The 57671-nt window shown below is 34.1% G+C and carries 51 protein-coding genes (2 of these 51 cut by a window edge); 34 read left to right on the top strand and 17 right to left on the bottom strand.

The window, feature by feature from the left end; translation table 11 throughout:
- Together porZ and gdhA are read right to left on the bottom strand one after the other, a co-directional pair.
- Positions 1-1982, bottom strand: the 5' portion of a protein-coding gene (gene porZ / locus J2X17_RS17195) for a type IX secretion system anionic LPS delivery protein PorZ (protein ID WP_310300779.1). 301 nt of this gene lie to the left of the window's left edge; the window shows 1982 of its 2283 coding nt (coding positions 1-1982); the start codon lies at positions 1980-1982; the stop codon falls past the left edge of the window.
- 308 nt (positions 1983-2290) lie between these two features.
- A complete protein-coding gene (gdhA, locus tag J2X17_RS17190) occupies positions 2291-3634 on the bottom strand; it encodes an NADP-specific glutamate dehydrogenase (RefSeq protein ID WP_310300776.1) in 1344 nt (447 codons plus the stop codon).
- 323 nt (positions 3635-3957) lie between these two features.
- Between gdhA and J2X17_RS17185 the strand changes: the two genes are divergently transcribed.
- A complete protein-coding gene (locus J2X17_RS17185; RefSeq protein ID WP_310300775.1) occupies positions 3958-4749 on the top strand; it encodes a THC0290_0291 family protein in 792 nt (263 codons plus the stop codon).
- A gap of 84 nt (positions 4750-4833) precedes the next feature.
- Here the strand turns inward: J2X17_RS17185 and J2X17_RS17180 are convergent, their stop codons facing one another.
- On the bottom strand, positions 4834-5976 hold the full coding sequence (locus tag J2X17_RS17180) for a cystathionine gamma-synthase (protein WP_310300773.1): 1143 nt from the start codon (positions 5974-5976) through the stop codon (positions 4834-4836).
- A 194-nt stretch (positions 5977-6170) separates the two neighbouring features.
- On the opposite strand from J2X17_RS17180, the gene J2X17_RS17175 reads away from it, so the two are divergent.
- Positions 6171-6914: a DUF3298 and DUF4163 domain-containing protein gene (locus J2X17_RS17175; protein ID WP_310300770.1), complete on the top strand. Its 744-nt coding sequence runs from the start codon at positions 6171-6173 to the stop codon at positions 6912-6914.
- Between the two features lie 110 nt (positions 6915-7024).
- Here J2X17_RS17175 and J2X17_RS17170 read toward each other — a convergent pair whose 3' ends face one another.
- Entirely contained in the window at positions 7025-8176 is a 1152-nt protein-coding gene (locus tag J2X17_RS17170; RefSeq protein WP_310300766.1) for an ATP-binding protein, read from the bottom strand.
- 130 nt (positions 8177-8306) lie between these two features.
- A complete protein-coding gene (locus tag J2X17_RS17165) occupies positions 8307-9059 on the bottom strand; it encodes an SDR family NAD(P)-dependent oxidoreductase (protein WP_310300763.1) in 753 nt (250 codons plus the stop codon).
- Positions 9060-9203: 144 nt separating this feature from the next.
- On the opposite strand from J2X17_RS17165, the gene J2X17_RS17160 reads away from it, so the two are divergent.
- Positions 9204-10013 (top strand): DUF4382 domain-containing protein, encoded by an 810-nt coding sequence (locus J2X17_RS17160; RefSeq protein WP_310300760.1) that lies wholly within the window; start codon positions 9204-9206, stop codon positions 10011-10013.
- Between the two features lie 114 nt (positions 10014-10127).
- On the opposite strand, the gene J2X17_RS17155 is transcribed toward J2X17_RS17160, so the two are convergent.
- Both J2X17_RS17155 and J2X17_RS17150 read right to left on the bottom strand, forming a co-directional pair.
- Complete coding sequence (locus J2X17_RS17155; RefSeq protein WP_310300756.1) at positions 10128-10637, bottom strand: GNAT family N-acetyltransferase; 510 nt, start codon at positions 10635-10637, stop codon at positions 10128-10130.
- Between the two features lie 16 nt (positions 10638-10653).
- Complete coding sequence (locus J2X17_RS17150; protein ID WP_310300754.1) at positions 10654-11529, bottom strand: aldo/keto reductase; 876 nt, start codon at positions 11527-11529, stop codon at positions 10654-10656.
- Between the two features lie 223 nt (positions 11530-11752).
- Between J2X17_RS17150 and J2X17_RS17145 the strand changes: the two genes are divergently transcribed.
- From J2X17_RS17145 to J2X17_RS17105, 9 genes are all read left to right on the top strand, one after another.
- Positions 11753-12757: an AAA family ATPase gene (locus tag J2X17_RS17145; RefSeq protein ID WP_310300750.1), complete on the top strand. Its 1005-nt coding sequence runs from the start codon at positions 11753-11755 to the stop codon at positions 12755-12757.
- A 79-nt stretch (positions 12758-12836) separates the two neighbouring features.
- Positions 12837-13700 (top strand): DUF58 domain-containing protein, encoded by an 864-nt coding sequence (locus tag J2X17_RS17140; protein ID WP_310300748.1) that lies wholly within the window; start codon positions 12837-12839, stop codon positions 13698-13700.
- Between the two features lie 63 nt (positions 13701-13763).
- A complete protein-coding gene (locus J2X17_RS17135; RefSeq protein ID WP_310300745.1) occupies positions 13764-14120 on the top strand; it encodes a four helix bundle protein in 357 nt (118 codons plus the stop codon).
- A gap of 77 nt (positions 14121-14197) precedes the next feature.
- Positions 14198-15829, top strand: a complete 1632-nt coding sequence (locus J2X17_RS17130) for a phenylalanine--tRNA ligase subunit alpha (protein WP_310300742.1) — start codon at positions 14198-14200, stop codon at positions 15827-15829.
- Positions 15829-16830, top strand: a complete 1002-nt coding sequence (locus J2X17_RS17125; RefSeq protein WP_310300739.1) for a vWA domain-containing protein — start codon at positions 15829-15831, stop codon at positions 16828-16830. The genes J2X17_RS17130 and J2X17_RS17125 overlap by 1 nt, the downstream gene beginning before the upstream one ends.
- 162 nt (positions 16831-16992) lie before the next feature.
- Positions 16993-18027 (top strand): VWA domain-containing protein, encoded by a 1035-nt coding sequence (locus J2X17_RS17120; protein ID WP_310300737.1) that lies wholly within the window; start codon positions 16993-16995, stop codon positions 18025-18027.
- A 148-nt stretch (positions 18028-18175) separates the two neighbouring features.
- Positions 18176-18934 carry a tetratricopeptide repeat protein gene (locus tag J2X17_RS17115; RefSeq protein ID WP_310300734.1) on the top strand — a complete coding sequence of 253 codons (759 nt, stop codon included), beginning with the start codon at positions 18176-18178 and terminating at the stop codon, positions 18932-18934.
- A gap of 110 nt (positions 18935-19044) precedes the next feature.
- Complete coding sequence (locus tag J2X17_RS17110) at positions 19045-20793, top strand: BatD family protein (protein ID WP_310300731.1); 1749 nt, start codon at positions 19045-19047, stop codon at positions 20791-20793.
- Positions 20794-20920: 127 nt separating this feature from the next.
- On the top strand, positions 20921-21667 hold the full coding sequence (locus J2X17_RS17105; protein ID WP_310300728.1) for a tetratricopeptide repeat protein: 747 nt from the start codon (positions 20921-20923) through the stop codon (positions 21665-21667).
- A 228-nt stretch (positions 21668-21895) separates the two neighbouring features.
- Here J2X17_RS17105 and J2X17_RS17100 read toward each other — a convergent pair whose 3' ends face one another.
- On the bottom strand, positions 21896-22465 hold the full coding sequence (locus J2X17_RS17100) for a 5-formyltetrahydrofolate cyclo-ligase (RefSeq protein ID WP_310300725.1): 570 nt from the start codon (positions 22463-22465) through the stop codon (positions 21896-21898).
- Positions 22452-23429 (bottom strand): succinylglutamate desuccinylase/aspartoacylase family protein, encoded by a 978-nt coding sequence (locus tag J2X17_RS17095; protein ID WP_310300723.1) that lies wholly within the window; start codon positions 23427-23429, stop codon positions 22452-22454. The genes J2X17_RS17100 and J2X17_RS17095 overlap by 14 nt, the downstream gene beginning before the upstream one ends.
- A 136-nt stretch (positions 23430-23565) precedes the next feature.
- On the opposite strand from J2X17_RS17095, the gene uvrC reads away from it, so the two are divergent.
- The 14 genes from uvrC (at position 23566) to J2X17_RS17025 (ending at position 41736) form a co-directional block, all read left to right on the top strand.
- Positions 23566-25359: an excinuclease ABC subunit UvrC gene (uvrC, locus tag J2X17_RS17090; protein WP_310300720.1), complete on the top strand. Its 1794-nt coding sequence runs from the start codon at positions 23566-23568 to the stop codon at positions 25357-25359.
- Between the two features lie 9 nt (positions 25360-25368).
- Positions 25369-27654, top strand: coding sequence for a patatin-like phospholipase family protein (locus J2X17_RS17085; protein ID WP_310300717.1), 2286 nt, complete (start codon positions 25369-25371; stop codon positions 27652-27654).
- A 321-nt stretch (positions 27655-27975) separates the two neighbouring features.
- On the top strand, positions 27976-29133 hold the full coding sequence (locus J2X17_RS17080) for a homogentisate 1,2-dioxygenase (protein WP_029270889.1): 1158 nt from the start codon (positions 27976-27978) through the stop codon (positions 29131-29133).
- Positions 29134-29307: 174 nt separating this feature from the next.
- Positions 29308-30468: a 4-hydroxyphenylpyruvate dioxygenase gene (gene hppD, locus J2X17_RS17075; protein ID WP_310300715.1), complete on the top strand. Its 1161-nt coding sequence runs from the start codon at positions 29308-29310 to the stop codon at positions 30466-30468.
- A 299-nt stretch (positions 30469-30767) separates the two neighbouring features.
- Positions 30768-31538: a DUF3108 domain-containing protein gene (locus J2X17_RS17070; protein WP_310300710.1), complete on the top strand. Its 771-nt coding sequence runs from the start codon at positions 30768-30770 to the stop codon at positions 31536-31538.
- Positions 31538-32479: a tryptophan 2,3-dioxygenase family protein gene (locus tag J2X17_RS17065; protein ID WP_310300706.1), complete on the top strand. Its 942-nt coding sequence runs from the start codon at positions 31538-31540 to the stop codon at positions 32477-32479. The genes J2X17_RS17070 and J2X17_RS17065 overlap by 1 nt, the downstream gene beginning before the upstream one ends.
- A 23-nt stretch (positions 32480-32502) precedes the next feature.
- Positions 32503-33723, top strand: a complete 1221-nt coding sequence (locus J2X17_RS17060; protein WP_310300703.1) for a M23 family metallopeptidase — start codon at positions 32503-32505, stop codon at positions 33721-33723.
- A gap of 33 nt (positions 33724-33756) precedes the next feature.
- A complete protein-coding gene (locus J2X17_RS17055; protein ID WP_310300699.1) occupies positions 33757-34377 on the top strand; it encodes a hypothetical protein in 621 nt (206 codons plus the stop codon).
- Between the two features lie 100 nt (positions 34378-34477).
- Complete coding sequence (locus J2X17_RS17050; RefSeq protein WP_310300698.1) at positions 34478-34633, top strand: hypothetical protein; 156 nt, start codon at positions 34478-34480, stop codon at positions 34631-34633.
- 3 nt (positions 34634-34636) lie between these two features.
- Positions 34637-35173 carry a GNAT family N-acetyltransferase gene (locus tag J2X17_RS17045; protein WP_310300696.1) on the top strand — a complete coding sequence of 179 codons (537 nt, stop codon included), beginning with the start codon at positions 34637-34639 and terminating at the stop codon, positions 35171-35173.
- Positions 35174-35327: 154 nt separating this feature from the next.
- A complete protein-coding gene (pgi, locus tag J2X17_RS17040; RefSeq protein WP_310300693.1) occupies positions 35328-36971 on the top strand; it encodes a glucose-6-phosphate isomerase in 1644 nt (547 codons plus the stop codon).
- 326 nt (positions 36972-37297) lie between these two features.
- A complete protein-coding gene (locus J2X17_RS17035; RefSeq protein WP_310300689.1) occupies positions 37298-40615 on the top strand; it encodes a TonB-dependent receptor in 3318 nt (1105 codons plus the stop codon).
- Between the two features lie 115 nt (positions 40616-40730).
- On the top strand, positions 40731-41153 hold the full coding sequence (locus J2X17_RS17030; protein WP_310300685.1) for a hypothetical protein: 423 nt from the start codon (positions 40731-40733) through the stop codon (positions 41151-41153).
- Positions 41154-41241: 88 nt separating this feature from the next.
- Positions 41242-41736 carry a septal ring lytic transglycosylase RlpA family protein gene (locus J2X17_RS17025; RefSeq protein WP_310300681.1) on the top strand — a complete coding sequence of 165 codons (495 nt, stop codon included), beginning with the start codon at positions 41242-41244 and terminating at the stop codon, positions 41734-41736.
- A gap of 39 nt (positions 41737-41775) precedes the next feature.
- On the opposite strand, the gene J2X17_RS17020 is transcribed toward J2X17_RS17025, so the two are convergent.
- Positions 41776-42231, bottom strand: coding sequence for a DinB family protein (locus tag J2X17_RS17020; protein WP_310300677.1), 456 nt, complete (start codon positions 42229-42231; stop codon positions 41776-41778).
- A 77-nt stretch (positions 42232-42308) separates the two neighbouring features.
- On the opposite strand from J2X17_RS17020, the gene J2X17_RS17015 reads away from it, so the two are divergent.
- The 4 genes from J2X17_RS17015 (at position 42309) to nadD (ending at position 45124) form a co-directional block, all read left to right on the top strand.
- Positions 42309-42659, top strand: coding sequence for an arsenate reductase family protein (locus tag J2X17_RS17015; protein WP_310300674.1), 351 nt, complete (start codon positions 42309-42311; stop codon positions 42657-42659).
- A 231-nt stretch (positions 42660-42890) separates the two neighbouring features.
- The gene (locus J2X17_RS17010) at positions 42891-43751 is read left to right on the top strand and encodes a YicC/YloC family endoribonuclease (RefSeq protein ID WP_310300672.1); all 861 of its coding nucleotides are present in this window, start codon (positions 42891-42893) and stop codon (positions 43749-43751) included.
- Positions 43752-43881: 130 nt separating this feature from the next.
- Positions 43882-44454 (top strand): guanylate kinase, encoded by a 573-nt coding sequence (gene gmk, locus J2X17_RS17005; protein WP_310300669.1) that lies wholly within the window; start codon positions 43882-43884, stop codon positions 44452-44454.
- Positions 44455-44542: 88 nt separating this feature from the next.
- Entirely contained in the window at positions 44543-45124 is a 582-nt protein-coding gene (gene nadD / locus J2X17_RS17000; RefSeq protein WP_310300666.1) for a nicotinate (nicotinamide) nucleotide adenylyltransferase, read from the top strand.
- Between the two features lie 47 nt (positions 45125-45171).
- On the opposite strand, the gene J2X17_RS16995 is transcribed toward nadD, so the two are convergent.
- Positions 45172-46077, bottom strand: coding sequence for a LysR family transcriptional regulator (locus tag J2X17_RS16995; RefSeq protein WP_194657549.1), 906 nt, complete (start codon positions 46075-46077; stop codon positions 45172-45174).
- 85 nt (positions 46078-46162) lie between these two features.
- Here J2X17_RS16995 and J2X17_RS16990 point away from each other — a divergent pair, with 85 nt between their 5' ends.
- The 3 genes from J2X17_RS16990 (at position 46163) to J2X17_RS16980 (ending at position 49690) form a co-directional block, all read left to right on the top strand.
- On the top strand, positions 46163-46927 hold the full coding sequence (locus J2X17_RS16990) for a type 1 glutamine amidotransferase domain-containing protein (RefSeq protein ID WP_310300660.1): 765 nt from the start codon (positions 46163-46165) through the stop codon (positions 46925-46927).
- A gap of 191 nt (positions 46928-47118) precedes the next feature.
- Positions 47119-48276: an iron-containing alcohol dehydrogenase gene (locus tag J2X17_RS16985; RefSeq protein WP_310300658.1), complete on the top strand. Its 1158-nt coding sequence runs from the start codon at positions 47119-47121 to the stop codon at positions 48274-48276.
- Between the two features lie 418 nt (positions 48277-48694).
- On the top strand, positions 48695-49690 hold the full coding sequence (locus J2X17_RS16980; protein WP_310300655.1) for an NAD(P)H-dependent glycerol-3-phosphate dehydrogenase: 996 nt from the start codon (positions 48695-48697) through the stop codon (positions 49688-49690).
- A 200-nt stretch (positions 49691-49890) separates the two neighbouring features.
- On the opposite strand, the gene J2X17_RS16975 is transcribed toward J2X17_RS16980, so the two are convergent.
- The 4 genes from J2X17_RS16975 to J2X17_RS16960 form a co-directional block, all read right to left on the bottom strand.
- Complete coding sequence (locus J2X17_RS16975; protein ID WP_072969826.1) at positions 49891-50298, bottom strand: hypothetical protein; 408 nt, start codon at positions 50296-50298, stop codon at positions 49891-49893.
- 108 nt (positions 50299-50406) lie between these two features.
- Complete coding sequence (locus tag J2X17_RS16970) at positions 50407-50529, bottom strand: hypothetical protein (protein WP_310300843.1); 123 nt, start codon at positions 50527-50529, stop codon at positions 50407-50409.
- A gap of 108 nt (positions 50530-50637) precedes the next feature.
- The gene (gene pheS, locus J2X17_RS16965) at positions 50638-51657 is read right to left on the bottom strand and encodes a phenylalanine--tRNA ligase subunit alpha (RefSeq protein ID WP_310300652.1); all 1020 of its coding nucleotides are present in this window, start codon (positions 51655-51657) and stop codon (positions 50638-50640) included.
- A gap of 110 nt (positions 51658-51767) precedes the next feature.
- The gene (locus tag J2X17_RS16960; RefSeq protein ID WP_310300651.1) at positions 51768-52124 is read right to left on the bottom strand and encodes a hypothetical protein; all 357 of its coding nucleotides are present in this window, start codon (positions 52122-52124) and stop codon (positions 51768-51770) included.
- Between the two features lie 242 nt (positions 52125-52366).
- Between J2X17_RS16960 and J2X17_RS16955 the strand changes: the two genes are divergently transcribed.
- On the top strand, positions 52367-52918 hold the full coding sequence (locus J2X17_RS16955; protein ID WP_310300646.1) for a CvpA family protein: 552 nt from the start codon (positions 52367-52369) through the stop codon (positions 52916-52918).
- A 244-nt stretch (positions 52919-53162) separates the two neighbouring features.
- On the opposite strand, the gene J2X17_RS16950 is transcribed toward J2X17_RS16955, so the two are convergent.
- Together J2X17_RS16950 and J2X17_RS16945 are read right to left on the bottom strand one after the other, a co-directional pair.
- Positions 53163-55571: a glycoside hydrolase family 95 protein gene (locus tag J2X17_RS16950; protein ID WP_310300643.1), complete on the bottom strand. Its 2409-nt coding sequence runs from the start codon at positions 55569-55571 to the stop codon at positions 53163-53165.
- 600 nt (positions 55572-56171) lie between these two features.
- Positions 56172-57671 carry the 3' portion of a sialate O-acetylesterase gene (locus J2X17_RS16945; RefSeq protein WP_310300640.1) on the bottom strand. It continues 450 nt past the right edge of the window, so the window shows 1500 of its 1950 coding nt (coding positions 451-1950); the start codon falls outside the window, past its right edge; the stop codon is at positions 56172-56174.

Genomic DNA, 57671 nt, shown 5'->3' with positions numbered 1-57671 from the left:
GAAATCATTCCTTTATTTGTTGCAATGAAAACTTCTCCAGTAGCACTATTTATTTTAATATCATTTATAGCGTTACTTGGCAATGGTGAATTATTGATCGTAAAATGATATTTAGTTTCCTGACCGTTTGAAGATACCATAAAAACTCCTGAATCTGAGGTTCCAATCCATTTATTATTAGCTCCGTCCACCACAATTGAAGTGATAAATTGCTCGTAAAGCAATTCCTGAGCTAAATTATTTTCTGTAATAATAATCGGATTTGCCTTTAACTGATTATCACTTTGAAAACTACTAACATTAGACAAAACTCTCAATCCTTTTGTAGTTCCTATCCAAAGTTGGTTTTTAGTGTCGATTGCTATCGATCTTACATCTGCAATTGGCAAATTTCCTGTATCGGCTCCGAATGTCATCTTCTTAAACTTGTTCGTTGTGTCATCAAAACCAACAACACCGTCCCGATTGGTCGCAATCCATTTTACGCTATTTCTATCAATAACTAGATTCGCATAACTCGAAGCTTCCGCATTATCTAAAATAGAAGTCATTGCGTAACTTCCCCACTGTCCGTTGGTTTTCAAAACTTTCAATCCGTTTTTTATACGACTATTGGTAATCCATAAATTTCCTGTTTTATCAAAAGCAGTTCCATTAATACGGACATCAAAATAATTTGGTCCTTCCGTTGTAATCGATTCTAAGCCACTATTTTTTTCATTGTATAAAAAATTCGGAACATCTTCTTCAATTTTCAACAAACCTGAGAAAAATGAACTCGCATAAATTTGTTTTTCGTTTTTTGGATTTACAATAATACGCGTCATCGATTTTGCATCAAAAACATCTTCATAGGAAATGTTTAACCAGCCCGAGGTATCATATTTACTAACACCATAACCATCTAAAGGATAAGGATTATAGAATAAATCATAATCACCATAAACTGTCCAGAGCACATTTGACGTTACATCTAATGAAAAAATATTATTTCGGGCTGGGCCAGTTGGCGTATTGTTTTCGAAAACACCATTACTTGATAGTGAAGACGAAAACAATCCTTTTTCTTTTGTTCCAATGTAAACTACATTACCAACAGCAGTTGCAGAAGTAAAATTAATTGTATTATCCAGAACCTGAGTATTTGAAATCTGACGACTTAAAATCATTTGATTATTATAAACATAAACCGAATTAGGAATTGTAATAAACAAATTATGATTTCTTGCCCGCATGTCTACTGAAGGCTGAGGCAATTGAAAAAAAACAACGAAAATAGCCGAATTGAATCTATGAATATATCCTACAGAATTAATTGCAATAAGCTCTGTATCTAATGTTTCAACACTTGTCCAATCGCCAGAATTTACAACGGACCATTGACTAAAATCATTTAAATTTGGACTCGTACTATCTGCTTTTCTAATTCCGCTTGAAGTTGCCGCGTAAATAAATCCATTGAAAAATGCAGTTTGTTTTACGCTGATTTCTGCACCGTTGTCACCAATAAAATAAGTATCACCAAATTGCAAGGTAGTTAAATTGAATTGCACAATTCCGAAATCACATGAAACATAAACCAATCCGTTATGCTCCATAAAATGATTTATTCTTTTTAGATTTGGCGCCAATTGTTTGTTGATGATATCGACTACTTTCAGCATACTCCCATCAGTTTCATTGATTACGATCATCAAACCGTTTTCATATCCAACGATCGTTTTCTTAAAGGCTTCACTATAATATACAGCAGAAATAGTCTGTCCCGAAAGTCCGTCAACTGTAGTAGTTGTTTTAACAGCGTTTGTTCCGGCATTTTTAGAAAACAAAGCATTTTCTGAAGCTGCGTAAACTGTTGTTGAAGACTCTGAAATATCTTTGATTTCGTTAAACGAAAAATAACCTTGCCAGGACAATTTATTCTGGGCAAAACTAAATTGCGTTACAAGTAAAAACAAAATATAGAGAAACCTTTTCTTCATTATGGATGATTGAGAAAGACAAATATACTACAAACGAAAATATTTGAATTTTGTTCTTTTACAAATTAAAGATTTTAGATTGAGGAGTAACGATTTTTGATTTTAGATTTATTTCATAATTGGGCATAAAATCTGTGGTAATCTGTGGCAAAAAAACATTTTCTTTCTATTATAGATTCGCCACGAATTCACAAATATTTTTATTCATCTTTAAGAAAATAATAATCCGTGAATTCGTGGCGAAAAACAAAAAGTCTTCATCTTACTTTTTAGGACAGATGAAGACTTCTTAAATTTTTGATTTATTATTACACTACACCCTGCGCAAGCATTGCATCGGCAACTTTAACAAATCCGGCAATGTTCGCTCCTTTTACGTAGTTTACATATCCATCTTCACCAACCCCGTATTTTTTACATTGATTGTGAATTCCAACCATAATGTCTTTCAATCTTAAATCAACTTCTTCACTTGTCCAGTTCAGACGAATTGAATTTTGTGTCATTTCAAGTCCAGATGCAGCAACACCACCAGCGTTCGCCGCTTTTCCTGGAGCAAATAATACTTTGTTATCTAAGAACAATTTGATTGCATCTAATGTAGATGGCATATTTGCAGCTTCAGTAACGCATAAAACACCATTATCAATTAGTTTTTGAGCATCTTCACCATTTAATTCATTTTGAGTAGCACATGGAATTGCAATATCAACTTTTACCTCCCATGGACTTTTTCCTTTATGAAAAACAGCATTTGGATATTTCTCCAAATATTTTTCTGCTCTATTATCTCCACTAGCTCTCATTTCAAGCATGTGATCTATTTTTTCTCCAAAAATTCCTTCTTCATCATAAATATAACCATCAGGACCGGAAATAGTCAATACTTTTCCGCCTAATTCATTTATTTTTAGCGCCACTCCCCAAGCCACATTTCCGAATCCTGAAATTGCAACATTTTTACCTTTAATCTCATGTCCGATTGTACGTAACATTTGATCTGTAAAATAAACAACTCCGTATCCTGTAGCTTCAGGTCTGATTAAAGAACCTCCATAAGCAATTCCTTTACCGGTTAAAACACCCGTAAATTCATTTCTGATTCTTTTATATTGACCAAATAAATATCCAATTTCTCTTGCACCAACACCAATATCTCCAGCCGGCACATCTAAATCAGGACCAATATGACGGCATAATTCCGTCATAAACGATTGACAGAAACGCATTACCTCTCCATCGGATTTTCCTTCGGGATCAAAATCAGAACCTCCTTTTCCACCACCCATTGGAAGTGTTGTCAAACTGTTTTTAAACACCTGCTCAAAAGCCAGGAATTTTAAAACGGATAAGTTTACTGAATGGTGAAACCTAATTCCACCCTTATAAGGTCCGATTGCTGAATTCATTTGAATTCTAAAACCTCTGTTTACAATTATTTCTCCTTTATCATCAACCCAAGGAACTCTAAATATTATAGAACGTTCCGGTTCAGCAATTCTAAGAAGTAAATTTTTTCCATGATATTTTTTTCGTTCTGCAATAAATGGAATTACCGTTTCTGCAAATTCTCTAACGGCTTGAAGAAACTCTGGCTCGTTTGGATTTTTAGACTCTACAAGAGCCATAAATTCATTTATTTTATGTTCCATTTTTAAATAAATTATTCAGGTAAATTATTATATTTTTCGTTCGATTAAATAAGAAAATACATTTAAGAAAACGTTTTCGTTTCGACATACAAAGATATAACAAAATGCGAATCGATTGTTATTTTTTTTAGCCATAACTGATGAATTGTGTATTTTTCAAACATTCCTGAAAATAGCATTTTACACTTCTTAATTTACATCAAAAGAACCTACTTAAAGTTAACAAATTAAGTGTTTCGCTACTTATTTTTTAACAGAGTAAACATATTATTTTGAATCGTTACTGAATTTTATATATTTGTCATGATTAGAAAGCCAAAAACATGATTAAACCTATAATACTCAGCATCTTTGCCCTCATAGGAATCTCAACAAAAGCTACAGCACAATTTAGATTTGCGCAAGAAGTAGGAATAATATTAGGACCCATAGCTTTTCAGTCTGATTATGGGGAAAGGAATGATTCTGAAACGAATGTAAAGAATACAGGCTTTGGAGTAGGATTAGTTCACTTCATGAATTTTTCTAATCTTAATAATCACGAAACTTTTTTTACCGAGCATTTTAAAGTAAGGTCAGAGGTATCTCTTAGTCAAACCAATTTAGAACATTTCGGAGAATGGGTTCAGGGAAATCCAAATAAATTAGGAACTAAGCAACTAAAAGCAATGACCGGAAAAACAACTGTGGCTGGACTTGGAGCCCAGTTAGAATTTTCTCCTATTCCAATACATAGATTTGAAAATAACACAGGAAGCTTTAGTCCTTATATGAGTTTAGGATTTCTGGTTAGTTATTACTCAGCAAAAGTAGGCTCAAGTCTTGGACCTTTAGGAAATCCGTTAACAACTTATCCTAAATATTTGGTTCCTTCAGATGGTCGTCAATATGGATTTTCAAATGAAACTGGTGTCGTTTTATCAGCAACAGCAGGTTTAGGTGTTCATTACAAATTAACAACAATGAGTGATCTGATGCTCGAAGGACGTTTTCAGTCTTTTAGTTCTGATTGGGTTGATGGTTTGAATCCGAATAAAAAGATTTTTAAAGAAAACAAAGCTAAAGACTGGCAGGTATGGTTTAATGTTGGCTATATTATGTACTTAGAATATTAAGGAAAATCTCAAAATATAAAATCCCAAATTCCAAAATGATTAAAATTGGAATTTGGGATTTTTTTTATTTTGGAATTTATCTTTTTATGCTAAAGCCTGTTCGATATCAGCAATCAAGTCTTCGGCATCTTCAATACCAACGCTCAATCGGACCAAATCATCAGTAATACCAACCTCTGCTCTTTTATCCGCCGGAATAGAAGCGTGTGTCATTAACGCTGGATGATTCGCCAGAGATTCAACTCCCCCTAAAGATTCTGCTAAAGTGAATACTTTTAATTTCTCTAAAAATGCAATTGAATCTTCTTTTTTGCCTGACGCAAAAGTAAAAGAAACCATTCCTCCAAAAGCTTTCATTTGTTTTTTAGCAATTTCATGAAACGGGTGACTTGCTAATCCTGGATAATAAACCGTTTTTATTTTTGGATGTTTCGTTAAATATTCTACTACTTTTTCTCCGTTTTCACAATGTCTCTGAACTCGCAATGAAAGTGTTTTAATTCCCCTTAAAACCAAGAAACTATCCATTGGACCTAATGTTGCTCCCGTTGCAAATTGTTGAAAATGCAATTGATCTCCCAAAGCTTCATCTTTTACAATTAAAGCTCCGGCAATAACATCAGAATGTCCGCCTAAATATTTTGTTGCTGAATGCATTACAATATCTGCTCCCAGATCAAGTGGTTTTTGCAAGTATGGTGTTGCAAAAGTATTATCTACCGCAAGCCAAATTTTATGTTCCTTCGTTATTTTTGAAATTTCAGCAATATCAGCCAATTTCATTAATGGATTCGTTGGTGTTTCTACCCAAATCAATTTTGTATTTTCATTGATTAATGATTTCAATTTTGCAATATCCGTCATATCTACAAAGTGAAATTTAATTCCTGAATCTTTATAAATTCTGGAAAACATTCTATAAGTTCCACCGTATAAATCATCCATTGCGATGACTTCATCACCGGCTTTAAAACCTCTCAAAATACAATCTGTAGCTGCTAATCCTGATGAAAAAGCCAGTCCTCGAGTACCATTTTCAATACTGGCCAAAGCATTTTCCAAGGCCGTACGTGTTGGATTTGCAGCTCTGCTATATTCATAATCTCCCAAAGGCTGCCCCGGACTTGTCTGAATATATGTTGAAGTTTGATAAACCGGAGGCATAACTGCTCCCGTACTTGGATCATGATGTTGACCACCATGTATTACTTTAGTATTGAATTTCATATAATTACAATTTTTAAACGCTATTACAATGTACAAATTTACCGTTTAATTTATTCAAATACGGACACAACTTCTTACCTTTATATATAATTAACACTTTTTGATATGAAATCGCACTAACTAAAGCTTTGTAAAGCAAAAACCTATAATTAAAATGCGATACCATATATGACCTAACAAATAACCTTACATATATGAAACATTATACTTTTTTAGTCTTTTTGTTTTTAATATTTATTAGTTGTAGCAAAGAGCTTTCATTTGAAAATGAAACATTCGAAAAAAAATCTAAGATTCCCTGCAAAACGGATTGTCCTCAAATTAGAATTGACATTCCGGTTGCTAAAAATATTCCAATTGTCGCAGACAGTATCAACAAGAAAATCTTTTCTGTAATAAAAGAAATTGTTTACTTCGGAGAAAAGCCTCTAAAATCTAACGATTACAATATGCTGGCAACTTCGTTTATCGCTTCATATGAAGAAATGCACAAAAAATTTCCACAAGAAACATATGGATGGGAAGGTAAAATTAAGGGGAATGTCGAATTTAGATCAGATCAAATTATAAATATCAAAATTGATCATTACACTTTTACTGGCGGTGCGCATGGTTACCAGGGTTTTCGTTCTCTATTGTTTAATGCTAAAACAGGAAAAACCATTTTTTCAGGCCAGATTTTTAAAAACGAAAAAGAGTTTAAGGCTTTCGCCGAAAAAGCATTTCGGGAAAAATATAAAATCCCTGCAAAATCAAATATAAATGCTACAGGCCTCATGTTTGAAAATGATAAATTTCAATTGCCTCAAAATATATTTTATACAGAAGAAGGCTTGCTTTTATATTACAACTCCTATGAAGCCGCATCTTATGCTGATGGTCCAAAAGAAATCATTTTCCCGTATGATGAAATCAATAAATATTTAGTTTATCAATGATAAAAAAAGAGATTATTTGCACAAAGCATTTTCTAAATTTCCAGAAAAACCATAAGTTAGACGCACTGCTGTGCGCCTCTACGGAAAACCTTTGTCGCTTTGAACCTTAGTTACTTTGCACCTTCCTGAAAATCATATTTCATTTTCCTCAAAATCCTCAAAGCCTCTTTAAAAGACAAATACACCTGTGGAAAAGGTTTCAACAGCAATTTTGAATCTATTAGTTTTTGTTTGGCTTCATCAAAACCATTTAAATAACAAATCATAAAGGTCGAAGGAAGATTTTCGAGATCAATCATCTCACGTTGGGTGAGGCTAAATCCCTTTTGTATTTTTTGAAGTAATGCCATATTCGAATTATAAATATGATACAGCATTTTTCGATTGAATTCCGGCGGCTGAAAAAGCATTTGGCGGTCAATTTTGTAATAACCGTTATCAAAAAAACGAATAGTTTGCTCTTCTAAAGGATAATAACTCGTTTTGTCATTTAACCCTAGCGGAACATATTCGGTAATCGTGAAACTGTCATCATCAAAAACAATCGTGACAACATCCTGAGCCGAATAAAAAAGTTTAATTTGCTCGTTGATCAATTCTATATCAACTCGTGAAAGAAAGGTTTTATCCCGGGATTTTTTAGGAACTCCCGCCCAGCAAATCACAAATAATTCTTTAAAAACATGATATTTCGGCGACATATCTTTATGCCTGAAATTCATAAAATCAATAACACCATCCAAAGTGTACTGAATACTATTTCTGGAACTATTTTCGATGCCAATAACCGTTTCAGTGTTCTGATAATTCTTCTCGACTTCACCTTCAATCGGAACCGAATTACTGCCGCGCCTAATGAAAACACTATTCGCTACAATCGTATGAATGCCTTTTTTGAAATACGAAATTTTGCTTTTGGGTTTAATAGTAACCAACCCGATTACTTTATCTTTTGGAAGATTTGGAAAAGGCACATTTTCATACTGAATTTTAGGTGGATTTTCTAAAAACGCATTTACCAGGTTCTGAATTCTACTATCATCGAAGAAATCATCCCCGACAATTTCATTATCCTGATCTTCAACACCAACCACGATATAAGAATTATTGGTTGGGTTAGAATTTGATAACGCGCAAATGTGTTTCAGGAACTTTCCTTTTCCTTCGCGTGTATGCAAATTCAACTGCCTTTTTTTGTCATAAAAACTGCTCTCATCATTATGAGCGAGCAGATTTTTTATTAAAAGACGTTTGTTGATCATTGTTTTTAGACTTCTTAGATGTTAGATTTTTAGATTTCTTAGACTGTGACTTTTAGATTTTAGACTCCTTAGATTTTTGGATTACAAAAATTTAAAATCTAAGAAGTCTAAGTTAGTCTAAAAATCTAAGCTAGTCTCTTTTTACGATCGTTGCCGAAGCTTGTGCTGTCGGATAAACAATTAAATCTGCGATATTTACATGGTATTTTCTTGAAACCACAAAATGAATGATATCAGCAATATCCTCAGCTTGCAATGCGTCTAGACCTTTATACACATTTGAAGCTCTGTCGGCATCGCCTTTAAATCGAACTTCGCTGAATTCCGTTTCTACCATTCCCGGGTGAATTGCTCCAACCCTAATTCCGTACGGATTCAAATCCATTCGCATTCCGTTGTTGATAGCATCAACAGCGTGTTTTGACGCGCAATACACATTCCCGTTCGGGTAAACTTCTTTACCGGCAATTGAACCAATATTAATAATGTGTCCCGATTTTCTCTCAATCATCTGTGGAATAATAGCTTTCGAAACGTACAAAAGTCCTTTCACATTAATATCGATCATAGCATCCCAATCGTCAATATCTCCATTTTGAATAGGATCCAGACCGTGTGCATTTCCTGCATTATTTATTAAAACGTCAATTTGCGAAAATTCTGTTGGCAAAGAATTGATAGTTGAAAAAACATCCTCTTTATTACGAACATCGAATGAAAGTGAATGCACTTCTGTAAAAGCCGAAAGCTCTTTTTCGAGTTCTGCCAAGCGTTCTTTACGTCTTCCGCAAAGGATAACTTTATAATCGTTTTTTGCCATTATTTGCGCCGTTGCTTTTCCAATTCCGCTAGTGGCTCCAGTTATTAAGACTACTTTTTTCATGATTTAATTTTCCTGATTTTAAAACGCAAACCAACCGTCTAATCCTTAAGATTTGATTAATTAATTATGCAAAATTACTGTATTACTACACTAAACAGGCTTTATTTTGCGTTATTAATTTACTAATTTAAAAAAAAGTAAGTTATGAAAAAAGTAAGCCTCAATTTTAGAATATTTCTTCTAGCCTCAATGTTATGCTTGTTCTTAACAAGCTGTAGTAATAGTGACAGCGATGATAGTTCACAAACTTCAAAAGTCAGTGTCAGAATGACTGATGCACCAGGCGATTATGACGAAGTAAATGTCGAAGTAGTAGATGTCAAAATTAAAAGTACTTCAGAAACTGGTGAGGACGGATGGGTTAGCATCGGAAACATTACACCAGGAATATACAATTTACTTGATTTAACTGGTGGTGTAAATGTTCTTTTAGCAGATAATGAAGTTCCATCGGGATATTTGGGTCAAATTAGATTAATTCTTGGCGAGCACAATACTGTTGTAAAAGACGGCAAAACATATCCTTTAAAAACGCCAAGTGCACAACAATCAGGTTTGAAGTTAAAAGTTAACCAAACATTAACAGCTGGTGCTACTTATGATTTTTTACTAGATTTTGATGTAGAACATTCTGTAGTTGTAGAAGCAGGTAATTCCGGCGGCTTCAATTTGCACCCGGTTATCAGAGTATCTACTACTGCAACATCCGGAATAATAAAAGGAATTGTAACTCCTTTCACTTTTCAATCTTTAGTAACAGTTCAGGTTGGAGACGCAACAGTATCTGCTTATACTAATGAGTTGGGAGTTTTTCAACTAAACGGAATTCCTGCCGGAACTTATACGGTAACAATTACACCGGATGTAAGTTCAACATTACCTCCTTTAGTGGTTCCTAATGTAGTGGTCGTTAATGGGCAAATCTCAAATATGAATACTCTTATTTTAAAGTAATTAAGGATTTTCAATCATAAAAAAACAGCTATCCCTACATTTTAGGATAGCTGTTTTTTCATTTTTATTTTATTTATTTTTTTGCCACAGAAAATAATAACCTTTAATCTGTAACTAATAATTTTTATTTTCCCATTCTTCCAAATTCAATACCATATTAAGTGCTGTCCAGGTTTCGCCATCTACTTCTCTTATCAATTTTTTATCTGGGTTAATAACGAAGCCAACTTTTTCGTAACACTTTATGGCACCAATATTAAAATCGAAAACATTCAATTCAATATTTCGTTCTCTTCTATTTTCTAGAATATATTGCAGTAATAAAATTACCATTTGCTCACCAATTCCTTTTCCTCTTTGATTTTTATCGATAATCAGGATTCGGCCTAATTTTGCAGAATCATCTTTGAAATAAATCTCACAATGTCCAATAGTATTCCCATCAGAAGAATTGGCAACTCTAAAAGCAATTCTGTTTTGATCAGAAAGCGTTTTATCAATTTGCTCTTCTGTTAATGGAAAAGTAAATTCCGGTCCACCAAATTGCATTAGATCTTTTGCATTTTTGATGGAATCAATCAATTCAGAATAGAACTTTTTATCAAATTTTTCAAGGCGTATCATTTATCAGAATGTATTATTACGGCACATCGTCGCCCATACTTTCTGTCCAGATGGCGAACCAGTCTTCTTTGTCCATTTCTAATTCTGCCGCTTTCATCAACGACTGAATTCTGGCAATATTTACTGTGCCCGCAATTGGAATTACACCTGCAGGATGTTTTAAAATCCAGGCCAGTAAAAGGGTATCTGAACCAAAACTGTATTTCTGAACCAAATCCGCAAGCAGCTTTTTCAAACGGCGTGTCTTCTTCGTATCTTCTCTAAAAACAGTCCCAAGCGGATTCCATGACAATGGTCGAATTCCATGTATTTGCATATAATCCAGGCTCCCATCAGTCATCGCTTCATAATGTGTCGCTGAAAATTGTACCTGATTAAAGCTTACTTCTGTTTTTGAGCGAATTAATTCAGTTTGCGAACTGGTAAAATTCGAAAGTCCGAAATCTATAATTTTTCCTTCTGACTTTAATTTTTCAACGGCTTCAGCAATTTCATCAGCCTGCATTAACGGACTTGGTCTGTGCAGTAAAAAAACATCAATAAAGTCAGTTTTTAATTTCTTCAAAGATTCTTCAGCAGACCAGATAATATATTCCTTCGAATATTCGTAATGTTTAATTTTGTTATCCGGGCGTTTTTCAGCAATCATCTGAATGCCGCATTTTGTAATTAACTGTAATTTTTCTCTTGAAATTTTACTTGCCTGGAAAGCTTTTCCAAAATCTTCTTCTGTGGTATATGATCCGTAAATATCGGCGTGATCAAAAGTGGTAATTTTGTTTTCGATACAGATTTGTATCATGTTTTCCATTTCTTTAGTTGTAAGGTTTTTATCCCAAACTCCCCAATTCATAGTGCCCGAAATTATGGGCGATAACGTTGTTTTGCTCATGGTTTTATTGCGTTATTTTTGGTAATAAATATGCTTTTGTAAAGCATAATCATCAAAGTTCTTAAAAATATAAAAATAGATTCACAATTCGTCCTTAAAATTAGTGCATTGGTCGAAGTTTTAACCATTCTTTAACATCTTACTTCTCAAAAAATATTCAATTTGCACTCTCAAAAGTTAGGCATAAAAATCAACGTTTTAAAAAGGTTTTAAAAATATTTATATGGAAGAAAATACAACGACTTTAGACATTAGAGCGATAAATGAAAAAATTGAGAGAGAAAGTGCTTTTATAGACCTTCTTACAATGGAAATGAACAAAGTTATTGTGGGCCAGAAACATATGGTCGAGCGTTTATTAATCGGGCTTTTAGGACAAGGGCATATTTTACTTGAAGGAGTTCCGGGATTAGCCAAAACTTTAGCGATAAATACTTTGTCGCAAGCGGTGCAGGGTTCTTTCAGCCGTATCCAGTTTACTCCGGATTTATTGCCTGCCGATGTTGTCGGAACGATGATTTATAACATAAAGGCAAATGAATTCTCTATTAAAAAAGGGCCAATTTTTGCCAATTTCGTACTTGCCGATGAGATTAACCGTGCTCCTGCCAAAGTTCAGTCAGCACTTTTAGAGGCGATGCAGGAAAAACAAGTCACTATTGGCGACACGACTTTCAAATTGGATCGTCCGTTTTTAGTACTGGCAACTCAAAACCCGGTAGAGCAAGAAGGAACATACCAGCTTCCTGAAGCTCAGGTCGATCGTTTTATGTTGAAAACGGTAATTGATTACCCAAAAATTGATGAAGAACGTTTTGTAATTCGTCAAAACTTAAAAGGAAGTTACGAAAAAGTAAATCCTGTAGTTTCTGTAGAACAAATTTTGCGTGCGCAGGAAGCGGTTCGTGAAGTTTACATGGACGAAAAAATCGAAAAATATATCCTAGATATCATCTTTGCTACTCGTTATCCAGAGAAGTACAAACTTGCCGATTTAAAACCTCTTATCAGTTTTGGAGCATCGCCACGTGGAAGTATCAATTTAGCCAATGCGGCAAAATGTTACGCTTTCATCAAACGTCGTGGTTATGTAATTCCAGAAGACGTTCGTGCAGTTGTACATGATGTTTTACGTCACAGAGTTGGATTAACGTATGAGGCTGAAGCCGAAAACATTACTTCTGTAGACATTATCAACAAAATCGTAAACGAGATTGAAGTACCTTAAAAAGTTGATGGTTGATAGTTTTTTGTTGATGGTACATACGCCATCAACCAACAACCATAAACCATAAACCAAATCACAAATGGATACAAAAGAGCTTTTAAAAAAAGTACGGAAAATAGAAATCAAAACCAAAAGACTGAGCAATCATATCTTTTCGGGAGAGTACCATTCTTCATTTAAAGGACGCGGGATGACTTTTAGCGAAGTGCGTCAATACCAATATGGCGATGATATTCGTAACATCGATTGGAATGTAACCGCACGCTATAACGAAGCCCACGTAAAAGTTTTTGAAGAAGAACGCGAATTGACCATGGTTTTAATGGTTGATATTTCGGGTTCAGAAGGTTTTGGTTCAAAAAGTCAGTTTAAAAAAGACATCGTCACCGAAATTGCGGCAACGATGGCTTTTTCGGCTACACAAAACAATGACAAAATTGGATTAATATTATTTTCTGATAATGTCGAACTTTATATTCCACCAAAAAAAGGCCGTTCGCACGTATTGAGAATCATTCGTGAATTAATCGAATTTGAACCAAAAAGCAACAAAACGGATATTTCACAAGCTTTGAAGTTTTTATCAGGAACACAAAAAAAGAAAGCGATCGTTTTTGTGATTTCCGATTTTATGTCTGAAAATTACGAGCAGACTTTAAAAATAGCTTCGAAAAAACACGACATCACAGGTGTTCGTGTCTATGATATCCGCGAAGAAAAAATCCCGAATTTAGGAATGGTAAGTATGTTGGACGCTGAAACCGGAAATATTCAATTGGTCGATACAGGCTCCAAATCGGTGCGAATGAATTACGAAAAACATTATCACGACAGAGTCAATTATTTCAAAGATATTTTCAGTAAATCAGGAGCTGGTGTTGTAAACACAAGAGTCGACGAAAATTACGTGACAAAATTATTGGGTTATTTCAAATCTAGATAGTGATTTAAGAATTAAGATTAACGATTTTTGATTTATGATGGGCGTGATAATTAAATTTAGGAAATGAATAAACAAGAATTAGAAAATAGATTGATTGATTTTGCCGCAAGCATAATAAAACTAACTATTAAATTTGAAAAAAATTACGCTGGAAATCACTTATTAGGCCAAATAACAAGATCAAGCACATCGCCTGCTTTAAACTATGGGGAAGCACAAAGTGCCGAAAGTAAAAAAGATTTTATTCATAAAATGGGGATATGTTTAAAAGAGTTAAGAGAAACTTTTGTTTGCTTAAAGATAATTGAAAAAGCAAATTTATCAACAGATTCAGAAAATCTATTAAAAGCAAAAATAGAAGTCAATGAATTAATATCAATTTTTGTTTCAAGTATAAAAACATCAAAAAATAATTCATAAATAAAAATGAAAGATTATAATTTTCGTTTCGTAATAAATCTGAAATCAAAAATCGTTAATCTTCAATCGTTAATCAAATGAAATTAAAATTTTACATATTTCTATTTTTGCTTACTTCAGCTGTTTTTGCACAACAAAAACAAGTTGAAACAAGTATTGATACTACAAAAAATAAAATTGGAGCTGAGTTTAAGTTAACGCTTAAAACGGTTGTCAGTTCAAAATCGAAAGTTGTTTTTCCGAAACTAAAAAACATTGGACCTTTGGAGGTTATTCAATCGTACCCAATTGATACAGTTAAGAAAGATGACACTTACGAACTGATCAAAAAATACGGCTTGACCCAATTTGATTCGGGAAAATATACTATTCCGAGTATCAAAATTTTAATAGATAAAAAACCTTATTTATCAGATTCTATACGTGTTGAAGTTGCGAACGTAAAGGTCGACACTATGCAGCAAAAAATGTATGACATCAAAGACATTTCCAGCGCTGAAAGCAATAACGATTGGTGGATTTATGTTTTGATTGTCATCGTAATTCTTGCAATTGGTGCCTTTGTTTATTGGTATGTAAAAAAACATCAGAAGAAAAAAATCGAAGAAGAAGTTTATAAAACGCCAATAGAAAAAGCAACAAGTTTATTGAATAACCTGGAATCAAAAGAATTGGTTCAAAAAGGTGAAATCAAAGAATATTATAGTGAATTAACGGATATTGCCCGTAATTATATTGAAGAAGCGATTCATATTCCGGCAATGGAAAGTACTACTTCTGAATTGATTCAGGCGATCAGATTAGCTTCTACTAAAAAGAAAATGACGCTAACTCCTGAAACCGTTGAGAATTTAGAGCGCGTTTTACGTCAGGCCGATTTAGTAAAGTTTGCGAAATCTAAACCTTTAGATTTTGAAATTACCGATGATAGAAATAAAATTCAGAAAGTAATCTTAACGCTTGATAATGCAATCCCGACTGAAGTTCCGGCTGAAGAAGAAGATCAATTATTGAATGAAGCCCAAAGACAAAAGCAAATTCAGCTTCAATTGCGTAAAAAACGCAACAAACGAATTACTATAGCTGCTGCAACTGTTGTATTCTTATTAACTGCGACAACAACATTTTTCGTCGTAACAAAAGGCTTCGCTTATGTAAAAGATAATGTTATTGGTCATCCATCAAAAGAATTATTAGAAGGCGAATGGGTAAGAAGTGCTTATGGTAACCCTGCTGTTCTAATCGAAACTCCAAAGGTTTTAAAACGTATGGACACCCAAAAAGTGCTTCCAAAGGAAACCATGGCTTTGATTAAAGAAATGCAGCTTTTTGTATACGGAAGTATGATTGATAATTTCTATGTTACCGTTTCTACAAGTAAATTTAAAAACCCCGTTGAACTTGATCTGGCAAAAACTTTAGAGGGTACTTTAAAAATTATTGAAGCTCAGGGTGGACAAAATATTATTGTAAAACAAGAAGATTTCCAGACAAATGCGGGTATTCAAGGACTTAAAGGATATGGAACAATGACAGTCCTAAATCCTGTTAGTAAAACAAGTACAAAAGCATATTATGAAATTTTACTTTTTAAACAAGATCAGGGATTACAGCAAATTATGATTTTACATCAGGAAGGCGATACATATGCAAATGATATCACAACCCGAATTTTAAATTCCGTTGAACTTCAAAAAGCGAGCAATTAATGGAAAAGATAACTTTTTTAAATCCGGAATTTTTTTGGCTGTTTCTTTTAATTCCAATTGCAATTGCTTGGTTTTTCTGGAAACGCAATCAGCAATCGCCTACTTTAAAAATGAGTTCAACTCAGGGTTTTAAAAACAGCGAATCATTATTAACCAAATTAAAACCTTGTTTATACGTATTCAGAATAATTGCCTTAAGTTCTTTGATTATTGCTTTGGCAAGGCCGAGAACAGTAGATATCAGCAATCAGACTAAAACAACAAAAGGAATTGATATTGTAATGGCAATTGACGTTTCAGGAAGTATGCTGGCAAAAGATCTAAAGCCAAACCGTATGGAAGCTTTAAAAAGAGTTGCCGGAGAATTTGTTGAAGAAAGACCAAATGACAGAATTGGATTGGTTTTATACGCTTCAGAAGCCTATACTAAAACTCCTGTTACAAGTGATAAAGCTATTATTTTAGAAGCTATCAAAGACATTAAATACGATAATGCGCTACAAGACGGAACCGGAATTGGAATGGGTTTAGCAACGGCCGTAAACCGACTTAAAGACAGTAAAGCAAAAAGTCGCGTAATCATTTTGATGACTGATGGTGTTAACAATGCCGGTTTTATTGAACCTGAAACTGCTGCCGATATTGCTAAACAATATGGAATAAAAGTTTACACAATAGGAATTGGAACCAACGGAATGGCGCCATCTCCTTATGCATACGCTCCCAACGGAGGTTTTTTATTCAAAATGCAAAAGGTTGAAATTGACGAACAATTAATGAAAAGTATCGCCCGTAAAACCGAAGGGACGTATTTTAGAGCTACAAGCAATGACAGACTAGCTCAAATTTATAGTGCGATCAATAAATTAGAAACAACAGAAATTCAGGAATTAAAATTCTATGATTACGACGAAAAATACAGAGGATTTGTTTTATTGGCAGCCTTTTTATTATTGTTGGAAGTTGGTTTGAGAAATACAGTTTATAGAAGCTTTATTTGATTTTGGAAAAATCAAAAAATTCCAATTTTTGAAATTCCAAATAACAAAAAGGGAAACTGGAATAAAAAGCGAGAAACAATAAAAGTGAAATTTAAAAATTTAAATTTTAGACAACAGCAAAGTTTGGAATTTGGAATTTAATTTTTGGAATTTAAAAATTATATGGAATTAGACGAAAAAAAATATTTATACCTTTTATTCTTACTCCCAATTGTGGTGTGTATTTTTCTTTTCAATATGTATTGGAAAAGAAAAAAACAGCGTGAATTTGGTGATTTGGAAATGGTGAAAAGACTGAGCCCTGAACGTTCTGTTTTTAAACCTGTATTAAAATTATCTATACTGCTTTTAGCCCTTGCATGTTTGATTATCGGATTAGTAAATCCGAAGATTGGCACGAAAATGGAAACTGTAAAACGTGAAGGTATCGATATTGTTTTCGCAGTCGACGTTTCTAAAAGTATGCTGGCCGAAGATGTGGCACCAAGTCGTTTAGAAAAAAGTAAACAATTGGTTTCACAAATCATCAATAACTTGGGAAGTGACCGAATTGGAATTGTAGCTTACGCAGGAAGTGCTTTTCCGGTTTTGCCAATCACTACAGATTATAGCGTAGCTAAAATGTTCCTGCAAAGTATGAGCCCGGATATGGTTTCGTCTCAGGGAACTTCACTTGATGAGGCAATCCGTTTATCATCGACTTATTTTGATGAAAAAAGCAAAACAAGCAAGTTATTGATTTTGATTTCTGATGGAGAAGATCATTCTGAAGGAGCCTCTTCTGCAGCTGAAGAAGCCAACAAATTAGGAATGAAAATCATCACGATTGGTATCGGGACAGAAAAAGGCGGTACTATTCCTTTAAAAGAAAACGGCGTAGTAAAAAGCTATCAAAGAGATCAAAACGGACAGGTTGTTATTACGAAACTGAATCAGGAAGGTCTGAAGGCAATCGCAAAAGCAACCAAAGGTGGATATGTGTATGACGGAAGCACCAAAGAAGTTTTAGATTATATAAAAAATGCATTAAATAATATTCAGAAAACAGAATTTGAGGCTACGCAAATGGCCGATTTTCAATCGCAATTTCAATGGTTTCTTGGCTTTGCTTTTTTATTGTTGTTTGTAGATATTTTCCTTTTGGAAAGAAAAACAAACTGGATAAAAGAATTGAATTTATTTAACGAAAAAAAATAATAAAGTTAGCCACTAATTTCACGAATTTACACGAAAAAGAAGCTATTAAATTACTCTGTTTTGTGAAATTTAAATTAAAGAAAAACAAAATCTAATTAGTGATAATTAGTGCAATTCGTGGCAGGCAAACAAAAACATAAAAATTAGAATGAAAAATTTACTTCTTTATATTTTACTAACGTTTTCCTTAGCGGTTTCGGCTCAGGAAAAAGACAAGACATTGCCTGATGCCAATGAAGAATATAAACAGAATAAATTTGTTGACGCTGAGGCAAACTATAGAATTTCGCAGTCAAAATTCCCCAAAAAGGGTGTGGCTTCGTACAATTTAGGAAATACGATTTACAAACAAAATCAAGCTTCTGAAGCAAAATTTGCTTATGGAAAGGCGATTAAAAACGCAAAAACAAGGCCTGAAAAACATAAAGCATTTCATAATTTAGGAAATGTCTTCATGAAAGAGAAAGATTATACGCAAGCCGTTGAAGCCTACAAACAAGCTTTACGCAACGACCCAACTGATGATGAAACGCGCTATAATTATGCTTTAGCGAAGCAAAAATTAAAAGAAAATCCTCCGAAAAACGACAAAAACAAGGATAAAGACAAAGACAAGGATAAAAACAAAGATAAAGACAAGGATAAAAATAAAGACAAGGACAAAGACAAAGACAAAAAAGACGACCAAGGCGATAAAGACAAGGATAAAAAAGATGGTAAAAATAATCCGACGAAAGATGATAAGTCAGACAACAACAGACAACCAAAACCACAGCCCGGCGGAATTTCAAAAGATCGTGTCCAGAATTTATTAGATGCCGTTAATAACGAAGAAAAGAAAGTTCAGGATAAAGTAAACGCTCAAAAAGTAAAAGGTAGTCCGAAGAAAACAGAAAAAGACTGGTAGTTTTTTTTGGTTAATCGTTTAACCGACAATTCGTTTAATCGGATATTATTCATTAGACGAAAAAAAAGCAAGCGATTAAACAGTTAAACAAACAACGATTAAACAACAAAATGAAAAGATATTTAATTCTATTACTATTCACTTTTCAAGGGCTTATGGCTCAAGTTCAATTTGAAGCCAGAGTAAGCAAAAATACGCTTGGAATAAACGAAAGATTTCGTATTGACTTCATTATGAATGTTGACGGAGATAACTTCGACCAGCCTTCTTTTGACGGATTTAGAATTGTAGCAGGACCAAGTCAGCAAATAAGCCAATCCTGGGTCAATGGACGAAGCTCTTTTCAAAAAATATACTCTTACATTCTACAACCGGCACAAAAAGGAACTTTAACTATCAAACAGTCTTCTATCGAATTTAATGGGCAGATTTACAAAACGTCTCCTATAAAAATCGTGGTTACTAATGCCGTTGCTCAGGAAAGAGATCCGAGTGACAGACCACAAGGTGCAGGAAGCGAAACACTGAATCTGGTTGCCGAAATTTCAAAAACAAATCCGTACCTGAATGAACCAATTACAGTGGTTTATAAATTATACTTCAATAATATTAATGTTACCGGTTTTAAAGAACTTGGAAAACCAAAATATAATGATTTCTGGAATCAAAACATAGAAATCAAACAGTTAGCTATCGAAGAAGGAAGTTACAAAGGACAAAAATGTTATTTTGTGGTTTTGAAAAAGACAATTTTATATCCGCAAAAATCCGGAAACCTCACAATTGAACCCCTTTCACTCGATATTGGGGTACAACTACCCACAAACAGGACTAACATGTTTGGTCAAATGCAATTGATTGACGACAATAAAATTGTTTCAGCAGGAGCAAAAACAATCCATGTACGCCCACTTCCGGAAGCTACTAAACCAGAAGGGTTTACTGGCGCTGTTGGAAAATTTGATTTTAAAGTTACACCTTCAAAAACTACTTTAAAAAATGGTGAAAGCCTTGATTTATTTGTAACTGCAACAGGAACAGGAAACATGAAATTGTTTACTTTGCCAAAACCGGTTGTACCAAATGCGTTAGAAATGTATGATCCTGTTCATGACGAAAAAGTAACTACTTCGTTGTCTGGAATGTCTGGTAAAATTTCAGATAAATACACTATAATTCCGCAATACAAAGGGAAGTACGTTATTAAACCAATGCAGTTTTCTTATTTTGATTTGAATTCAGGCTCTTATAAAACAATAACTTCTCAGGAAATTACCGTTGATGTTTTAGATGGTCCAATGCAGGCCGAAGCAGATGCCACAGCAAACGCGTCTAAAAATGTAATTACCAAAACAGAGCAATTCAAATACATAAAACCAAAAACAACATTAGTCTCAATGGCTAAAAATGATTTTTATGGTTCTAATTTATATTATGGCTTATTGTTGGCACCTTTCTTAATTCTGCCAATTATTGTTTTAGTTAAGAAGAAAAAAGAAGCTATTGACAGCGATGTAACAGGAAACCGCATCAGAATGAATAATAAGTTGGCGAAGAAATATTTATCTGAAGCGAAAAAACAACTTAATAACAAAGAGCCATTTTATATTGCGTTAGAAAAAGCGATGCATAATTTCCTGAAAGCTAAATTGCATATTGAGACTTCAGAAATGAGCAAAGACAATATTCGTGAATTGTTATTGTCTAGAAATGCAAATCCTGAAACAGTTCAGAGTTTTATTAATTTGACCGAAAACTGTGAATTTGCGCGTTATGCTCCGGCGTCAAGTGCTTCGATTCAGCAGGATTATGATAAAGCTGTATTGATAATTTCAGAATTAGAAAAACAGATTGTTTAACCGTCAGGGCTATTTTACCGCAAAGTGCGCTAAGAAAGTTATTTGCATTGTGTTGATTTTAAGTTCGCAAAGTTTAAAAAACAAACCTTACTAGTTTTAAATATTGGTCAGGTTTAAATAAAATAAAATGAAAAATATAGTATATCTCTTTTTATTAATCACTCAGGTTTTCTTTGCTCAGAGCAGCTTTGAAAAAGGAAATCTTTTGTATCAGGATAATAAGTTTGAACAGGCCGCGCAGGAGTATGAAAATGTTCTAAAAGAAAATAAACAACATTCGGCAGAATTGTATTTCAATTTAGGAAACTGTTATTACAAACTAAATAAAGTTGCTCCTTCGATTTATAATTATGAAAAGGCATTGGTTTTAAAACCGCACGATGAACAGACTTTAAACAACTTAAAATTCGCCAAAAAACTAACTATTGACGAAATTAAAGAAGTTCCGAAAGTTGGTTTCGCGAAATTGATTCAGAACTTTACAGGGATTTTCAACTATAATACCTGGGCTAAAATTGCTGTCGGAATTGCTTTTCTTTTCTTATTGAGTTTTATCGGTTATTATTTCTCACAACTTACACTTTCGAAAAGAATATATTTCATTGGAATGTTTATTCTTTTGGTAGCACTAGCATTAAGTATTGCAGCCGGAATGTCTGAAAAAAATCATTTTGACAACGATCGCCCTGCAATTGTTTTTTCAGAAGTAAGTGAAGTTAGAAGTGAACCACAAAAAGCAGGATCTGCAATTTTCTTATTGCACGAAGGTGCCAAAGTATACGTTACAGAAACGCTTCAAAACTGGAAAAAAATTGAATTAACAGACGGAACAGAAGGCTGGATTGATGCTTCAACAATTAAGGAAGTGAAATAAACTTCAAAATTTAAAATAAAAAAATCCCAAATTCTAACTTTAAAATTGGATTTGGGATTTTTCACTTTTACAACTGATATAAGTATATTTTAATTGTCTGAAATAGAGAGATAAATTTACTTATATCGTTTATATCTAATTATTGCCAAGATGATAACTTTGCGAACTTAAAATCAACACAATCTAAATCACTTTTCTTAGCGCACTTTGCGGTTAAATAATTTGCAGTTAAAACTTATACACCTGCCCAGGCGTCACACAATAATCCAACTTTACATCAGATTCAAAAATATCATCAATTTTCTTTACAGCTTCAAAAAACGAAAGACCAATTTTGATGGTTTCAGGTTTACATTCAGCTAAGAATTTATCATAAAAACCTTTTCCATAACCAATACGATTTCCAAAAGTATCAAAAGCCAAAAGCGGTACAAAAACAACTTCAATAGTTTCAGACGGAACTGGTAAACCATTTACAGGCTCCGGAATGTTATATTCGTTTTTTTTAATTTTGGTATTATCCGTCAACAAAAAATGCGACATTTTTTTTGTCTCAAAATCACTTTTGGAAACTACGATTTCTTTATCTTTTCCTGAAAGCAAATGGAGAATGTATTCGGTATTGACTTCTTTCTGCTCTTCAATAGGAAGAAAAACATGATAATAGGTTTTGTCCCAAATTGACAATTGAATTAAACTATTAGCAATTTCCAGACTCTTTTCTTCTATGGCATCAGGAGAAAGTTCTTTGCGAAGGTTTTTATAGTGTAAACGAAGTTCTTTTTTATTCGTCACCATCAGGAAGTGTTTTAGAAATGTGATAAATTGCATCGCCTTCATAAACAATTGGCGAATGGTTTGCATTGATGATAAAACCATCATGTGGCGCTTTTACTTTTTGCTCAAACTTACCAAACGGATCTGTAATTATAGCCAAAATAGTTCCTTTCGTAACAAATTTCCCAATCAGATTATAATCATGCAGTAAGCCCGAACATTTAGCCCGCAACCAAACAGAATGTTTAATATAAATCGAAGGATGTTCAGCTTCTTCAACGATTTGCTTTGGGTCCAACATATCAAGGTAATGCAGCAAACGCTTCACTCCCATTACTCCTTCATTAGCAATAACATTATTGATATCTAATGATTTTCCTCCTTCAAAAAGAAGCATTTTAACATTTGCTTTTTCAGATGTATTTCTGAAAGAACCAGTAATATTTTTCGAATACAGAGTAAATGGTGCATTAAAAACATCTGCCAAAAGTCGCAGCTCCGGATTATTTTCGGTTACTCTGATTTGAGGTGCATTAAATCTGCTCGCCCCACCCGCATGAAAATCAACCGCATAATCTACGATAGGCAAAATTTCAGCAACGATATGAAAAGCAAAACGACTGGCAAGAGAACCTTTTTTACTTCCGGGGAAAACACGATTTAAATCACGTCCATCCGGAAATTCTCTCGATTTATTTACAAAACCATACATGTTAATAATTGGAATACAAATAATAGTTCCGCGAGTTGGCCGATTTATTTTTTTACTGATGAGCTGGCGCACAATTTCTACTCCGTTTATCTCGTCTCCGTGAATTCCCGCCGAGAACAAAACTACCGGGCCATCTATTTTAGAGCGACGCACAATAACCGGAATATTAAGCTTTGTAGTCGTATGCAATCGGGCAATCTCAACGTTTATCGTTCTATTTTCTCCTGGCAAAACCGGTTCGCCAAAAATAATCATGGGCTTGTTATTTTTCATATAGAATTATAAAATCTAAATATAGAAATTATTCTTTTGATTTCGTAAATTTGACTCTAAATCCCATGTTAAGCTTCTTAAGAAAAATAAAACAGTTTTTCAGAACGCTTTTCGACCATCTTCAGAAACAAACAGAATGCAAAAACCGTCTTTAGAACTTCAAATACAAACCTTGCCGGACAATCCCGGTGTGTATCAATATTATGATAAAGACGAAAAAATATTGTATGTTGGAAAAGCCAAAAACTTAAAAAAAAGAGTTTCATCCTACTTCAATAAAATTCACGATACGGCAAAAACGAATGTACTGGTTCGAAAAATCGTAACCATAAAACACATTGTTGTTCCTACCGAAACCGATGCTCTTTTGTTAGAAAATAACTTAATCAAAACATTGCAGCCAAGATACAATGTACTGCTTCGTGATGATAAAAGTTACCCTTGGATTTGTATCAAAAAAGAACCATTTTCGAGAATATTTTCTACCCGAAGAATGGTCAAAGACGGCTCTGAATATTTTGGCCCGTACACCAGTTTCAAAACGGTGCATACTATTTTAGATTTAATCAAAGAATTATATCCTTTGCGAACCTGCAATTATGATTTGAATGAATCGAATATTAATTCTGGGAAATTTAAGGTTTGTCTGGAATATCATATTGGCAATTGCAAAGGCCCGTGCGAAGGCATAGAACCTTTGGAAGATTATCAGCGGCAAGTTGACGCTATTCGTGAAATTTTAAAAGGAAATTTCAAAGAAAGCATGAAAGACTTTAAACGTTTAATGAATAATTATGCGCAGGATTTACGTTTTGAGGAAGCTCAAAAAATAAAAGAAAAAATTGAAATTCTCGAGAATTACCAATCGAGATCAACGATTGTAAATCCGAAGATCACCAATATTGATGTGTTTTCGATTGTGTCAGATGAAAGTGCAGCGTATGTAAATTTTCTACAAATTTCCCACGGCTCGATTATTCGTTCCCATACTTTGGAAATGAAGAAAAAGCTGGACGAAAGCGACGAAGAATTATTGGAATTAGCCATCATTGAACTTCGTGAACGCTTTCATTTATTATCAAAAGAAGTTATTGTTCCTTTTGAAATTGATTTAGGAGAAAAAATTAAAACAACAGTTCCACAACTTGGAGATAAAAAACAAATTTTAGATTTATCGATTCGTAACGCCAAATTTTACCGAATCGAACAGTTGAAACAATTACAAATTGTAGATCCTGACCGACATACCAATCGCATCATGGCGCAAATGCAAAAAGATTTACGCTTGCCTGTTGAACCACGTCATATTGAATGTTTTGATAACTCAAATATTCAGGGAACTAATCCGGTTGCTGCTTGTGTGGTTTTTAAAGATGGAAAACCAAGTAAAAAAGACTATCGCCATTTTAACGTAAAAACGGTTGAAGGCCCCGATGATTTTGCGTCGATGACCGAAATTGTGTATCGCCGATACAAAAGATTATTGGATGAAAATGAGCCACTTCCGCAATTAATTATTATTGATGGTGGAAAAGGACAATTATCTGCGGCTTTAAAAAGTATAGACGATTTAGGATTACGCGGAAAAATTGCGATTATCGGGATTGCGAAACGTTTGGAAGAGCTTTTTTATCCCGGCGATTCTATTCCGTTATATTTGGACAAAAAATCTGAAACGTTAAAAGTGATTCAGCAATTACGAAATGAAGCGCACCGATTCGGAATCACATTTCATCGTGATAAACGAAGTAAAGCAGCTCTCAATTCGTCTGTAGAAAGCATTCCGGGGATTGGCGAAAAAACAATGCTGACATTGATTCAGCATTTTAAAAGTGTTAAAAGATTAAAACTGGCTACAGAAAAAGAAATTTCTGACGTTATAGGAGTATCAAAAGCCAAAAAAATTGTCGACTTTTACAAAACAAACTAGTTGTTTTTTATGTGCCTAAACCAATTGTCCAATTCAAATACCCGGTTAAAAGATCTTTTTTCCAGCCCGACATCTATCGGAGGCTGGATTGTACTTATTGTTCTGATATTATTCGCGTATCCTCAAAAATCCTTTGCGCAGGAACAAAAAAAAGATAGTATAAAAAGACCAAAAATCGGACTGGTTTTAAGTGGCGGAGGCGCTAAAGGTTTTGCGCATATTGGTGTTTTGAAAGTCCTGGAAGAAGCTGGAATAAAAATCGACTATATTGGCGGAACAAGTATGGGAGCCGTAATTGGCGGACTTTATGCTTCTGGATACAACGCATCACAAATTGATTCTATTTTCAAACAAACCAATTTCGACGAATTAATAAACGATTATATTCCACGTGCCTCTAAAAACTTTTACGGCAAAAAAAATGACGAACTATACGCCGTAGTTTTACCGTTCAGTAATTTCAGGATTGGCATCCCCGAAGCCCTTTCAAAAGGCATGTACAATTATAACTTACTGAGCAGCCTGACGCGTAATGTTCGCCATATTCGTGATTTCAATAAACTGCCAACACCTTTTTTATGTATTGCAACCAACATCGAAACCGGGGAAGAAGTTTTGCTGAATAAAGGAAGTCTGGTGCAGGCCATGGTGGCAAGTTCAGCATTTCCATCCTTATTTACTCCTGTTGAAATTGATGGAAATTTATTAGTAGACGGCGGTGTTGTCAATAACTATCCGATTAAAGAAGTGCGTGATCTTGGTGCTGATATTATAATTGGAGTTGATGTTCAGGACGATTTGATGAAACGAAAAAATCTTAAAAATGCAACCCGTATTTTAGTTCAGATCACCAATCTTCAGTCGATTGATAAAATGAAAAGTAAGATAAAAGATACTGACATTTATGTAAAACCCGACATTCGCGATTTTGGTGTGATATCATTTGACAGAGGTGAAGAAATCATCAGAAAAGGAGAAGAAGCGACTTTTGCGGTATATGAAAAACTCAAAACGTTAGTCAGTGAAGAGAATTTCTATAAAAAACCCAAACTAAAACTTAGCTCAGATACTATTCAGATAAACAAAATCAACAGCGACCCATTAGACAATTATACCAAAGAATATATCAATGGTAAACTTCGTTTTAAACCAGGAAGTACAATAACATATAACGATCTGAAAAGAGGAATAAACAATTTGAATTCTACCCAAAACTTTAGCACCATTTCTTATTGTTTACAACCTGACGGCAAACACGATGACCTTGATTTGGTTTTGAAAGAAAACCCAACCCAAACCTATTTAAAACTCGGATTACACTATGACGGCCTTTATAAAAGTGCAATTTTATTAAATCTTACTCATAAAAAGACGTTTTTAAAAAATGATGTTACCTCATTAGACATTATTCTGGGAGATAATTTTAGATACGATTTAAATTATTATATCGAAAACGGATTTAATATCAGTTTTGGATTTCGTTCCAGATTAAATCAATTCAACCGAAATGTCACTACAAGTATTAGTAACTTAGGCAATACACCGACTGTAAACCTTTTAAATGTTGATTTTTTAGATTTAACAAACCAGGCGTACTTTCAAACCATTTTTGTTCAGAAATTTTTGATGGGTGGCGGTTTAGAATACAAATACTTAAAAATAAATTCGCCAACATTAGCTAATGTGGACAATATCATAGATAAAAGCAATTATTTTAGTGTTTTTGGGTACTTAAAATATGATTCATTCGACAATAAAAGTTTTCCTCGTTCCGGATTATATTTTTCTTCGGATGTACAAACTTTTTTAGCTTCATCAGATTATACCAATAAATTTAAACCTTTTTCTATTGCAAAGGCCGAAGTTGCTTTCGCTAAAACGCTTTTCAGAAAAGCCACTATCAAAGTTGGAGCAGATGCCGGATTTAATATAGGCAGTAATAGCGTTCCTTTTTTTGATTTTATTCTGGGTGGTTATGGCTACAGTAAAATTAATAACTTCAATTACTTTTATGGATACGATTTTCTAAGTATCGCTGGTAATAGTTATATAAAAACGGATATTACTTTAGATTATGAAATTTTGAAAAAGAATCACGTCAATTTTTCGGCCAATTTTGCCAATTTAGGTGATGACATTTTCAGCACAGTTGACTGGGTATCTATGCCAAAATATACAGGTTATGCCCTTGGATATGGATTGGAAACTATAATTGGTCCGATCGAAATAAAGCAATCCTGGTCGCCTGAAATGTCTAAAAGTTTTACTTGGTTCAGTATAGGATTTGTTTTTTAAAGTCATTTATCACTCCTATAATAAATCAACAAAAACCTACTATTTTTATGTTATATAAATTTTATATCAAAAAAACTGGAAGATTTCATTTATATAAACGATATAATTTATAATTTTACTCGATAAAAATTACGACATTTGTTATAATGAAAACAAAATGGACAGGTTTATTAGAGTATCTTCAATTCCTCATCAAGAGAAATCCTGAGTGAAGCTATCGAATTGAGATAATTAGTCAATACAAAAATTGAGCTGATTATCTGTTCAGACAATTCAAATTTTTCGAATTATCTAATTTACAAATTATCTAATTGAAAAGCCATGCCATTATATCATAAACTTGGAGATTTCCCTCAAAAAAGACACACCCAATTCGAAAAACCAAACGGAGGTTTTTACTACGAACAATTGTTTGGTACCGAAGGTTTTCACGGGCATTCGTCACTATCATATCATGTTCACAGACCTACACAGGTTAAAGAAATTTTAAATTCATATTCGGTTGAACCAAAAATTGCAATCGGAAAAAACATAAAATCATTACTTTTTAAAGGTTTTGAATTAAAACCTGAAAATGATTTCTTAGATAGCCGCAAAGCCATGTTGGTCAATAAAGATTGCATTATTGGACTTGCAGCCCCAAAAGAATCACTTCGAAATTATTTCTACAAAAATGCCGATGCCGATGAAATGCTTTTCATCCATAAAGGAAAAGGAAAATTAAGAACCATGTTAGGAAATATTCCTTTCGAATATGGAGATTATTTAATTATTCCGAGAGGCATTATTTACCAAATAGAATTCGAAACAGAAGAAAACCGACTATTTTACGTCGAATCTTATTCACCATTTTATACTCCAAAACGTTATAAAAACCAGTCAGGGCAACATCTAGAACATTCACCCTTTTGTGAGCGAGATTTTATTTTGCCAAGCGAATTGGAAACACATGACGAAAAAGGTGATTTTTTAATTAAAATCAAAAAAGAAGGTATGATTCACGAAGTGGTTTATGCGACACATCCTTTTGATGTTGTGGGTTGGGACGGTTACAATTTCCCATACGGATTCTCAATTCATAATTTTGAACCAATAACGGGACGTGTTCACCAACCGCCTCCGGTACACCAAACTTTTGAAACGGCAACTTTTGTCGTTTGCTCGTTCTGCCCGAGACTTTACGACTATCATCCAAAAGCAATTCCGGCGCCATACAATCACAGCAATATAGATTCTGACGAAGTACTATATTATGTAGATGGCGATTTTATGAGCCGTAATAATATCGAGCAAGGTCATATCACCTTACACCCAAAAGGAATTCCACACGGTCCTGCACCTGGCGCGATGGAACGTAGTATTGGTCATAAAGAAACCCAGGAATTAGCCGTTATGGTTGATACTTTCAGACCGCTTATGGTTACTGAAGAAGCTATGGGATTAGATGATGGTCAGTACTATAAATCCTGGACTGAATAAATTTATTGCAATCGATCTAACCGCAAAGTCCGCAAGGATTTTACGCAAAGATCGCTATGATAAACTTTGCGAACCTTGCGTAAAATCCTTGCGTTCCTTGCGGTTAAAAAACAAATCTTAAAAAACATTTCGGCAAATCAAATAAACGATTAACCGATTAAACAAATAAACATCATGAGTAAAGAAGTAAAATCAGTAGAATACGGATTAGAAAAAATATTTGAAGGAGCACAGGATTTCCTTCCATTATTAGGAACAGATTATGTAGAATTCTACGTAGGAAATGCAAAACAATCGGCACATTATTACAAAACTGCCTTCGGATATCAGTCATTGGCTTATGCCGGATTAGAAACCGGAGTAAAAGACAAAGCATCTTATGTTTTAAAACAAGATAAAATCAGAATTGTTTTGACAACGCCTTTAACGCAGGATTCTCCAATTCACGCACATCTTCAAAAACATGGCGATGGAGTAAAAGTAGCAGCGCTTTGGGTTGAAGATGCCAGAAGTGCCTATGAAGAAACTATGAAACGTGGTGCCCGTTCTTTTATGGAACCAACTGTAGAGTCAGATGAATTTGGAGAAGTAGTTCGTTCAGGAATCTACACTTACGGAGAAACGGTTCACATTTTTGTAGAAAGAAAAAACTACAATGGGGTTTTCCTGCCAGGTTACAAAGAATGGAAATCAGACTATAATCCAGAGCCAACCGGATTGAAATACATCGACCATATGGTTGGAAATGTGGGATGGAACGAAATGAATACCTGGGTAAAATTCTATGAAGAAGTTATGGGATTCGTGAATTTCTTATCATTTGATGACAAACAAATCAACACGGAATATTCAGCTTTGATGAGTAAAGTAATGTCTAATGGAAACGGAAGAATTAAATTCCCAATCAATGAACCAGCAGAAGGAAAGAAAAAATCACAAATCGAAGAATATTTAGATTTTTACGGAGGACCTGGAATTCAGCATATTGCCATTGCAACTGATGACATTATCAAAACTGTTTCGGATTTAAAGGCTCGTGGTGTTGAGTTTTTATCTGCTCCACCACATACCTATTATCAGGCAATCCCAGAACGATTAGGTGTTCACATGGATATGATGAAGGAAGATTTAAACGAAATTGAAAAATTAGCTATCATGGTCGATGCTGATGAAGATGGTTACTTATTACAAATATTTACAAAGCCAGTTCAGGACAGACCAACGTTATTTTTCGAAATTATTCAAAGAATGGGCGCAAAAGGTTTCGGCGCAGGTAACTTTAAAGCCCTTTTTGAGTCGATTGAGAGAGAGCAAGAATTGAGAGGAACATTGTAAAATCACAATATTTTTACATTATGTAGAAAAATTCTCTGTAAAATGATGCTTTTTTTGCAAATGTTATGTTAAACTCGCCTTTTGCTATTTCTTTTTTGAACTTTCTGTATATCTTTGCACTCGCAAATCAAGAAGGGGTGGTTTCCTTCTGAATTGATATAAATTTCATAATTTATAGTTTTTTGGTTAGTTAATAGCATAAAAACTCAGTCATTTCTTGACTGAGTTTTTTTGTTTTGGTACATTTGGAATAGAATTTGCATTTCGTTATCTTTATAATGAAATGTAAAGATTGTACTATGAAAAAGCTGGTTCTCATCATATTAATTCTCACTTCCTTCTCTTTTGATACTCAAAAAGAAGATGCCTTTGGGACGGGAGAATACTTCAAATTTAGAATCCATTATGGAATTGTCAACGCCGGTTATGCCACACTTGAAATTAAAGATGCTACCATAAATAATAAAAAAGTACACCATGCAGTGGGTAAAGGTTACACAACAGGCATGTCAAAATTCTTCTTTAAAGTAGAAGATTTATATGAAAGTTATTTTGATAAAGAGACAGGAAGTCCTTACCGGTACGTCCGAAAAATTGACGAGGGTGGTTACACCAAAAATCAGGAAGGTTTTTTCAATCAAAGTGAAAATAGGGTTTTAGTAAAAGACTACAAACGAAAGACTGAAAAAACTATTATCACAGTTGATAACGTTCAGGATATTATTTCCTCTTTTTACTATCTGCGAAATCATCCAAATATTGACAAGCTTAAACCTGGAGAAGCCATTACAATTGACATGTTTTTTGATGAAGAAATAACAAAATTTAAGTTAAAATATATAGGCCGTCAAGATATTACAACTAAATTTGGCACCGTTTCTACCTTGGTTTTTAAACCTCTGGTACAAACAGGGAGAGTTTTTAAAGAACAAGAAAGCGTAACACTCTGGATAACAAACGACGACAACAAAATACCTATCAGAATTAAAGCCGATCTTGCAGTAGGATCGCTCAAAGCTGATCTGGAAGAATACAAAGGATTAAAAAATCCATTTAAAGCAAAAAAATAATGAACCCTACTGATCATTCAGAATCAATCTTAAAAGAAATTGACCTTAAATTTCAAGCTATAAATCAAAAAACTGATACACAGCTTGAAGGCTTACTTTGGTCAAAACCAATCACATATTGGGATTATATCCAAACTGATGCTCTTTTAAATTTACAAATACAACGCACTACACTTCCTGATGAAATGGTTTTCATTATGTACCATCAGGTAAATGAATTGATCTTTAAAATGATTCTGTGGGAAATTGATCAGATTGCAGATACACAAAATATTCAGGTTGATTTTTTCAGCGAAAGATTATCCCGAATTACAAGATATTTTGACATGTTAACCAATTCGTTCAGTATTATGGAGAACGGAATGGAAGTCGATCAATACATGAAATTCAGAAATACGCTGACTCCCGCCAGTGGTTTTCAGAGTGCACAATATCGTTTAATTGAATTTGCTTCGACCGATGTAATTAATTTAACGGATCGAAGATACAAGGCAAATTTTGATGAAAATACGGACTTAGAAACCAGTTTCGAACATTTATACTGGCAGGCCGCTGGAAAAGATTACCAAACCGGGAAAAAATCTTATCTGCTTCAGGAATTTGAAAACAAATATAAAGATCAGTTCTTACGTCAGATATCTACTTTCAAAACAAAAAATATCTGGCAGAAATTCACACAACTACCAGCGGAAGATCAGCAAAATCCAGAATTGATTAAAGCAATGCGCCATTATGACCATACTGTAAATATTACATGGGTAATGCAACATTTGAACACAGCAAGAAAATACATTCTGGAAAGTGGAAAAGGAAACGGTGAAGCAACTGGAGGAAGCGACTGGCAAAAATATATGCATCCAAAATACCAAAGACGCATCTTTTTTCCTAAATTGTGGACCGAAGATGAATTGTCCAATTGGGGAAATGAAGAAACCATTTAATTTCCCAACAAAAAATTAAAAGTTTGAAAAAAGCATTCGTAATTATAATAGTATTATTTTCAATATTTTCATGCAATAAAACCGATGAAAAAGTAGAAACTAAAATTAGCAAACCAAAACTCAAAAAGGTAGAATTTGGCTTTAATTACGCTGACTTTAATGTTATTCAGGACACTATAAAAAAAGGCGATTCTTTTGGGTCAATTATTCAAAACCAAAATATTGGAGATAAACAAGTTTTTGATCTTGTCGAACAGGTAAAAGACTCTTTTAATGTAAGAACAATTCGTTACGGCAAGCCTTATACGATACTTCGCTCTAAAAATAAAACCAATAAACTTGAAGTATTTATTTATCAGCCGGATGCTTTAACTTATTACGTTGTTGACGTAAGGGACAGTATAGCAAAAGCTTACAAAAAAATCAAACCCGTTTCTTTTAAACGTAAGATAATAGGCGGTGTTTTAAAAAGCTCGTTATCTGAAACTTTAGGAAACGAAAGTGTCGAAACGGCTCTTGCCAACAGAATCACCAAAGTATTTTCATGGTCAATTGACTTTTTTAAATTAAAAAAAGGAGACCGTTACGGTTTAATTTTCACTGAAAGATTTATTAACGGAAAAACTTACGATGGCGTTGAGGATCTGGAAGCAGCCTTTTTTGAATATAAAGGTAAGATTGCTTATGCTTTTCCATTTGAAAAAGACAGCCTTTCAGGGAAAGTAGAATATTATGATGATCAGGGAAAAACCTTGAAGAACTTTTTCTTAAAAACACCAATCAAATTCAGCAGAATCACTTCGAGATTTACGATGAATAGATTTCATCCTGTGCAACATACCTGGAAAGCTCACAAAGGGACAGATTATGCCGCACCACGAGGAACACCTATTTCTACCACAGCTTCAGGCGTTGTAGAGGCGACCGGTTACACAGCCGGAAACGGAAATTTTGTAAAAGTAAAACACAACGGAACCTACTCTACTCAATATTTACACATGTCTAAAATTCTGGTGCGTCGCGGACAACGCGTCACTCAAGGACAAACTATTGGACTGGTTGGAAGTACAGGATTAGCTTCAGGCCCACACGTTTGTTACCGATTCTGGAAAAATGGCGTTCAGGTGGATGCACTTCGTCTTAATTTGCCAACCGGAGAATCTTTAACCGGGAATGACAGAACGCGTTTCTTAAATCAAATTGAACCTTTGAAAAAAGAATTGGACAGTATAGGTAATTTATAATTTTCATTTTTCTTTAAAAAATTAGAAATAGCCATGGAAAACAAACGCATTAAAGACATTCTTGATGAAACTTTTTCAGACTTAAAGCTATTCTACAGAGACACTATTTTATCTGATGACTTAATTGCGAAATATAAAGTTGGTCAAATATTAAAGGAAAAAAGTTTTACTGATATGAGTTTTATCGGCGGAGGTCTTTCGGGAAATTGCAGGTATTTAATCGCAAGTTCAGATGCAAGAGACTTATCAAAATTCAATCCGGATTCGGTAAAAAACGGACATGCACTTCTAGATGATAATTCGTTTTTTAAGGTATTGGACATTCAGAAAATCAATAACAAAACTCAAATTTTCCTTTTAAATATACCCGGAAACTCACTTCCGCTTTTTAAAAATTCAACTTCAAATCTTGAGGAAGAAATCACAGAAAAAGCCAGACAAAAATTTATTGATAAAGTTGATTCGATAGTAATTCCAGAATTACAAACGGAAGACTGGAAAGAAAGAACAAAATTCCCAATAGGAATGAGTGATTCTGGCGAATTATTTTTTGATGATGCCACTATCAAAATTGAAGAACCACAAAGAATTGAAATCAATAAAGCTGAGAAAAAAATTGAAATCAATAAAAAGCCCTGGTGGAAGATTTGGTAGTAATAACAATTAGTAAATTTCAAATCAATACAAAAGTGAAATTAATATATAAATTTCATATATTTGTAGCATAATTTTTACTTTATTAAACTCAAAAAAAATGGCAACTACAATTAAAATTACTCCCGTAGTAAAAGGTAATGAATCTAAAAGATTCAATACTGCCATATCTTCAAGTAAAACAAATAAAATTTCTGAAGAAAAAAAAGCTAAAATATTTTCTTTAGTAAGTAAAGTTATGGCAAAAAAAGCATAGATAATGGACTTATCTGATTTTGCTTTTTCATTATTAAATAATGACGATATTTTAGACAATTTTGACTGTGAAGATCAGGAAATAAATGAGTTTTTACTGGACGATTCTAAAAATTTCCAGAGCGAAAAAATCACAAATACTTATTTATTCAAAGAAAGTAGTCAAATAGTAGCTTTCTTTTCAATATCAAATGATTGTTTAAATGACTTAGGCTACGAAAATTCCATTTGGAACAAATTACACCGTAAAATTAAATTACCTAACGAGAAAAGAATCAGGCAATATCCTGCTGTTAAAATTGCAAGATTGGGAATTGACAAAAACTATAAAGGTAATGGACTTTCTCATCAACTGCTTGACTTCATCAAGGGCTGGACTTTTATCGAACACAAACCCGCATGTCGATTATTAATCTTAGACGCTTATAATAAACCTGTACAACTTGCAACTTATCAAAAAAATGATTTCGCTTTTTTATTAGATTCCGACAAAGAAGAAAAACACAGATTTATGTATTTTGATTTGATGAGACTAGAATAATCAATTTTCACCTATCTTAATTGCAAACCTCCTTTTAAGTAGTAACAAAAACGTTTTCGTAACTAATTGTTATATAATTGTGCAGCGATACCCCATTTAAAGTAATTTCAGTATTTTTGTGTTTTTATAAACCACATTTTCAATTACACAAAAAATGGCTTTAAACACAACAAACCCAACCGGGACTGAAGCGTGGAAAAATCTGCAAAACCACTATAACGCAATTCACGAAACTACGATACAAGAATTGTTTCAACAAGATAATGCTCGTGTTGAAAAATTCAATTTACAATGGAATGACTTTTTAATTGATTATTCTAAAAACAACATCAGTCAGGAAACCATTTCACTTTTACTGGAATTAGCTAATTCAATTGGATTAAAAGAAGCTATTGCACAATATTTTGGTGGAGAAATCATCAATCAAACCGAGAACAGAGCTGTTTTACATACAGCTTTACGTGCTCCGGAATCGACCGTGATTAAAGTTGACGGAGAAAATGTAATTCCGGAAGTTTACGAAGTAAAAAATAAAATCAAAAAATTTACGAACGAAGTTATTTCGGGAGAAAGAAAAGGTTTTACCGGAAAAGCATTTACTGATATCGTTAATATTGGAATTGGAGGATCTGATCTTGGTCCGGTTATGGCGGTTGAAGCATTACAATTTTACAAAAATCACTTAAATGTTCATTTCGTTTCGAATGTGGACGGTGATCATGTAAACGAAGTGATCAAAAAACTAAATCCGGAAACAACGTTATTTTTAATCGTTTCTAAAACTTTTACTACTCAGGAAACTTTATCCAATTCTGAAACAATCAAAGAATGGTTTTTGAAATCTGCTTCGCAGGAAGATATTGCTAAACATTTTGTGGCAGTTTCTACAAATATTCAAAAAGTAACCGAATTCGGAATTAATCCAGACAACGTTTTTCCAATGTGGGACTGGGTAGGCGGAAGATTCTCTTTATGGAGTGCAGTTGGTTTAAGCATTGCTTTGGCAGTAGGTTTTGATAATTACAATGAATTATTGAAAGGTGCTAACGAAATGGATGAGCATTTCAAAACCACTGAATTTGACGAAAATATTCCGGTTATTCTGGCTTTACTAAGCGTGTGGTACAACAATTTCTTTGGTGCCGAAAGTGAAGCTTTAATTCCGTACACACAATATCTTCAAAAATTAGCTCCTTATTTGCAACAGGCAACTATGGAAAGTAATGGAAAAAGTGTTGGTCGTGACGGAAAACCAGTAAATTATCAAACCGGCACTATTATTTGGGGAGAGCCAGGAACGAATTCACAACATGCTTTCTTCCAATTAATTCACCAAGGAACAAAATTGATCCCAACTGATTTTATTGGATTCGTAAAACCTTTATATGGAAACAACGATCATCATGATAAATTGATGTCAAACTTTTTTGCTCAGACGGAGGCATTATTAAACGGAAAAACTACGGCTCAGGTTCAGGCTGAATTCGACAAACAAGGACTGTCAGCAGAAAAAGCAGCTTATTTAGTACCTTTTAAGGTTTTCACAGGAAACAAGCCAACGAATACAATCCTTATTCAAAAATTAACTCCTAAATCTTTGGGGGCATTAATTGCTTTATATGAACATAAGATTTTTGTTCAGGGAATTATCTGGAACATTTTTAGTTATGATCAATGGGGAGTAGAATTAGGAAAACAGTTAGCCAACTCTATTTTAGATGAAATAAACACAAAAAATGTTAAGCGTCATGATAGCTCAACCTCATTTTTGTTAAATCATTATTTGAAGCATAAGTAGAATTTGTTAAAAAAACCACATAAAGAACTGAAACGCCCTAATTTAACAAAAATTAAGGCGTTTTTTCGCATAAATACCCGATTGTAAACCCCCAAAGGATAGGCAATTGAAAGTTTACAGTTACACCACCGATCATATTGTTGTGATTTTAACAAAAATCAGTAGGCTAAATTCAAAAAATCATTATTTTATTTAACGAATAAAGAAAAAATCATTTTAATGCGCAAGCAATTAGATAAAACTTGTTTTTCTTAACATTTCGATAACACTATCTGATTATTTTGTTATAATTTTGCCAAAAACAATAAACTAAATAAACGCAAAGAATGAAAAAAATTATTTTTATTTTGATTATTTTTCTATCGGCCTTAGGTCATGCCCAAGTTACGGGTTCAGCCATGTCAGGTACTGTTAGATCAAGCAAGGGAGAAGCACTTCCAGGAGCAACCATCGAAGTTGTTCACAAGCCAACTGGGACAAAGTACTTTTCTACTACAGATTTCGACGGTGGATATGCTGTACAAGGTTTAAGACCAGGTGGTCCTTATACTGTAAAAGTAACTTACATTGGGTTCAAAACTACTGAAATTACAGACATTAACGTTGGTCTTGGTAACAACTTGACTGTAAACGTTAAAATTGAAGAAGAGTCTAATGCTCTTCAAGAAGTTGTAGTTTCAACAAAATCAAAAGGAAATTTTAATAAAGGAAGAACTGGTGCATCACAACAGTTTTCTAACAGAGAAATCACAGCAGTTCCGGTTTTAGGATCTCGTTCTATAAACTCTGTTACAAAATATAATGCAAATGCAGGTGCTAACGGAACTTTTGGAGGTCAGGATTCAAGATTGAATAACTTTACAATCGACGGTTCTGTATTCAATAACGGATTTGGTCTTGGATCAGATTCACAAGCTGGAGGTAGAACAGGTTCTACTGCAATTTCATTAGATGCGATTGAGCAATTACAAGTAAATATTGCTCCTTATGACATTCGTCAATCTGGATTCTTAGGTTCTGGTATCAATGCTGTAACGAGAAGTGGAACAAATGATGTTGAAGGATCTGTTTACAATTCATTCAGAAACAACAAAAAAAGCTTCATTGGAACTCACGCTGGTGATGTAAATATTACTCCTGGAAAATTTGAAGAAAAAATCTGGGGAGCTCGTATTGGATTACCAATTATCAAAGACAAGTTATTCTTCTTTGGTAACTTTGAAACTATTGATAACGTAAGCCCGGCTACAAACTGGACATCTACAGGTTCTCCTAATTCAAGTGGTCAGGTATCTCTTCCAACTTATACTGAGATGCAAACTCTTTCTACTTTCATGAAAGATAAATTTGGATATGATACAGGTGCTTGGGAAAATTATGATTCTTCAAGAGAATCAAAAAAATTCTTAACTAGAATTGACTGGAACATTAACGACAATCACAAACTTACTGCTCGTTACGTATTCCATAACTCATCTTCTGATCAGTTAACTTCAAACTCAAATTCATTAGGTTTTGGTAACAGAACTAATAGTGCACTAGCAATGTCTTATAAAAATAGTGGATATACTATTTTAGATAACACAAGATCTATTGTATTAGAATTGAACAGTAAATTAAGCAATTCTTGGTACAACAACTTCATTGGAGGTTACGACAAACAAATTGAAGACAGAGGTTTAATTGGTGGTGGTTTTTTCCCAACAATCGATATTAAACAAGGTTCTGCTACTTATATCTCAGTTGGTTTAGATCCTTTTACTCAAGGTAACAAACTTTCTTACTCTACATTACACTTTACTGACAACTTGACTAAAACTATTGGAAAACACTCTTTAGTATTTGGTGCAAACTTTGAATATTTCAAGTCTGATAACTTGTTTTTCTCAGGATCAAACGGAGTTTACGTTTTTAACTCTTTAGCTGATTTTTATGCAGCAGCAAACGAATCTGCAGCGAATGGTGGTGCTCCGTCATCCGCAAGCATTACTTCACCTGCTCGTTTCCAATACAGATATTCTGCTTTACCTGGAGGTGGAGAGCCAATGCAAACATTAAAATCTAACAAGATAGATTTATATGCTCAGGATGAAATAAAATTAAGCGACCGATTTAAACTATCTGTTGGTTTAAGAGCTTCTAGAGTTTGGTATGCTGATACAGCATTAGAAAACCCTGCTGTTACCGCTATGACTTTTGCTAATGGCGAAAAATTTAATACTGGTACAATGCCAGATGCTGCATACTTATTTGAGCCTAGAGTTGGTTTCAACCTTGACTTAAACGGAGACGCTTCAACAATCGTACGTGGAGGTTCAGGTATTTTTACAGGTAGATCTCCTGCCGTATATTTATCTAATCAAATTGGAAATAACGGAGTTCTTATGGGTACTGTAGACGTAAGTGGTGCAGCTTTAGCTGCCGGAGGATACGGTTTTACACCAAGACCTGCTGATTATTTTACACCTGCAACTCCAACATTGCCATCAACTTTTGACTTGGCATTTACAGATCAAAAATTCAAATCTCCACAGGTTTGGAAAACTACAATGGCAGTTGATCAAAAACTTCCATTTGGATTTACTGGTACAGTTGAAGGAATACTTCAAAAAAACATCAACGCTATCACCTATTACAATGCTAACTTTGATGCTCCTGTTGGAACGTTCAGTGGTACTGACAACAGACCAAGATACTCTCGTAATGATGCTGGTACACGTGTAAATGATAACGTTTCAAATGGTATCGTTTTAACAAACACTCAAGAAGGATATTTTTACTCAACTACATTTAAATTAGAGTATCCTTACCAAAAAGGTCTTTGGGGATCATTTGCTTATACTCATTCTAATGCTACAGACTTAATGTCTCCAGGATCAGTAGCTTCTGGTTCATGGACAAGTGCAAGATCTGTAAATGGAAATAATGATTTAGATGTTTCTAATTCAAACAACAACACACCAAATCGTTTAGTTGGAGTTATTGGATACAGAATTGAATATGGTAAAGGTATGATTGGAGGAGCAACTTCTATCAACTTAGGTTACATCGGAGAACAAGCTGGTCCTTTCACTTACACATATAGTGGTGACATGAATGGAGATAGAGTAAGTGGTAATGACTTACTTTATGTACCTAACAGTGCAAATGAGCTTCGTTTTAACCCACTTACAGTAGTTAGTACTGTAAATGGTGTTGCAACTACAAGAGTTTATACTGAAGCTGAACAAAGAACTGCATTTGATGCTTATATCAATCAGGATTCATACCTACGTACAAGAAGAGGTCAATACGCTCAAAGAAATGAGTCTACTTTACCAATGTTACACAGATTAGATTTATCTATTTCTCAAGACATTAACTTAGTTATAAAAGGTAAAAAGAACAGTTTCCAATTCAGAGCTGACATCTTGAACTTTACAAACATGATTAACAGAGACTGGGGTATTTCTCAAAGAGCAACTAACCCTAATCTTTTAGCATTTGCTAATGCATCAGCTGCTAACGTACCATTTTACACGCTTGCTACGCAAACAGATCCTAACGGAAACAGATATTTAATTAAAGACACTTACCAAAAAAATTCATCAACATTTGATGTTTGGCAATTGCAATTTACACTTAGATATATCTTTGGCAAATAATTTAGTTTCTAAATAAGAACCAAAATAAATAATAAAAACGGCAGCGACTTTTAGTCAATGCCGTTTTTTTTATGCCCTTTTTTGCTATATTTGTTTTGAACAAAAAAACAGTTTTATGTATAATTTTCTACAAAAATTCCATTCTGGATGGGCTTACTTAGCTTTACTCCTACTAGTAATTGCTGTTGTTAATGCCATTATTGGATTAACCTCTAAAAAAGAATTTACAGCCAAGGATCGCAAGGTTGCCTTATTTGCCTTAATCGGAACTCATACGCAGTTATTGATTGGTTTAATTCTCTATTTTGTATCTCCACTTGGAAAAGCAGCTTTTGGAGAAATGTCTAACGCTGAACTAAGACTAACATCATTAGAACATCCATTAATAAACATAATAGCTATTATCCTAATCACAATTGGATGGTCTAAACATAAAAAATTAATTAATAGCGAAGCTAAATTTAAAACATTCGCTATTTTTTACGGATTAGGATTATTACTTATTTTAAGTAGAATTCCTTGGAAACTATGGTTCTAAAAACCCAATTAAAGCCCTAAAAAACGGGGCTTTTTTTATCTCGGCATATTATTTGTACAAACTCCCCAAGTCTGAAAAAAAATAACCCATGAGAATTAAAAAAAACATTTTACTCACTACAATTACAATAACTTTTTTAAGTTGTTTTACCTACGTAATGAGTCAGCAAACAAAGCCAACAGAGCCAAAAATTGTCCAGGACAGTTTAAAGACTGACAAAACAAAAGGTCAGGCACTTGCAGCAAACGATTCTGTTTTTACAGACAAAAATTTAAAATTAAGACCATATAAAAAATCAGCTCATGCCTCCTACTATGCAGACCGATTTAATGGCAAAAAAACTGCAGATGGCAGCAGATTTAACAACAACAAATACACTGCTGCGCACAAAAAACTTCCTTTTGGAACAAAAATCAAAGTGACCAATGAATCAAACGGAAAGTTTGTAATCGTAAAAGTAACAGACAGAGGTCCATTTGTAAAAACTCGTGAACTAGACCTATCAAAAAGGGCTTTTATGGACATAAGCGGCAGCAAAGGTTACGGCGCCTTAAAAGTCACAATTGAGACTATAGTAGAATAAAAAAAATCCCGTCCTGAAATATCATGACGGGATTTCTTTTTAAACAAACTTTCCGATACTCATTATAATTCCGGTATGAATTCCTTCATGATAATTATTGTAATCCAGGGCTCCTTCAATATTCTTCAGAGTGTAACCCATACTTGTGGTATATTCATTATAATTCTGAAATATTCCGTTTGAATAATCATTTATAGTTTGGTCTAAAGTTGTAGAAAGCAAAACTCTGATTTCATCTACTTCTGCTTGCGAAACATCACCTTCCGGTTTAGTTCCTTTTCTGAATTTGTTTATAAATTCTTCAGAAGCATTTGTTGGTAATCCGGACAATTTATAAATCAAAACTTGTTGCGAAGACACACAATGCGCAATATTCCAAATCAAATTATTACTAAATCCCGGTGGGATTTTGTTTAACTGTTCTAATGAATGATTGTCTAAAACCTTCAAAAGAATTTCTCTAATGGTTTTTTGTACTTCAAATACTGGATTCATAGTTATAATTTTTTTCTAAAATTAGGCATTTTTAAGTTTTAAATGGATTTTCTTTGTAGTCACTTAAATTTAAAATCATGAACAAAATATATTACTTAGCATCTTGTGACACTTGCAGAAAGATCATAAAAAGTTTGCCAAAAGACAACAATTTGGTTTTTCACGATATTAAACAAAATCCGATTACTGAAGCTGAACTCGAAGAAATGTATCAGCTTGCAGGAAGCTATGAAGCGTTATTCAGCAAAAAAGCACAATTATACAAGTCAATGGATTTAAAAAATAAATCTCTGACTGAGGCCGATTATAAAAAATATATTTTGGAACACTATACATTTTTGAGCCGACCGGTTTTTATTATTGATGGTAAAATATACATTGGCAACAGCCAACCCGTTACTTTACAAGTCATGAAAGCTTTGTCTTAAAAAAAGTTAGCCACGAATTTCACTAATTTCCACGAATTACTGCTTCCACATAAACGGAATACGTGAATTTCATTATTACGTTTGTATTGCAAAGCAAACCAACTTAATTCGTGAAAATTCGTGAAATTCGTGGCAAAAAAAACACAAACACTTTCCACAGTTTACAGATTAGCATTTTACGACGCAACACTGCGAACTTTTAATTATCTTTGCGCCTTTATACTCAATTATATGATACAATCTATGACAGGGTTTGGCAAAGCTTCTTTGCAATTGCCTACAAAAAAAATTACGGTCGAAGTAAAATCCTTAAATAGTAAAGGTTTAGATTTAAACGTTAGAATGCCTTCTCTTTATCGCGAGATGGAATTAGGTCTACGAACATTAATCTCGACAAAACTGGAAAGAGGAAAAATTGATTTCGGAATCTACATTGAAAGTACTGCCGAACAAACTTCGACTAAAGTAAATGTCCCGATCGTAAAATATTATATCGCACAGCTTAAAGAAGTGTATGCTGACGCCGATGAAACTGAGTTGATGAAAATGGCAGTTCGTATGCCTGATACGCTAAAAACGGAGCGTGATGAAATTGATGAAAACGACTGGGACCAGATTCAGATTATCATTGAAGAGGCTTTACAAAACATCTTAAGTTTTAGAAAAGACGAAGGAGAATCACTTGAAAAAGAATTCAATCTTCGAATTGGTAATATCCGCCAATATATGAACGATGCTTTGGCTCTTGATCCGGAACGTGTTCAGGCCATAAAAGATCGTTTGCAAACTGCGATTTCTGAATTGAAAGTAAATGTAGATGAAAATCGTTTCGAACAGGAATTGATTTATTATTTAGAGAAATTGGACATTACAGAAGAAAAAGTACGTCTGACGAACCATTTAGACTATTTCCTGGAAACGATTAAAGGAACAGAAGCAAATGGCCGTAAATTAGGTTTCATTACTCAGGAAATGGGTCGTGAAATCAATACTATGGGTTCTAAATCAAATCATGCACAAATGCAGAAATTGGTGGTGATGATGAAGGATGAATTGGAGAAAATTAAGGAACAGGTTTTGAATGTGTTGTAAAAAGCCGTAAGCTTTAAGCTATAAGCGTAAGCCACATACACAGCAAAGTAAAGCTTAAAGCGTACAGCCTAAAGCTTAAAGCATAAATAAAAAGCTTAAAGCGTATTGCTTAGAGCCTAAAGCATACAAAATGAACAAAGGAAAATTAATTGTTTTTTCGGCACCGTCCGGATCAGGAAAAACAACTATAGTTAGACATTTACTTGGGAAAGAAGATTTAAATTTAGAATTTTCGATCTCAGCGGCTTCACGCGACCCTCGCGGAGAAGAAGAACACGGAAAAGATTATTATTTTATTTCGTTGGAAGAATTCAAAAAACACATTAAAGCTGAAAATTTCCTGGAATGGGAAGAAGTTTACCGCGATAATTTTTACGGTACTTTAAAAGCAGAAATCGAAAGAATCTGGGCTTTAGGAAAAAATGTGATTTTTGATATTGATGTTGCCGGCGGATTGCGTATCAAACATAAATTTCCGGAACAAACGTTAGCCGTTTTCGTAAAACCACCAAGTGTCGACGAATTAAAACGCCGCTTAAAACAACGTTCTACTGAAAGTGATGACAAAATAAACATGCGAATTGCAAAAGCTTCTGTAGAATTGGCTACAGCTCCACAATTTGACACTATCATCAAAAACTACGATTTAGATACTGCCAAAGAAGAAGCGTATCAATTGGTAAAAGACTTTGTAAATAAATAGAAATTGAAAAATTAAAGGATTTAAATATTGAAAAAATTATTATAGCAATCTTTAAATCTTTCTATTTTTTAATCTTTTAATAAAAAAAATGAAAATAGGCCTTTATTTCGGAACATATAATCCCATTCATGTCGGTCATTTAATTATTGCCAATCACATGGCAGAGTTTGCCGATTTAGATCAGGTTTGGATGATAGTTACACCCCACAATCCGTTAAAAAAGAAAGCGACTTTATTAGATGATCACCAACGACTTGAAATGGTTTTTCTGGCAACAGAAGATTATCCGAAAATAAAACCCTCAGATATCGAGTTTAAATTACCTCAGCCGAATTACACGGTAAATACACTAGTTCATTTACAGGAGAAATATCCAAATAATGAATTTTCGCTTATTATGGGCGAAGACAACTTGAAAACGCTTCATAAATGGAAAAACTTCGAAGTGATTTTAGATCATTATGAAATCTATGTTTATCCTCGTATTTCTGAAGAACCGGAAAATATCGAATTAAAATCGCATCCAAAAGTGCATATTATTGATGCACCGGTTGTGGAGATTTCTTCGACTTTTATTCGACACAACATTAAAAAAGGAAAAAACATTCAACCGCTTTTACCTCCAAAAGTTTGGGAATATATTGATCACAATAATTTTTATAAGAAATAAAAAAAGCCTGAATCTTTAAAATTCAGGCTTTCTACTTTAAGATATCTCTACATCCTATTCCCAAAAAACAATTTTAATTCCTTAGAAATAGTATCAAAAAACGAGTTTAAGTTATTGTTCTTAGCACTCAACAAATACACGTATTCCTCCGGAACGTGAAAACTATTCCACAACAGCTGCAATTTGTTTTCTTTGATATATTTTCTTGAATTACAATTCCAGGTTATGGCTATTCCCGAATTTCTGGATAACATTTCCAGCATCTCAGATTCTGATGGAATGATATAATTCGGTACTATTGCAGGTCTTTTTTTATTGAATGCATGTAACCAGAATAATTTCACATGTGGAATTCGGGCATCATGACTGTACCATTTTTGATCATTTAGCCACTGCTCTATTTCTGTAGCATTATCTGACTTTAATTTCTGCCTAAAATCGGTTGTATCTAAATTTGTTGAACCAACTACAACCAGCTTAATCTTTCCGATGATTTCATAGATTGTATCAAACGTGTCAAACTTTTTAGTGACTACGGCAAAATCAATTTTTTTAGCGTCTACTAGAGAAAAAAGAACATCGTCTTCAGCGAAAGTAAAATCGATTAGATCAAACTTCGAGATTAAAGTACTTCCAAAACTATTAAATAAATCTTTGGATACTCCAATCGATATTAATCGTTTAGAATCCTCGGCCTTAGCCCTAAAACCGCTTTCAACATTTTCTAATCTGTCGAGCGCATCTATAATTAAATTATTGAGTAACTTAGCGTATTCGGTTGCTTCAACCCCTTTCGACTTCCGATTGAATAATTTATAACCTACATGTGCTTCTAGCATCGATATTTGCTGACTTACTGCTGGTTGACTAATAAACAACTCTTTTGCAGCGACTGAAAAATTACCGTTTTTATAAACCGACTTAAAGGTTCTGTACCATTCTAGATTTACCATGATATAAATATATTTATTACAAACATAGTTTATTTTATTTTTACTAATATCACTTAAGCCGTAAATTTGATGAAAATTTAAACTTATGAAAAAAATAGCATTACTCACGATTATAGCATTCACAGCTTTTAGCACGTTGGCTACAGCTCAAAAAACTAATAGAAAAAGTATGAAAAAAGTATTATTCGTGGTTACAAGTAACGACAAACTTGGTAACACAGGAGAAAAAACAGGATTTTGGTCAGAAGAATTTGCCGCACCTTATTACGAATTATTAGATCAGGGTGTTGAAATTACAATTGCATCTCCACTTGGAGGCCAACCGCCAATTGACCCAAAAAGTGCAGATCCGGCATCGGCAACTGAAGACACCAAACGTTTTGATGCCGATAAAACATTACAGGAAAAACTACAACACACTTTAAAACTTTCGACAATCAATCAAAAAGATTACGATGCCGTTTTTTATCCGGGAGGTCATGGGCCGCTTTGGGATTTAGTGGAAGATCAAAGTTCGGTTGATTTAATTGAATCTTTCTACACACACAACAAACCAGTTGCTTTTGTTTGTCACGCACCAGCGGTTTTGAAAAACGTAAAAGTAAATGGCGAATATTTGGTAAAAGGCAAAAAAGTTACCGGTTTTACCAATGAAGAAGAGGAAGCGGTAGGCTTGACCAAAGTTGTTCCGTTTTTATTGGAAGATGCCCTTTCATCAAATGGCGGAATATTTTCAAAAGGACCAAACTGGCAGCCTTATTCTGTTGAAGACGGACTTTTAATTACAGGACAAAACCCGGCATCATCAAAATTAGTAGCAGGAAAATTGTTACAAAAATTGGGTAAATAAGGGACTAAGGTTCTAAGTTGCTAAGACCCTAAGGTTTTCCTGCTAGTAACTTAAAAACTAACCTCTTATTTACTAACTAATAAAAATTTAAAATAAAAAAAGGTTCTAAGGTTCTGAGACACTAAGTTGCTAAGGCAAAAAAAACTTAGGACCTCAGAACCTTAGCACCTCAGAACCTTAAAAATAAAAAAATGTTAAACTTCGAATTATACAACCCGACGAATTTAATCTTCGGAAAAGGACAAATAGAAAAACTTTCAACTTTAGTTCCAAAAGATGCTAAAATATTATTGGCGTATGGTGGCGGAAGTATTTTTAAAAACGGTGTTCACGAACAGGTGATCAGCAATTTAAAAGGTTTTAATATTGTGGAATTTGGCGGAATAGAACCAAATCCGCATTTTGAAACTTTGATGAAAGCTGTTGAAGTAATTAAAGCCGAAAAAATAGATTTTATTCTGGCAGTTGGAGGCGGATCTGTAATTGACGGTGTGAAATTTATTTCGGCAGCCGTAAATTTTGATGGAAATCCGATTGATATTTTGCAAAAGCGAATTTTGATTAAGGAAAATGCAGTGCCTTTTGGAACCGTTTTAACTTTACCGGCAACAGGAAGCGAAATGAATTCCGGCTCAGTTGTGACCATTGCAGCAACTCAGGAAAAATTGGCATTTGGCGGTAGTGCCTTATTTCCAAAATTCTCCATTTGCGATCCAACCGTTATTACTTCTTTACCAAAAAGACAATTACAAAATGGAGTTGTCGATGCGTACACACACGTAATGGAGCAATATTTAACCTATCCGCATGATGGTTTTCTACAAGACCGAATTGCTGAGGGGATTTTACAAACTTTAATCGAAGTTGGTCCAAAAGTGGTTGAAAATCCAAGTGATTATGCTTTGGCTTCTAATTTTATGTGGAGTTGTACAATGGCTTTAAACGGATTGATTCAAAAAGGTGTTCCTCAAGATTGGGCAACGCATATGATTGGTCACGAATTAACCGCTTTGTACGGCATCGATCACGCACGAACTTTGGCGATTATCGGCCCAAGTTTATACAACGTAATGTTTGATACTAAAAAAGGAAAATTAGCGCAATACGGAAGAAGAATTTTTAATCTTACTGGTTCTGACGAAGAAGTAGCAAAAGAAGCAATCAATAAAACTGTAGAGTTTTTCCATACTATGGGAATGGATACTAAACTTTCCCAATATACAGATGATTACAGCGAAACAGCAAATTTCATTGTAAACCGTTTTGATGAAAGAGGCTGGAAAGGCTTGGGAGAAAATCAATTAGTGACTTTAGACAAAGTTAAATCTATTGTAGAATTAAGCTACTAAATAAAATTCCAAAATTTTTAAATTCCAAATTCCAATTGCAGACGTAATAATTGGGATTTGGAATTTTTTATTTGAAATTGGAATTTAAGTTTTCAATGTTGGAATTTGAAATTTAGAAATTGGATTTGTTCGATTTTCTAAATCAAAAAAGGCGATCTTAATTATGTTTAAGAGCGCCTTTTTAAAATACTAAAACAAAACTAACTAACTCAATTTTTGCTAAACTCATTAAAATTCTAATTTATAATTACTTATAACGTAAGGGCTCTACTATTATTGTATGAGAGTTGAAATATTTTTTATAATTTTTAAAAGCATCTTAAAACCCTTGCATTTAAGGCGCTTTTTAAAATTTCTTAAATCAGATTTTGTATTATTACTACTTTATTAAGTACTTTTGCTTCAAATTATTAAAATAATGAGCCAAAATTTAAAATTTGCAGTAATTGGAGGAGGTAGTTGGGCGACGGCAATTACAAAAATGCTATGTGTAAATCTTTCCGAAATTGCATGGTATATGCGTAATGACGCTGCAATAGAGCACATTCAAAAATACAAACATAATCCTAATTATTTAAGTTCGGTAGAATTTGACACCTCTAAACTTAAATTAACTAATAATATCAACGAAGCAATCGAATATGCCGATTATATAATTTTTGCTATTCCATCAGCTTTTTTAGATGCGGAATTAAAAAATATGACGGTTTCTTTGTCTGATAAAATCATTTTCTCAGCCATTAAAGGTATTGTTCCTGAAACGAGTTTAATTGTTGGGGAACATTTCCATATTCAATACGACATTCCATATTACAACATTGGTGTTATTACAGGTCCTTGTCACGCTGAAGAAGTAGCATTAGAAAGACTTTCATACTTAACAATTGCCTGCGGTGATCCTGAAAAAGCATGCATCGTGGCAAAATCATTATCAGGAAACTATATTAAAGCCAAAATTTCAGACGACATCATCGGTACTGAATATGCCGCGATGCTTAAAAACATCTACGCTATTGCTGCCGGAATTGCACATGGTTTGGGTTATGGCGATAATTTCCAATCGGTGATGATGAGTAACGGAATTCGTGAGATGAAAAAATTCATCAGAAAAGTTCATAAAATGAAACGTAACATCAATGATTCGGCTTATTTGGGCGATTTATTGGTTACTGGATATTCAGTATTCTCAAGAAACAGAATGTTCGGAAATATGATTGGAAAAGGATATACCGTAAAAAGCGCCATGATGGAGATGAGCATGATTGCAGAGGGTTATTACGCCACTAAAAGTGCTTTTAAACTAAATCAGGGTTACGGTGCCAAAACGCCAATTATCGACGCTGTTTACGCTGTTTTATATGAAGGAAAGGATGCCAAGACTGTGTTTAAGAAATTGACTGAGTCTTTGGATTAGTTTTTTTTAAATGCAAGAAGCAAGAGAATAGAGCCAAGAGGATAAGCTTTTATTTGCATAAACACAAAAAAAGAGTCAAGACGAAATTGAATTAGTCTTGACTCTTTTTTTGTGTTTTGGAGATTCTTGATTCTTTTATCTAAAATCTTGTTTCTTGCTTCTTGCTTCTTTCCTCTTGCCTCTATTCTCTTGCTTCTCGACTACTTCACCATCACCCCCTCAACAAACAAAATCGGCACTTCTTCCGTATCATTTTCATTGATTAGGTTTGATTTGAAAATGAATTTCTTGTCGTACAAAGTATTTCCGATAAAGAAAGTCACCATGAATTCGTTATTTAAAACTAAAAGGCTCTTTTCGATCATTTCGATTTTCACTACAGAAACAGCTGGAACCTCAACAAAAGCGTGACGTAAAACAGAGGTTTTTTTCATTTCACCATCAATAGTTCCAAAAGCTTTTGAAACAACCATAACGCTGTCTAAATTAAAGTCACTGTCGTTCACTAGGTATGCATACCATACCTTCTCCATAAAATCATCACTCCATTCCTGAACAGCGGCAAGGAATACGTTTTCTACTTCGGGGATTGTTATATCTTTTTTCATATTATTTAGTCGAAAGTCTTAAAGTCGAAAGTCATAAAGTCAAAAGGACTAAAAGACAAAAGCCTCAAAATTTGAGACTTTACGACTTTTGACTTTATGACTTTCGGCTTATATATTAGATTTAAATTGCTCTAAGAAACGAACATCATTTTCATAAAAATCATCACTCCATTCCTGAACAGCGGCAAGGAATACGTTTTCTACTTCGGGGATTGTTATATCTTTTTTCATATTATTTAGTCGAAAGTCTTAACGTCGAAAGTCATAAAGTCGAAAGGACTAAAAGACAAAAGCCTCAAAATTTGAGACTTTACGACTTTTGACTTTATGACTTTCGGCTTATATATTAGATTTAAATTGCTCTAAGAAACGAACATCATTTTCATAAAACATACGAATATCACCAATTTGATATAATAACATCGCAATACGCTCCACTCCCATACCGAAAGCAAAACCATTGTATTCGTCTGGATTGATATCGCAATTTTTAAGAACATTAGGATCAACCATTCCGCAACCACCAATTTCTAACCAACCTGTTCCTTTTGTGATACGGTAATCGGTTTCTGTTTTCAGACCCCAGTAAATATCAATTTCGGCACTTGGTTCTGTAAATGGAAAGTATGATGGACGCAAACGAATCTTCGATTTTCCGAACATCTCTTTTGTAAAATAAAGTAATGTTTGTTTCAAATCGGCAAAGGAAACATCTTTGTCAATGTACAATCCTTCCACCTGATGGAAAATACAGTGTGAACGAGATGAAATCGCTTCGTTACGAAACACACGTCCCGGAGAAATTGTACGGATTGGCGGTTTGTGATTTTCCATGTAACGCACCTGAACAGATGATGTATGCGTACGCAACAAAACGTCAGGATTCGTCTGAATGAAAAATGTATCCTGCATATCACGCGCCGGATGATATTCCGGTAAGTTCAATGCAGTAAAATTATGCCAATCGTCTTCAATTTCCGGACCTTCGGAAACGTTGAAGCCAATATTGGCAAAAATATCTATAATCTGATTTTTTACAATAGAAATAGGATGACGGGAACCAATAATTACAGGCTCTGCAGATCTGGTTAAGTCACCAAAAATCCCTTTTACTTCCTGTTTGCTTTCTAACGCTTCTACAATTGCTTTTACTTTGTCTTCAGCAGCCGTTTTTAACGCGTTTATAACTTGTCCGAATTCCTTTTTTTGATCGTTAGGCACGTTTTTAAATTCAGCAAAAAAGTCATTCAAAACACCTTTTTTACCTAAGAATTTAATACGGAATGCTTCAAGCTCAGCTGCATTTTCAGTTGAAAAAGCCTGCGCTTCGCCAATGTAGTCTTTTATCTTATCTATCATTTTCCTTCAATAATTGAGAGAACAAATTTAGTGATTTTAGTTGAAAGTAAACAGTCGCAATCACAGTTTTCAGTCTTTGATGCTGTTATAATTGTGACTGCGACTAAAAACTATTCAATAACTTCTCTTTCTAAAAAGTAATTCACAATAGCTTCTTTCATCAAAACCGATTGTTCGCCTGCTTTTAGTGGTGGTAACTCTTCTTTTACTTTGTAATGCGGCCAGCCGTCTTCATCGAAATACTCGAACTCATAGAATCCGTAAGGCTCCAATAATCGGCAAATGGCGATGTGCATTAAATTTAATTTTTCATCCTTCTTGAATTCGCGATGCACTTTTCCGAGTTCCTGAACTCCGATTAAGTAAATAATGGCATCTAAATCTAAGTCTTCACCTTGCGAAAACTGATTTGAAAGTATATCAACGAGCTTTTCCCAACGCTCTTTTAATTGTGTATCTCTGGACATTTTTAATTTATGATTTTAGATTGTAGATTTTAGATTGTGGAATGATTTTTCGATTTTTAAATCTAAAATCTACAATCTAAACTCTAAAATTAGAAGTGCAAAGATACGGACTTCAAATCCAATGACCTTAAAAAATAAAACATCAGAAAATAAAAACCTTTGAGCCTTTGCATCTATGAACCTCTGAGCCTCAAAAAACAGATAATTCTTTTATATTTGCGCCTCAATAAAACAACAGATATATGAGTTTTTTCGACATGATTTTTGGAGCACTTTTAGCTTTTAGTTTATACAAAGGTTTTAAAAATGGGCTTTTTGTAGAAGTTGCTTCTTTTGTTTCTTTGTTATTGGGAATTTATCTTGCAATTAAATTCTCTTCCTTAATGAAAGAAATAATAATAAAACATGTTTCCTGGAATCCAAACACCATTCAGGTTACGGCTTTTATTCTGACTTTTATTCTGGTTGTAATTGGTGTTTATTTTTTAGCCAAAATCCTCACCGGAATTGCCGATTTCGCTTTCCTTGGATTACCTAATAAACTTGGTGGAGCTTTTTTCAGAGTTTTGAAAACCATTTTGATTATGAGTGTTTTTATTGCACTTTTTGAGAAAATAAACTTCAATAATACTTTTGCTAAAAAAGAAACTTTAGATAACTCTATTTTTTACAATCCGGTAAAAAAAGTGGCAGCTTTTGTGTATCCGTCTATTGAAAAATGGTATGAATCTTTTAAAGAAGAACATGCTAAAGAATCTGAGAAAAAATCCACCGAAACTTCTGAAAAAGAATAATTAAGTCCCAGAGGAACAACATATTTATAGGAATTTACGAATACAGCTGGCATAAACCCCATCGGGGTGGCACTTACTAATTGTAAGAATCAATATGTCGCTCCGCTGGAGCTTTATTTCCGTTAATATTCTAATTGCTATAAACATATTGCTCCGCTGGAGCTCATTAACAACAAAACCTAACAGATTTTATCCCGAGGCTTCGGGACTGTTAGGTTTGATAAAGATTATGTTTAGAATTATTTTACCAGTTTAATTCTGTTTTTTTTCCTTTTTTCAATGTGATATCTTGCTTTTTATCACCGCTTATTAAAGTTGTTTTTCCTCCATTTTTAGAAATTATCGTAACTTTTTTAAGTGATTTATTTTCCCACGACATTTCAATTTCAAATCCTCCTCTTGCACAAATTCCTTTTACAGATCCGGTTTCCCAGGCATCTGGCAAAGCAGGCAATAATCTGATTTCGTTTTCGTCAGATTGTACCAGCATTTCGGCTACAGCGGCAGCTCCGCCAAAATTACCATCGATTTGAAATGGCGGATGTGCATCAAATAAATTCGGATACGTTCCTCCGCCTCTTCTTGGTTTTTCTGTTTTCTTTTTGTCAGGATCAACGTATCTCAACAGTTCCCTGAACATTTTGTAGGCACGATTTCCGTCCCAAAGTCTTGCCCAAAGATTAATTCTCCAGCCTTTTGACCAACCCGTGGTTTCATCGCCTTTTATCTCAAGTGTTTTTCTTGCTGCCTCAGCCAAATCAGGTGTTTTTTCAGGTGTTATTTGATGACCCGGAAAAAGTCCGAATAACTGAGATTGATGACGGTGTTTCTGATCCTTATCATCCCAATCAAAATACCATTCTTGTAAATTTCCTTTTTTTCCTATTTGATAAGGCGCCAGTTTAGAAAGTGCCGTTTCTAGCTTTGCTCTGAATTCGGCATCGATATTTAGTGCTTTTGAAGCTTTTATTGTTTTGTCAAAACATTCTCTGATCATCGCCAAATCGGCAGTTCCGCCATATAATGTAGCTCCAATAAAATCATCTGGCGTTTTATATTGATTCTCCGGAGAAGTTGATGGCGACGTGATTAAGTTTCCGTTTTTATCCAGAATCATCCATCCTAAAAAGAATTGTGAAGCTCCTTTCATAATGGGATAACCTTCACTTTTCAAATAATTTTTATCCTGCGTAAAAACATAATGTTCCCAAATATGTGTGCTCAACCAAGCTCCCGCTGTGTTCCAGCACGCCCACATTGGCTCTTCTTTTCCGAATTGCCCCACCGGATTTGTCATTGCCCATATATCCGAGTTATGTGAGGCAGACCAGCCCTCATTCACCCCATAAAAAGTTTTTGCAGATACTTTTCCGGTTACCGAAAGATTTTTGATAAAACTCAAAAGCGGTAAATGCATTTCTGAAAGATTGGTGTTTTCTGCCAGCCAATAGTTTTCTTCCAGATTAATATTCATGGTGTAATTGCTGCTCCATGGCGGATTTAAATACGGATTCCAGATTCCTTGCAAATTTGCCGGAACGCCCATTGTTCTTGAACTGCTGATTAATAAATAACGCCCGTAATTAAAATATAAAATCTCTAAATTTTTATCCTCGCTCCCATCTGAATAACGCAATAAACGTTCGTCTGTTGCTAAATTTGGAGCGGTTGTTTTGCCTAAATCTAAAGTTACACGATTGTAGAATTTCTGATAATCTGCAATATGAGCTTGTTTTATTTTTCCGAATGTTTTTGAAAATGCTTTGTTCAGATTTTCTGATGCAATTGCCTTATCATTTAATCCCTGACTCGCCGGATTTTTGTCGAAACCATTAAAACTGGTTGCGATTGAAATATAAATTACTGCTTCGGTGGCGTTTTTTACACCCAAAGTTTTATCGGTGCTTACAATTTGCCCGTCTGTATTTTTGATTTTCATGAGGGTTGTAAATCTTGTTCCTCTTTCTTTTTCGAGAAGAAATGCAGGCTGTACTGTATAACCAGCATTTTCATGGATTGGCGCAACGCCGTTCATGGACAAAACATTGTTTTTTACGGATACATCAAACTTTAATAAACTCGTCGAATTAAGATCAAAATTCAGCACGCCTTTTTGACTGCTGGTTAATTTGATTATCATAATTTGGTCTGGTGCCGAAACAAAATATTCGCGGGTAAATTTTACGCCATCAATTTCATAAGTGACTTTTGATGTTGCATTTGCAATATCAAGTTCTCTGTAATAATTAGTAACTTTCCCTTTATTGGAATTGTTAATTTCCATTGTTCCGAGTGGTGCGTACGATTCGGAATTCTTGCCTTGAATTTTTTTATTGAGTTCTTCGGCCAGTTTGTAGTTTTCGTTTTTAAGTGCTTCGCGAATTGCCGGAAGATTTTTGTACGCTTCCGGATTCATATTGGCATTTACGGGTTCTCCCGACCAAAGCGTAGCATCATTCAAGTAAATTTTATCTGATTCAACTCCTCCAAAAATGGTTGCTCCGAGTTTTCCGTTTCCTAAAACAAGACTTTCTTCAAAAAATTCTGCTGGCTGATTGTACCATAAAACATGTGTGGATTGCGCCGTCATGTTTGTATAGAATAAAGAAAAGATGATAATCAGAATTAGTTGTTTTACGGAATTTAAGCTCATATAATATTTCATTTTTTATCCTAACAGGTTTTTTCAACCTGTTAGGTATTAAGTTTTTAGTATCTCTAAGATTATACCTAACAGGTTGAAAAAACCTGTTAGGAGATCTAATGACAATTTATGCGCGTGAGGGATAGAAGTAAACTACCGAAGTAGTACGTATAGCCCGACCGTATTTGCGAAAGGCGCACATAAGCGGTTTGCTACGTAGCGCCTTTTGTAAATACGGTCACGCCCAAATTATAATTATAAATTAGCAAATAAAATACGATAAAATCTTTAATAACAGCGTTTTATCAAATAAATTATTAACCATATAAGTTCATTTAAGAAATTATAAGCTAGATGTTTTCTAGAGTATTAAGTTAAAATATAAGAAAAGTAAGCGAAATTTTAAATGAACTTATATCGAATGAATTTTCACCATAGTAATCAGTATGAGTTTTTAGTTTTCTTTAAAATAAAACAAAAGTTCATTTGAATTAAAATGTTAAAAAAACTTCTATGACTTATATGGTAAAAATTAAATGCGGATTATTTTAGAACATAGCCATACAATATTAATAGTTGCCATGAAACTTTTCACATTTCACTTTTAACCTATTTACTAACTTTATATTTTTCATTTACCGTAATCATTTCCCAATTATCGGTTCTGAAAGGCGATGCAGGGAATTTTTCTTTGTTGTAAAGATTGATTTCGGTGTCGTCGTCTGCCCAACCGTAATGAACGGCAACGGGATTTTTTACGTTTTCGCTAGAAACTATTATTTTGTTGTCTTTAATTATCGCTTTCGCGGAATGAAAAACTTTGTCGGCACCAGCAATTTCGAAACCTTTTACGTTTTCTGAATGATCAGAAGTTGACAAACCGCTACCTATGTTATTGAAAGTCAGCATAATTTGGTTCCCTTTTATTTCCTTAGACTTATAAGTTGGCCCGCTATAAACTTGCTTTTTGTCGTAAACATTATTCAGTGCAATTGCTGCTAAACGAAGTCCGACGTCTTGTTTGTTTGTTGGGTGAATGTCTTTTGCATTACCGATGTCGGTCGTTACGGCCATTCCGGTGTTCGGCAATTTTAAGGTTTCAGATTGTGCTTCGCGAAGTTCAGCCCATCTGCTTCCTATTTTGCTGTTTCCATTTTGCTCATTAAAAGTGGATAACTGTACGAAATAAAACGGAAAATTGCCCTGATTCCATTTTGTTCGCCAGTCGTTGATCATTAATGGAAATGATTTTTTGTATTCCTTTGCACGCCATACATTGGCCTCGCCCTGATACCATAACACGCCCTGAAACGCGTACGGAACCAACGGATTTACCATCGCATTGTACAATAACGAAGGATAACTGTTTGGAGATAAAGAGGTTTTTACGACAATCACTTTGTATTTCCATTTTCCGTCAAGCGGAATATTTTTAGTTCCGAGTGTCAGTTTTAAATCTGCTGCATCTCCGTAAATTCCGCCACCGCCGCTGTTATCGACAATTCGGATTGCGATAACATTTGCACCTTCTTTTAAAACATTTGCCGGAATTTCATAAACACGTTTCAAATCCCATTGGGTGTTTTTGCCAACTTCAATTCCGTTTACGTAAGTGATATCTTCATCATCAATTTTTGAAAGACTTAATGTTGCTTTGCTTTTGATGTCTTCTGCCGAAAGCGTGATCGTTTTTCGCATCCAAACCACGCCGTCTAAATCTCCTAAAGGCTGATTTTCCCACAAACTTGGCGTATTTAATTCGCCCCAGGCTGTATCGTTGAATGTTGGCTCTTTAAAAGTATTTTCATTTTCTGTACTTACCGAAGTTCCCTGAATTTTTTCGACTCTTTCCTGCATTCGTTTTGCGTACAATTTCGAAATCGAATCGATATTAAGCGTTGGAACATCGGCAATCATGGCTTTGAAATCATTGCTTTTCTGGAAAGCTTCGCGGCTTGTCCATGTTTCGACATTGGTTCCGCCCCAGGAAGTGTTGATAATTCCGATTGGGATTTTTAATTCGGCGTACAGTTTTTTGGCAAAATAATAACCGACTGCGGTAAAATTCCCAACGTTTTCTTTGTTGGAAACTTCCCATTTTCCTGCTTT

Origin of the sequence: Flavobacterium aquidurense (assembly GCF_031458035.1) — a bacterium.
GTDB lineage: Bacteria > Bacteroidota > Bacteroidia > Flavobacteriales > Flavobacteriaceae > Flavobacterium > Flavobacterium aquidurense_C.
Note: the sequence above shows the minus strand (reverse complement) of the source record. Positions and strands in the feature narration are given on the sequence as shown.

Coding starts and splice junctions, on each gene's coding strand:
- J2X17_RS17020 (WP_310300677.1), bottom strand. CDS start 42,231: ATGAATCCAGTATTTGAAGTACAAAAAACCATTAGAGAAATTCTTTTG.
- J2X17_RS17100 (WP_310300725.1), bottom strand. CDS start 22,465: ATGGTGACGAATAAAAAAGAACTTCGTTTACACTATAAAAACCTTCGC.
- J2X17_RS17145 (WP_310300750.1), top strand. CDS start 11,753: ATGGAAGAAAATACAACGACTTTAGACATTAGAGCGATAAATGAAAAA.
- J2X17_RS17110 (WP_310300731.1), top strand. CDS start 19,045: ATGAAAAGATATTTAATTCTATTACTATTCACTTTTCAAGGGCTTATG.
- J2X17_RS16975 (WP_072969826.1), bottom strand. CDS start 50,298: ATGAAAAAAGATATAACAATCCCCGAAGTAGAAAACGTATTCCTTGCC.
- J2X17_RS17070 (WP_310300710.1), top strand. CDS start 30,768: ATGAAAAAGCTGGTTCTCATCATATTAATTCTCACTTCCTTCTCTTTT.
- nadD (WP_310300666.1), top strand. CDS start 44,543: ATGAAAATAGGCCTTTATTTCGGAACATATAATCCCATTCATGTCGGT.
- J2X17_RS17125 (WP_310300739.1), top strand. CDS start 15,829: ATGGAAAAGATAACTTTTTTAAATCCGGAATTTTTTTGGCTGTTTCTT.
- J2X17_RS17035 (WP_310300689.1), top strand. CDS start 37,298: ATGAAAAAAATTATTTTTATTTTGATTATTTTTCTATCGGCCTTAGGT.
- pheS (WP_310300652.1), bottom strand. CDS start 51,657: ATGATAGATAAGATAAAAGACTACATTGGCGAAGCGCAGGCTTTTTCA.
- J2X17_RS17115 (WP_310300734.1), top strand. CDS start 18,176: ATGAAAAATTTACTTCTTTATATTTTACTAACGTTTTCCTTAGCGGTT.
- J2X17_RS17175 (WP_310300770.1), top strand. CDS start 6,171: ATGAAACATTATACTTTTTTAGTCTTTTTGTTTTTAATATTTATTAGT.
- J2X17_RS17140 (WP_310300748.1), top strand. CDS start 12,837: ATGGATACAAAAGAGCTTTTAAAAAAAGTACGGAAAATAGAAATCAAA.
- J2X17_RS17030 (WP_310300685.1), top strand. CDS start 40,731: ATGTATAATTTTCTACAAAAATTCCATTCTGGATGGGCTTACTTAGCT.
- J2X17_RS17135 (WP_310300745.1), top strand. CDS start 13,764: ATGAATAAACAAGAATTAGAAAATAGATTGATTGATTTTGCCGCAAGC.
- J2X17_RS17165 (WP_310300763.1), bottom strand. CDS start 9,059: ATGAAAAAAGTAGTCTTAATAACTGGAGCCACTAGCGGAATTGGAAAA.
- J2X17_RS16980 (WP_310300655.1), top strand. CDS start 48,695: ATGAGCCAAAATTTAAAATTTGCAGTAATTGGAGGAGGTAGTTGGGCG.
- uvrC (WP_310300720.1), top strand. CDS start 23,566: ATGCAAAAACCGTCTTTAGAACTTCAAATACAAACCTTGCCGGACAAT.
- J2X17_RS16960 (WP_310300651.1), bottom strand. CDS start 52,124: ATGTCCAGAGATACACAATTAAAAGAGCGTTGGGAAAAGCTCGTTGAT.
- J2X17_RS16955 (WP_310300646.1), top strand. CDS start 52,367: ATGAGTTTTTTCGACATGATTTTTGGAGCACTTTTAGCTTTTAGTTTA.
- J2X17_RS17120 (WP_310300737.1), top strand. CDS start 16,993: ATGGAATTAGACGAAAAAAAATATTTATACCTTTTATTCTTACTCCCA.
- J2X17_RS17045 (WP_310300696.1), top strand. CDS start 34,637: ATGGACTTATCTGATTTTGCTTTTTCATTATTAAATAATGACGATATT.
- gdhA (WP_310300776.1), bottom strand. CDS start 3,634: ATGGAACATAAAATAAATGAATTTATGGCTCTTGTAGAGTCTAAAAAT.
- J2X17_RS17080 (WP_029270889.1), top strand. CDS start 27,976: ATGCCATTATATCATAAACTTGGAGATTTCCCTCAAAAAAGACACACC.
- J2X17_RS17055 (WP_310300699.1), top strand. CDS start 33,757: ATGGAAAACAAACGCATTAAAGACATTCTTGATGAAACTTTTTCAGAC.
- J2X17_RS17010 (WP_310300672.1), top strand. CDS start 42,891: ATGATACAATCTATGACAGGGTTTGGCAAAGCTTCTTTGCAATTGCCT.
- J2X17_RS17015 (WP_310300674.1), top strand. CDS start 42,309: ATGAACAAAATATATTACTTAGCATCTTGTGACACTTGCAGAAAGATC.
- J2X17_RS17105 (WP_310300728.1), top strand. CDS start 20,921: ATGAAAAATATAGTATATCTCTTTTTATTAATCACTCAGGTTTTCTTT.
- J2X17_RS16985 (WP_310300658.1), top strand. CDS start 47,119: ATGTTAAACTTCGAATTATACAACCCGACGAATTTAATCTTCGGAAAA.
- J2X17_RS17065 (WP_310300706.1), top strand. CDS start 31,538: ATGAACCCTACTGATCATTCAGAATCAATCTTAAAAGAAATTGACCTT.
- J2X17_RS17085 (WP_310300717.1), top strand. CDS start 25,369: ATGTGCCTAAACCAATTGTCCAATTCAAATACCCGGTTAAAAGATCTT.
- J2X17_RS17185 (WP_310300775.1), top strand. CDS start 3,958: ATGATTAAACCTATAATACTCAGCATCTTTGCCCTCATAGGAATCTCA.
- J2X17_RS17180 (WP_310300773.1), bottom strand. CDS start 5,976: ATGAAATTCAATACTAAAGTAATACATGGTGGTCAACATCATGATCCA.
- hppD (WP_310300715.1), top strand. CDS start 29,308: ATGAGTAAAGAAGTAAAATCAGTAGAATACGGATTAGAAAAAATATTT.
- J2X17_RS17170 (WP_310300766.1), bottom strand. CDS start 8,176: ATGATCAACAAACGTCTTTTAATAAAAAATCTGCTCGCTCATAATGAT.
- J2X17_RS17150 (WP_310300754.1), bottom strand. CDS start 11,529: ATGAGCAAAACAACGTTATCGCCCATAATTTCGGGCACTATGAATTGG.
- J2X17_RS17050 (WP_310300698.1), top strand. CDS start 34,478: ATGGCAACTACAATTAAAATTACTCCCGTAGTAAAAGGTAATGAATCT.
- J2X17_RS16970 (WP_310300843.1), bottom strand. CDS start 50,529: ATGAAAAAAGATATAACAATCCCCGAAGTAGAAAACGTATTCCTTGCC.
- J2X17_RS17155 (WP_310300756.1), bottom strand. CDS start 10,637: ATGATACGCCTTGAAAAATTTGATAAAAAGTTCTATTCTGAATTGATT.
- J2X17_RS17095 (WP_310300723.1), bottom strand. CDS start 23,429: ATGAAAAATAACAAGCCCATGATTATTTTTGGCGAACCGGTTTTGCCA.
- J2X17_RS17130 (WP_310300742.1), top strand. CDS start 14,198: ATGAAATTAAAATTTTACATATTTCTATTTTTGCTTACTTCAGCTGTT.
- J2X17_RS16990 (WP_310300660.1), top strand. CDS start 46,163: ATGAAAAAAATAGCATTACTCACGATTATAGCATTCACAGCTTTTAGC.
- J2X17_RS16950 (WP_310300643.1), bottom strand. CDS start 55,571: ATGAGCTTAAATTCCGTAAAACAACTAATTCTGATTATCATCTTTTCT.
- J2X17_RS17025 (WP_310300681.1), top strand. CDS start 41,242: ATGAGAATTAAAAAAAACATTTTACTCACTACAATTACAATAACTTTT.
- J2X17_RS16995 (WP_194657549.1), bottom strand. CDS start 46,077: ATGGTAAATCTAGAATGGTACAGAACCTTTAAGTCGGTTTATAAAAAC.
- gmk (WP_310300669.1), top strand. CDS start 43,882: ATGAACAAAGGAAAATTAATTGTTTTTTCGGCACCGTCCGGATCAGGA.
- J2X17_RS17160 (WP_310300760.1), top strand. CDS start 9,204: ATGAAAAAAGTAAGCCTCAATTTTAGAATATTTCTTCTAGCCTCAATG.
- pgi (WP_310300693.1), top strand. CDS start 35,328: ATGGCTTTAAACACAACAAACCCAACCGGGACTGAAGCGTGGAAAAAT.